The sequence below is a fragment of the Nocardia sp. NPDC059154 genome (assembly GCF_042755705.1).
Lineage (GTDB): Bacteria > Actinomycetota > Actinomycetes > Mycobacteriales > Mycobacteriaceae > Nocardia.
Genome location: NZ_JBHZCS010000026.1, coordinates 79,172 through 122,232, shown reverse-complemented (window position 1 = coordinate 122,232; position 43,061 = coordinate 79,172). Strand labels below are relative to the sequence as shown.

The 43,061-nt window shown below is 67.8% G+C and carries 41 protein-coding genes; 19 read left to right on the top strand and 22 right to left on the bottom strand.

What is annotated here, in order from left to right; all coding sequences use genetic code 11:
* Positions 1-66 precede the first annotated feature (66 nt).
* A complete protein-coding gene (locus ACFXN1_RS23175; protein ID WP_379444491.1) occupies positions 67-279 on the bottom strand; it encodes a hypothetical protein in 213 nt (70 codons plus the stop codon).
* Positions 280-306: 27 nt separating this feature from the next.
* Positions 307-1,761 (bottom strand): MFS transporter, encoded by a 1,455-nt coding sequence (locus ACFXN1_RS23170; RefSeq protein ID WP_379444492.1) that lies wholly within the window; start codon positions 1,759-1,761, stop codon positions 307-309.
* Between the two features lie 101 nt (positions 1,762-1,862).
* Here ACFXN1_RS23170 and ACFXN1_RS23165 point away from each other — a divergent pair, with 101 nt between their 5' ends.
* Positions 1,863-2,438, top strand: a complete 576-nt coding sequence (locus tag ACFXN1_RS23165; protein WP_379444493.1) for a TetR/AcrR family transcriptional regulator — start codon at positions 1,863-1,865, stop codon at positions 2,436-2,438.
* 62 nt (positions 2,439-2,500) lie between these two features.
* Here ACFXN1_RS23165 and ACFXN1_RS23160 read toward each other — a convergent pair whose 3' ends face one another.
* The 4 genes from ACFXN1_RS23160 to infC form a co-directional block, all read right to left on the bottom strand.
* Complete coding sequence (locus tag ACFXN1_RS23160) at positions 2,501-3,325, bottom strand: TrmH family RNA methyltransferase (RefSeq protein ID WP_379444494.1); 825 nt, start codon at positions 3,323-3,325, stop codon at positions 2,501-2,503.
* Positions 3,326-3,335: 10 nt separating this feature from the next.
* The gene (gene rplT / locus ACFXN1_RS23155) at positions 3,336-3,716 is read right to left on the bottom strand and encodes a 50S ribosomal protein L20 (protein WP_040807291.1); all 381 of its coding nucleotides are present in this window, start codon (positions 3,714-3,716) and stop codon (positions 3,336-3,338) included.
* A 118-nt stretch (positions 3,717-3,834) separates the two neighbouring features.
* Positions 3,835-4,029 carry a 50S ribosomal protein L35 gene (rpmI, locus tag ACFXN1_RS23150; protein WP_040856904.1) on the bottom strand — a complete coding sequence of 65 codons (195 nt, stop codon included), beginning with the start codon at positions 4,027-4,029 and terminating at the stop codon, positions 3,835-3,837.
* A 60-nt stretch (positions 4,030-4,089) separates the two neighbouring features.
* Positions 4,090-4,776 (bottom strand): translation initiation factor IF-3, encoded by a 687-nt coding sequence (infC, locus tag ACFXN1_RS23145; protein WP_354846243.1) that lies wholly within the window; start codon positions 4,774-4,776, stop codon positions 4,090-4,092.
* 330 nt (positions 4,777-5,106) lie between these two features.
* On the opposite strand from infC, the gene ACFXN1_RS23140 reads away from it, so the two are divergent.
* Positions 5,107-5,475 (top strand): DUF1844 domain-containing protein, encoded by a 369-nt coding sequence (locus tag ACFXN1_RS23140; RefSeq protein WP_379402205.1) that lies wholly within the window; start codon positions 5,107-5,109, stop codon positions 5,473-5,475.
* 233 nt (positions 5,476-5,708) lie between these two features.
* Here ACFXN1_RS23140 and ACFXN1_RS23135 read toward each other — a convergent pair whose 3' ends face one another.
* Positions 5,709-6,323, bottom strand: a complete 615-nt coding sequence (locus tag ACFXN1_RS23135) for a TetR/AcrR family transcriptional regulator (RefSeq protein WP_379444495.1) — start codon at positions 6,321-6,323, stop codon at positions 5,709-5,711.
* A gap of 6 nt (positions 6,324-6,329) precedes the next feature.
* Entirely contained in the window at positions 6,330-7,166 is an 837-nt protein-coding gene (locus ACFXN1_RS23130) for a class I SAM-dependent methyltransferase (RefSeq protein ID WP_379444496.1), read from the bottom strand.
* Positions 7,167-7,293: 127 nt separating this feature from the next.
* Between ACFXN1_RS23130 and ACFXN1_RS23125 the strand changes: the two genes are divergently transcribed.
* Positions 7,294-7,995 carry an alpha/beta fold hydrolase gene (locus tag ACFXN1_RS23125; protein ID WP_379444497.1) on the top strand — a complete coding sequence of 234 codons (702 nt, stop codon included), beginning with the start codon at positions 7,294-7,296 and terminating at the stop codon, positions 7,993-7,995.
* A gap of 13 nt (positions 7,996-8,008) precedes the next feature.
* Here ACFXN1_RS23125 and ACFXN1_RS23120 read toward each other — a convergent pair whose 3' ends face one another.
* Complete coding sequence (locus ACFXN1_RS23120) at positions 8,009-8,260, bottom strand: hypothetical protein (protein ID WP_379444498.1); 252 nt, start codon at positions 8,258-8,260, stop codon at positions 8,009-8,011.
* 65 nt (positions 8,261-8,325) lie between these two features.
* Between ACFXN1_RS23120 and ACFXN1_RS23115 the strand changes: the two genes are divergently transcribed.
* From ACFXN1_RS23115 to ACFXN1_RS23100, 4 genes are all read left to right on the top strand, one after another.
* Positions 8,326-9,156, top strand: coding sequence for an LppX_LprAFG lipoprotein (locus ACFXN1_RS23115; protein WP_379389519.1), 831 nt, complete (start codon positions 8,326-8,328; stop codon positions 9,154-9,156).
* Between the two features lie 376 nt (positions 9,157-9,532).
* Positions 9,533-10,942, top strand: a complete 1,410-nt coding sequence (locus tag ACFXN1_RS23110) for a fatty acid desaturase (protein ID WP_379402204.1) — start codon at positions 9,533-9,535, stop codon at positions 10,940-10,942.
* An 80-nt stretch (positions 10,943-11,022) separates the two neighbouring features.
* Complete coding sequence (locus ACFXN1_RS23105) at positions 11,023-12,246, top strand: type III polyketide synthase (protein ID WP_379444499.1); 1,224 nt, start codon at positions 11,023-11,025, stop codon at positions 12,244-12,246.
* Between the two features lie 36 nt (positions 12,247-12,282).
* Complete coding sequence (locus tag ACFXN1_RS23100; protein WP_379444500.1) at positions 12,283-14,205, top strand: ATP-binding cassette domain-containing protein; 1,923 nt, start codon at positions 12,283-12,285, stop codon at positions 14,203-14,205.
* A gap of 133 nt (positions 14,206-14,338) precedes the next feature.
* On the opposite strand, the gene uvrA is transcribed toward ACFXN1_RS23100, so the two are convergent.
* Together uvrA and ACFXN1_RS23090 are read right to left on the bottom strand one after the other, a co-directional pair.
* Positions 14,339-17,338 (bottom strand): excinuclease ABC subunit UvrA, encoded by a 3,000-nt coding sequence (gene uvrA / locus ACFXN1_RS23095; RefSeq protein WP_379444502.1) that lies wholly within the window; start codon positions 17,336-17,338, stop codon positions 14,339-14,341.
* A 202-nt stretch (positions 17,339-17,540) separates the two neighbouring features.
* Positions 17,541-18,368, bottom strand: a complete 828-nt coding sequence (locus tag ACFXN1_RS23090) for a sigma 54 modulation/S30EA ribosomal C-terminal domain-containing protein (RefSeq protein ID WP_379444503.1) — start codon at positions 18,366-18,368, stop codon at positions 17,541-17,543.
* 254 nt (positions 18,369-18,622) lie between these two features.
* Between ACFXN1_RS23090 and ACFXN1_RS23085 the strand changes: the two genes are divergently transcribed.
* A complete protein-coding gene (locus tag ACFXN1_RS23085) occupies positions 18,623-19,270 on the top strand; it encodes a response regulator transcription factor (RefSeq protein ID WP_354846173.1) in 648 nt (215 codons plus the stop codon).
* Between the two features lie 72 nt (positions 19,271-19,342).
* The gene (locus tag ACFXN1_RS23080; RefSeq protein WP_379444505.1) at positions 19,343-21,073 is read left to right on the top strand and encodes a GAF domain-containing sensor histidine kinase; all 1,731 of its coding nucleotides are present in this window, start codon (positions 19,343-19,345) and stop codon (positions 21,071-21,073) included.
* A 70-nt stretch (positions 21,074-21,143) separates the two neighbouring features.
* On the opposite strand, the gene ACFXN1_RS23075 is transcribed toward ACFXN1_RS23080, so the two are convergent.
* Positions 21,144-22,340 carry a beta-ketoacyl synthase N-terminal-like domain-containing protein gene (locus ACFXN1_RS23075; RefSeq protein WP_379444506.1) on the bottom strand — a complete coding sequence of 399 codons (1,197 nt, stop codon included), beginning with the start codon at positions 22,338-22,340 and terminating at the stop codon, positions 21,144-21,146.
* A 176-nt stretch (positions 22,341-22,516) separates the two neighbouring features.
* Here ACFXN1_RS23075 and ACFXN1_RS23070 point away from each other — a divergent pair, with 176 nt between their 5' ends.
* Both ACFXN1_RS23070 and ACFXN1_RS23065 read left to right on the top strand, forming a co-directional pair.
* A complete protein-coding gene (locus ACFXN1_RS23070) occupies positions 22,517-23,848 on the top strand; it encodes a diguanylate cyclase domain-containing protein (RefSeq protein WP_379444508.1) in 1,332 nt (443 codons plus the stop codon).
* Positions 23,849-24,009: 161 nt separating this feature from the next.
* Positions 24,010-26,286, top strand: coding sequence for a HelD family protein (locus ACFXN1_RS23065; protein ID WP_379444507.1), 2,277 nt, complete (start codon positions 24,010-24,012; stop codon positions 26,284-26,286).
* A 71-nt stretch (positions 26,287-26,357) separates the two neighbouring features.
* On the opposite strand, the gene ACFXN1_RS23060 is transcribed toward ACFXN1_RS23065, so the two are convergent.
* Positions 26,358-27,410, bottom strand: a complete 1,053-nt coding sequence (locus tag ACFXN1_RS23060; RefSeq protein ID WP_379404190.1) for an NAD(P)-dependent alcohol dehydrogenase — start codon at positions 27,408-27,410, stop codon at positions 26,358-26,360.
* A gap of 105 nt (positions 27,411-27,515) precedes the next feature.
* Here ACFXN1_RS23060 and ACFXN1_RS23055 point away from each other — a divergent pair, with 105 nt between their 5' ends.
* The gene (locus ACFXN1_RS23055) at positions 27,516-28,253 is read left to right on the top strand and encodes a ZIP family metal transporter (RefSeq protein WP_379446386.1); all 738 of its coding nucleotides are present in this window, start codon (positions 27,516-27,518) and stop codon (positions 28,251-28,253) included.
* Positions 28,254-28,317: 64 nt separating this feature from the next.
* Complete coding sequence (locus ACFXN1_RS23050) at positions 28,318-29,466, top strand: S1C family serine protease (RefSeq protein ID WP_379404192.1); 1,149 nt, start codon at positions 28,318-28,320, stop codon at positions 29,464-29,466.
* Here the strand turns inward: ACFXN1_RS23050 and ACFXN1_RS23045 are convergent.
* From ACFXN1_RS23045 to ACFXN1_RS23025, 5 genes are all read right to left on the bottom strand, one after another.
* Positions 29,463-30,029, bottom strand: a complete 567-nt coding sequence (locus tag ACFXN1_RS23045) for a vitamin K epoxide reductase family protein (RefSeq protein ID WP_379446385.1) — start codon at positions 30,027-30,029, stop codon at positions 29,463-29,465. The genes ACFXN1_RS23050 and ACFXN1_RS23045 overlap by 4 nt on opposite strands.
* Complete coding sequence (locus ACFXN1_RS23040; protein ID WP_379446384.1) at positions 30,029-30,823, bottom strand: DsbA family protein; 795 nt, start codon at positions 30,821-30,823, stop codon at positions 30,029-30,031. Before ACFXN1_RS23040 ends, ACFXN1_RS23045 begins: the two co-directional genes overlap by 1 nt.
* A 163-nt stretch (positions 30,824-30,986) precedes the next feature.
* Positions 30,987-31,838 carry a polyphosphate kinase 2 family protein gene (locus ACFXN1_RS23035; protein ID WP_379446383.1) on the bottom strand — a complete coding sequence of 284 codons (852 nt, stop codon included), beginning with the start codon at positions 31,836-31,838 and terminating at the stop codon, positions 30,987-30,989.
* A gap of 68 nt (positions 31,839-31,906) precedes the next feature.
* Complete coding sequence (locus ACFXN1_RS23030) at positions 31,907-32,614, bottom strand: ESX secretion-associated protein EspG (RefSeq protein WP_379446382.1); 708 nt, start codon at positions 32,612-32,614, stop codon at positions 31,907-31,909.
* Between the two features lie 126 nt (positions 32,615-32,740).
* The gene (locus ACFXN1_RS23025; protein ID WP_379446381.1) at positions 32,741-33,661 is read right to left on the bottom strand and encodes an esterase/lipase family protein; all 921 of its coding nucleotides are present in this window, start codon (positions 33,659-33,661) and stop codon (positions 32,741-32,743) included.
* Positions 33,662-33,794: 133 nt separating this feature from the next.
* On the opposite strand from ACFXN1_RS23025, the gene ACFXN1_RS23020 reads away from it, so the two are divergent.
* Positions 33,795-34,343 (top strand): TetR/AcrR family transcriptional regulator, encoded by a 549-nt coding sequence (locus tag ACFXN1_RS23020; RefSeq protein ID WP_379421240.1) that lies wholly within the window; start codon positions 33,795-33,797, stop codon positions 34,341-34,343.
* A gap of 11 nt (positions 34,344-34,354) precedes the next feature.
* On the opposite strand, the gene ACFXN1_RS23015 is transcribed toward ACFXN1_RS23020, so the two are convergent.
* Complete coding sequence (locus ACFXN1_RS23015; protein WP_379399594.1) at positions 34,355-34,978, bottom strand: TetR/AcrR family transcriptional regulator; 624 nt, start codon at positions 34,976-34,978, stop codon at positions 34,355-34,357.
* An 83-nt stretch (positions 34,979-35,061) separates the two neighbouring features.
* Here ACFXN1_RS23015 and ACFXN1_RS23010 point away from each other — a divergent pair, with 83 nt between their 5' ends.
* A complete protein-coding gene (locus tag ACFXN1_RS23010; RefSeq protein WP_379438136.1) occupies positions 35,062-36,018 on the top strand; it encodes a hypothetical protein in 957 nt (318 codons plus the stop codon).
* Positions 36,019-36,077: 59 nt separating this feature from the next.
* Here ACFXN1_RS23010 and ACFXN1_RS23005 read toward each other — a convergent pair whose 3' ends face one another.
* The 3 genes from ACFXN1_RS23005 to ACFXN1_RS22995 all read right to left on the bottom strand — a co-directional run bounded on the left by ACFXN1_RS23005 (position 36,078) and on the right by ACFXN1_RS22995 (position 39,630).
* The gene (locus tag ACFXN1_RS23005; RefSeq protein ID WP_379438137.1) at positions 36,078-37,319 is read right to left on the bottom strand and encodes a saccharopine dehydrogenase family protein; all 1,242 of its coding nucleotides are present in this window, start codon (positions 37,317-37,319) and stop codon (positions 36,078-36,080) included.
* 26 nt (positions 37,320-37,345) lie between these two features.
* Positions 37,346-38,779 carry an ABC1 kinase family protein gene (locus ACFXN1_RS23000; RefSeq protein ID WP_379438138.1) on the bottom strand — a complete coding sequence of 478 codons (1,434 nt, stop codon included), beginning with the start codon at positions 38,777-38,779 and terminating at the stop codon, positions 37,346-37,348.
* 110 nt (positions 38,780-38,889) lie between these two features.
* Positions 38,890-39,630, bottom strand: a complete 741-nt coding sequence (locus ACFXN1_RS22995; protein ID WP_379389195.1) for a TetR/AcrR family transcriptional regulator — start codon at positions 39,628-39,630, stop codon at positions 38,890-38,892.
* A gap of 186 nt (positions 39,631-39,816) precedes the next feature.
* Between ACFXN1_RS22995 and ACFXN1_RS22990 the strand changes: the two genes are divergently transcribed.
* From ACFXN1_RS22990 to ACFXN1_RS22975, 4 genes are all read left to right on the top strand, one after another.
* Entirely contained in the window at positions 39,817-41,112 is a 1,296-nt protein-coding gene (locus ACFXN1_RS22990; protein WP_379399608.1) for a DUF445 domain-containing protein, read from the top strand.
* 136 nt (positions 41,113-41,248) lie between these two features.
* A complete protein-coding gene (locus ACFXN1_RS22985) occupies positions 41,249-41,785 on the top strand; it encodes a helix-turn-helix domain-containing protein (RefSeq protein WP_379399590.1) in 537 nt (178 codons plus the stop codon).
* Complete coding sequence (locus ACFXN1_RS22980; RefSeq protein WP_379438139.1) at positions 41,782-42,450, top strand: heparin-binding hemagglutinin; 669 nt, start codon at positions 41,782-41,784, stop codon at positions 42,448-42,450. The genes ACFXN1_RS22985 and ACFXN1_RS22980 overlap by 4 nt, the downstream gene beginning before the upstream one ends.
* Positions 42,451-42,642: 192 nt before the next feature.
* Entirely contained in the window at positions 42,643-42,927 is a 285-nt protein-coding gene (locus tag ACFXN1_RS22975) for a DUF2516 family protein (RefSeq protein WP_379399588.1), read from the top strand.
* Positions 42,928-43,061 lie beyond the last annotated feature (134 nt).

Below are 43,061 nucleotides of genomic sequence, written 5' to 3'. Positions count from 1 at the left end.
CTCTCGCGCTTTTTTTTCCTCCTTCGTCCCTTTCCGGGAATTCCCACAACGCGGTTCGTGCCGGCGTTACCCTGGCGCACCGGTTGCCAGAGACGCCGTTCGAGGGACGGATCGGATCGTCGACGCCGATCCGAGGGTGGCGAACAAGGCTACGCCGATGTAGACCAGTTGTTCGGGGATGCGGAACCACAGCGGTGTGGCCGCCTGACCAGCGAAGGGGATATTGTCCACTGCCGCATGAATATTCGCGGGGAGCAGCAGGAGCAGGGTCTCGTACATGAGGCACCTCCGTGGAGACCAGCCCGGTCAGTGAGCGACAGCCGGTGCACCGGTGGATGATTCGGCGATCGCCTGCCGACTGGGCAGCAGCAATGCGACCAGCGCACCGACCGCGACGATGGCCGCGCCCACCTTGACCGCCGGGATGAGGCCGTCCACGTATTCCTGCGGGCTCAGATACGAGCCGTGCGAGGCGAACACCGACGCCAGCACCGCGACACCCATGGCGACACCCACTTCACGGATGGTGTTGTTGGTGCCGGAGGCCATGCCCTGATCGGCCGGGGCCGCGCTGGCCATGACGGCGGTGGCGGTGGGTGCGAAGGTCAGGCCCATACCGATGCCGCCCAGCACGAAGGGCAGGACGAAGGAACCGTAGGAGACGTCGACGGTCGTGATCAGCGCCATCCATAGCAGCGCCGCCGACAGGAACACCTGACCGATGGCGATCAGCGGCCGCACACCCACTCGATCGACGATCAGCCCGGCGAGCGGAGCCACCACCATCGGAGCCATGGTCCACGGCAGCGTCCGGATACCGGACTGCAGCGGCGTGTAGCCCTGCACCACCTGGAAGTACTGGGCCAGCAGGAAGATCGAGCCGAAGACGCCGACGGAGAAGGTGAAGAGCACGGTATTGACCGCGGTGAAGCTGCGCGACCGGAACAGCCGCAGCGGCAGCATGGGATCGGCCGAGCGGTTCTCCCACAGCACGAACGCCGCCAGCAGCGCCGCGCCGCCGATCAGCCCGGTCAGCACCTTGGCCGAGGTCCATCCGTCGTCCGCGCCGTGGATCACGCCCCAGACCACCGCGAGCACGCCACCCGCCGAGAGCAGCAGGCCGATCGGATCCAATTTCCTTGCGCCGCCGAAGGATTCGTTCAGGATGCGGGCGGCCAGCGGAACGGCGACGATGCCGATCGGAACGTTGATCCAGAAGATCCACTGCCAGCTGAGTCCGTCGACGACCGCGCCGCCGACCACGGGTCCGAGCGCCACGCCGAGCCCGGAGATGCCGCCCCAGATGCCGATGGCCGCACTGCGCATCTTCTCCGGCACCGCCGCCGACAGCAGTGTCAGCGACAGCGGCATCACCGCCGCCCCGCCGAAGCCCTGTACCGCCCGCGAGGCGATGAGCATCCACGGCTCGGTGGCCAGCGCGCACGACGCCGAGGCCGCCGTGAACAGCGCGATGCCCATGACGAACATCCGCCGGCGGCCGATCCGGTCGCCGAGCGCGGCGGCGGTGAGCAGCAGCGAGGCGAAGGACAGCGTGTAGGCGTTCACGAACCACTGCAGGTCGGTGAGCGACGCGTGCAGTTCGGTGCGGATGACCGGCAGCGCGTTGGTGACCACGAGATTGTCCAGCGTGACCATGAACATCGGGATGCCCACGGCCGCCAGGATCGCGCCCAGCGGCCGCTGCCGGGCGGCATCGACGACCTTGTCGGTGAGGGTTGAGGTTTCGAGTGTTTCAGCCATGACCAATCCTTGTTGTTATCGACTGATAACTAGAGAGTATGCATTGACTGATAACATGTCAATGGCACACGGGATCGCGACGACGAGGAGGCACGACAGCCATGACCAGGACCCGGATGACGGCGACCGAGCGCAGCGCGGAAGTCCTCGCGGCGGCAACCGCCGCCTTCGCTGAATCCGGTTACGCGGCAACGAAAACCGACGATATCGCGCGCCGATCGGGGGTCTCGCAGCCCTATGTGATCCGACTGTTCGGCACCAAGCAACAGCTGTTCCTGGCAGTGCTGGACCAGGTGTGCGGGCGCATCGAGGAGCTCTTCCGGACCGGGGCCACCCAGGCCGCACCGGACGCCTCCCCCAAAGACCGCCTCGATTCCCTCGGCAGCCACTTCGGCGACCATTTCCTCACCGACCGCGATCTGCCCAGGGTCTTCCTGCAGGGCATCGCGGCGGCGAGCGAGCCGGCCATCGGCGAGAACATCCGCGATCACTTCGGACGCCTCTACAACCTGGCCAAGGAGCTCACCGGCGCGACGACCTACGAGGTCGGCCGCTTCTTCGCCACCGGCATGCTGCTCATCGACCTGACTGCGCTCCAGGTCACCGATAGCGACGACGCTGACACCCCGCCGTGGGCCACCGAGATCCTCGCCAACCTCAGCGAGGACGGCATCTGATCAGATCCGGACCGGCTCGCCGGGTTTCTTCACCGCGTCGGCGTCGGCAGACTCGGCCGGCGTCACTTGGCGTGCTGGACCCGAGAGCTCGCATAGAGGCAAATGGCCGCCGCGGCAGCGAGATTCAGGCTCTCGGCGCGGCCGTGAATGGGGATCCGGACCCGGTGGGTGGCGCGGGCGGCGATGGCCTTGTCCAGGCCGTGCGCCTCGTTGCCGAACAGCCAGGCGACCGGGCCGCGCAGGATCTCGTCGGCATCGTCCAGGTCGACCTCGCCTTTGGCGGTGGTCGCCAGCACGGCGATCCCCGCGTGCTCGAGGGCGTCGAGAGTGGCATCGATATCGCGGGAGCGGGCCACGGGAACGTGGAAAAGGCTTCCGGCACAGGCGCGCACGCATTTGCCGTTGTGCGGATCTACCGAATCACCGGCCAGCACCACGCCATCCGCGCCGACCGCGTCGGCCACCCGGATCAGGGTTCCGGCATTGCCGGGGTCGGCGATCTCGACCGGGACGGCCAGCATGCGCGGGGACGCGTCGATGATCTCCGGCAGCGGCACATCCACCTGGCGGCACACCGCGATCAGGCCGGGCGGCGTCACGGTCTCCCCCAGCATCTCCGCGGCACGGTCACTGACCAGCGTGGTCCGCACCCGTTGCGCCGCGGCGCCGGCCACCAGCTCGTGCTCACGTTCGGCGGCCTTGGAGGAGTAGAACAGCTCCTCGATCCGCCCGGTATCAAGTGCGGCCTCCACCGAATTCGCGCCCTCGGCCAGGAACAGGCCGGTCTTGCGGCGCACCGGCGCGCGATGGAGCTTGACCGCAGAAACGACCCGCGGGTTGTGCTCGGAGAGCACGTCCGCGGGTCGCTTCGAGTGTTGCGTCGTCACGCAGGCCGAATCAGGCGGCCGGGGCGTTGACGTCGGCGGGCAGCGCGGCCTTGGCGGCGGCCACCAGCTGGGCGAACGCCTCGGCGTCGCTCACCGCGAGCTCGGCCAGGATCTTGCGGTCCACCTCGATGCCGGCGGCCTTCAGGCCCTGCATGAAGCGGTTGTAGGTCATGTCGTTCAGACGCGCGGCGGCGTTGATACGAGTGATCCACAGCTGGCGGAAGTCACCCTTGCGCGCCCGGCGATCCCGGTAGGCGTAGGTGAGCGAGTGCAGCTGCTGTTCCTTGGCCTTGCGGTACAGGCGCGACCGCTGGCCACGGTAGCCCTTGGAGGCCTCGAGAACGGAACGGCGCTTCTTCTGAGCGTTGACGGCCCTTTTGACGCGTGCCACTTGTCAGTCCTTGATCGAATAAGGGGCGCCGGGTCTTTCGCGTGAACCCGGTGAGTGCGCCCGAGGTTGGTCGGTGATGCGTTCCGCGAACGGATCGCGAGCGGCTGGCTCAGCCGAATTACTTGGCGAGCAGCTTCTTGACGCGAGCGACGTCCGCCTTCGCGACGACCTCCACGCCGTCCAGACGACGAGTCCGGGTGGACGGCTTGTGCTCGAGCAGGTGGCGACGGTTCGCCTGCTGACGCAGCAGCTTGCCGCTGCCCGACACCTTGAATCGCTTCGAGGCGCCGCTGTGGCTCTTCATCTTCGGCATGGATTCCTCAATCTGTCGTGCCGGAGGCGCGCGTCAGCGCGCCACCGGAGCTTCTCGTTATTACTGCTGCGGGGTGGCCGGTTCGGCAGCCGGGGCTGCGGTCTCGGCCGGGGCCGGAGCCGGGGTCTCGGCCGGGACGGTGCCGCCCTGGGCCGCAGACTGCTGGGCCTTCACCCGCGTCTTCGCACCCTTGTGGGGCGCGAGGACCATGGTCATGTTCCGGCCGTCCTGCTTGGCCGAAGTTTCGACGAAACCGAGGTCGGCGACGTCGGCGGCCAGTCGCTGCAAGAGCCGGAAGCCGAGTTCCGGACGCGACTGCTCGCGACCGCGGAACATGATGGTGACCTTGACCTTCGACCCGGCCTCGAGGAAGCGCATCACATGGCCGCGCTTGGTGGCGTAGTCGTGGTCATCGATCTTCGGCCGGAGCTTCTGCTCCTTGATCACGGTCTGAACCTGGTTCTTCCGGGACTCACGCGCCTTCTGCGCGGTCTCGTACTTGAACTTGCCGTAGTCCATGATCTTGCACACCGGCGGGCGTGCATCCGGCGCGACCTCGACCAGGTCGAGGTCAGCTTCCTGAGCGACGCGTAGTGCATCTTCAACACGCACGATCCCAACCTGCTCGCCACCCGGTCCGATGAGTCGGACCTCGGGAACGCGGATGCGATCGTTGATGCGGGTCTCAGTGCTGATGGGGCCTCCTAGGTCAAGCGGTTCGTCAACGACCGCAAGCAATAACTGCAACCCCAATTCCAACACGAAAGCCCCGTGCTGGTATTTCACCACCACGGGGCCCGAGTCGACCGATCCGCGACGCAAACAGCTGGCATCGCACCACACGCAGGGCAAACCCACGTACAGAACCCATCAGGTAAATGATGGGCGACCGGACCGCCTGATCTGACCGGAAGGGCCGATCGACGGTGGGAGTCGGGCTCCACTTGATGCCCCGAGTCGGTTGCAGGAACCAGTCCGGGACGGTCGTCGCGGAAGAGTCTAACACTCATAGCCGTGAGCTCCGAATCGACGGCCCCCGCGACCAGCGCCGACCCGCACGGTGGGATGCTCTACCGCATGAGCGAGGCAATCACCAGCGACGAATCGGCCCTCATCGACGGCGAGATCGTCCGCGAACTGGCCGACATCCCTGCCGTCGAGGTCATCAGCCGCGCCGCCGTCATGCTGATGAGCTCCGCCGCCGAGAAGCTCGGCCTCGGCGAAGCCGATCCTGCCACCAGCCCCCACCTCGACCTCGACGAGGCCCGCCGCGTCATCACCGCCCTCGCCGGCCTGATCACCGCCTCCGTCGAGTACCTCGGCCCGCACGCCGGCCCCCTCCGCGAAGGCCTCCAATCCCTCCAGCGCGCCTTCCGCGAATCCTCCGCCTACCCCGACGCCCCCGGCGCCGGCCCGGGCGAGAAGTACACCGGCCCGGTGTACTGAGCCAACCGCTCGGCCGATTCCGCGGCCGATCCAATCCCGCCCCGCTCAGTAGCCTGCGACCGGTGGATCGAGAACCTGGGTCGACCGCGCCCCAGCGGTGGAAATCGCAATCGCCGTGGTGGGGCCGCGCGACGCCGGGCCGGGTTCCCCGAATCGACTGTGGCGCAAAGCCTTCAGTTCAATGAGGCCGCATCGGCTGAGCAAGGTCGGGACTGTGGCGGCAGCTGGATGCCTCAGGGGTGGGGTGCAATTCCGGCGAGGAGCGTCACGACTACTGCGTCTACCTCGACTTCGGCGTGCATGGCGCCGGGGAGCATTGCGGTGAGGACTGCGTCGTGGCAGATGCCGACGAGGATGGCGGTCGCGGCGGCGGTGTCGGCGTCGGGGGCGAGACGGGAAAGGTCGCGTTCGGCGCGGAGGTAGCGGGCCAGTAGTTCGCGCCAATCATCGTTGCGGGCTTCGGACTCGGCGTAGCGGGCCAGTACGGATGGGCTGGCCAGCAGGCCGGCGAAGACCGGGAGGACTGCGCGATGCAGGGTGAGGCCGGCGTGTAGGTACAGCGCCAGGTTCTCCTGGACGGTTGCGGTGCCGGGGGTGGGCAGGGGGCCCAGGGCGGCGTGGGCGGCGGCGACGTGGGCGCTGAGGGCTGCGGCCAGGAGGGCGTCCTTGTCGGGGAAGTGGTTGTAGAGGACGCCGTCGGCGACGCCTGCGGCGCGGGCGATGGCGCGGACGGTGAGGCCGGGTGCGCCCTGGTCGGCGAGGAGGCGCTGGGCGGTGGTGACGAGGTGGTCGCGGAGGTTGCGGTCGTCGTCGGTGCCGCGCAGCGCCGCTGCCTTTCTCGGGGACATGGGTGGTTACGGTAGCGGGCGGGTCGCGGTGACCAGGTAGGCCGCATTGCGGAGGCGGACGCCGCCGGGGGTGACGAAGGGGGCCAGGGCGGTCGAGATGGCCGCGCGGACTGCGGTATCGGTGGTGAAACCGGACAGCGAGCGGTGGTACCGCAGCGGGCCCCAGTCGATGATGAAGTCGGTGGCGTCGTCCAGGTCGCGGCCCCAGAGACCTTCGGCCTCACGGTATTCGACGTCGATGTCGCGGAAACCGGCGGCGGTCAACAGGTCTCGGATGGCGTCGGGGTCGGCGAGCGGACCGTGGGTGTGCGTGATCGCGAAGTCGGCGAGATGCTGTGCGGCCGCGCCGAATACGGTGCCGAGGTCGGTGCCGGGCATGGGCGGCATGGTGACGAAGGCGAGGCGGCCGCCAGGGCGCAGGGCGCGAGCGATGTTCGCGAAGGCGGCCAGTGGGTCGGCGAAGAACATGATGCCGAAGCGGCTCAGGGCGGCGTCGAAAGCGTTGCGAGGGAAGGGGAATACCTGAGCGTCGCCCCGTTCGAAGGTGACATTGGGAACGGCCTCGGCGGCAGCGAGGGTGCGAGCCCGGGTGAGCATCGGACCGGAGAGGTCGATGCCGGTCGCGGATCCCGTGCCGGCGCGGCGGGCGGCGGCGCGGGTCAATTGGCCGTTGCCGCAACCGATGTCGAGGACGCCGTCACCGGCGGAGACGCGGGCGGCGGTCAGCAGGGGTTCGTTGAAGCCGTGGTTCACCGCGTCGTAGCGGTCGTGGTTGCCGGCCCAGTGTTCGCCCTCGTAGCCGTTCCAGGCATCGGACTGAGCGGTATTGACGATCTCGGTCATGATCGACTCCTATATGAACGTTGGTTCATGAACGCAGGTTCATAATGCGCCTCACCCATTGCTCGGGTCAAGAGCCCCCAGGAGACATGGGGTTTCGACTGTCGGCGGGCTGTGCAATCCTCAGGACATGGCACGGATACTGCTGGTTCCCGGCTTCTGGCTGGGCGCATGGGCGTGGGAGGAAGTGGCCGGGCAGTTGCGGTCGCTCGGGGACGAGGTCGAGGCGCTGACCCTGCCGGGTCTGGATCCGGCGGATCCGGAGCGATTGTCGGCAACCCTGGAGACACAGGCGCGCGCGATCGTCGCGGCCGGCCGCGAGGGCGATGTGCTGGTGGCCCATTCGGGCGCCGGTGCGGTCGCGTACATGGCGACAGATCTGGCGCCGGAACTGTTTTCGCGCGTCGTGTACGCCGACAGTGCACCCATGCCGCAGGGGTTCGTCCTCAACCCGACCCTGGGGGACGCGGCGGAGTTTCCGCTGCCGGACACCTGGGCCGAGGTGGAGGCCATGGGGAACAGCCTGGCCGGATTGGACGAGGCGATGCTGGCCCGCTTCCGGGAGCGGGCGGTGCCGGTCCCGGCCGGCGTGGCGGGCCGCCCGGTGACGCTCGGCGATTCGGCTGCGCGACTGAAGGTTCCGACCACCGTGATCTGCTGCAGCTTCCCCTCCGAGCTGGTCCAGCAGCTCCGCGACGCCGGGGAGCCGCCGCTGTTCCGGGAGCTGCGCAACATCGATGCGGAGTACGTGGACCTGCCGACCGGGCACTGGCCGATGTGGTCGAAACCGGAGGAACTCGCCGAGCTGATCCACGAGACCGCACAGCACTGATTCCGCCGAAATTTCAACGATCAGCTGAAATTTCAAGAATCAATTGGCTAATATCCAGCGACAGAACTGCGCGCAAATTCGCGGCCGCTCGGCTTGCTGCCGACTCAACGACGCTGTTAACGCTCGCCGCCACGTGGGAAATACTGGGTTGCAGGGTAATCGCCTGCGCGGCTGGATGATCTAAAACTTTGGCGTCACGCAGGTGGTGCTGGTTGGATGCCAGAGTATCGCCTCGTTCGACACGGACGCGGGCGAAGTCCTGCATACTACGACGGGCAGCGGCAAGGCTGTCCTCACAACGAGATCGAACGGAATCTTCGGGGGTTGTACATGAATGAACTGATGTCCCAAGGCAAGCGCACCGCTGGACGCCGCGTCCGGCGCAGCGTCCTTCCGATCATGATCGCCGCCGCCGCGGCCGCCGCGCTGGTGTCGGGCTGCTCCTCGTCCTCCAGCTCGGACAGCAAGGCCACCACCTCGCAGGCGGCCCCGCCGTCGCAGCTGCCCGACGGCGCGCAGATCGTCGCCGAATCCGCCAAGACCACCCAGACCCTGCAGTCGGTGCACGTGGTCATGGATGTCCAGAACCTTCCGACCCTCCCGGTCGAGAGCCTCAAGGCCGACGTCACCAACCAGCCGCAGGGCCAGGGTCAGGCCATCGGTGAGGCCAAGGTCAAGGTCAAGCCGGACGCCGACTTCACCGACACCAAGTTCATGGTCGTCGACAAGACCCTCTACACCGGCGACGGCAGCAAGTACTCCCCCGTCGGCCCCGCCGAGAAGATCTACGATCCGGGCGTCCTCCTGGACAAGGACAAGGGCCTCGCCAATGTCATTGCGCAGGTGAAGAACGCGAAGGCCGAGAGCCGCGAGAAGATCGACGGCGTCGACACCGTGAAGGTGAGCGGCACCATCGACGCCTCGGTGTTCGACCCGGTCGTGCCGCAGATCGGCAAGGACGGCGGCACCTTCCCCATCACCCTGTACATCAAGGACGTCGCTCCGCCGAGCGGCGCCGGCACCACGCTGCCGTCCACGGCCGCCTCGCCGGGCACCGGTCCCAACCTGGTGCGCGCCGTGGTCACCAAGGACACGGGCACCGTCACGGTTACCCTGTCCGACTGGGCGAAGCCGGTCCACGTCACCAAGCCCGGCAGCTGATCGCGCACATCCCTGTCATGTGAGTTCGGAGCCGGTTCGGGGAAAAAGCAACGGCGGCAACGCCTGTCGTCCGCCCTCCCCGGACCGGCTTTCGCATTTCGGCACACGGTCCGAAATACCATTGCTTACAACCAATTCCGGCTCGCTCCGCGAGCTGGTTAGTCCGCAGCTATCTCGGCTGCACGCTTAAGAGATTGTTCAGTGAAATGCAAGGCGCAGCAGCGACGATTTCGTCTGATAGTTCAAACGTCGTGCCTGCGTGTGGAGGGATGCTATGACGATCGAACGACCAGAGGCCGAAGCGACGATCGAACGCCCAGAAACCGAAGCGACGATCGAACGCCAGGAGCCCGAAGGGGAGTTCCGCCGGCCCCCGATGGACGGCCCGCCGCCGGTATCGAATGTCTGGGTCTACAACGGCAAAGCCTACGACCTCAGCGACTGGATTTCCAAGCATCCGGGCGGCGAGTTCTTCATCGGCCGGACCAAGAATCGCGACATCACCTCGATCGTCGGTTCGTACCACAAGAATCCGGAGGCCATCGGCCGCATCCTGAAGAAGTATGCGCTGGATCGCGACGCCCTGCCGGAGGACATCCACCCCAAGGCCAACGCGCCCGCCTTCCTCTTCAACGAGGGCTTCGACAGCTGGCGCGACACCCCGAAGTTCAGCTTCGACAACAAGGACGACCTGCTCCACCAGGTGAAGGCCCGGCTCAAGGAACCCGAGCTGGCCGCCCGCATCCGGCGCATGGACACCTACTTCAATATCGTGGTGGCCACGCTGGCCGTGCTGTACTTCGCGGTGCAGGGCCTGCGGCTGTTCGAGCGCAGCTGGATGCCGCTGCCGGTGTTCGTGATCGCCATGGTGCTGCTGCGCAGCTCGCTGGCCGGCTTCGGGCACTACGCCATCCACCGCGCCCAGAAGGGCATGAACAAGATCTACACGAATGCCTTCGACTTCAATTACGTCGCACTGGCTTTCGTGACCGCGGACGGCCACGCGCTGCTGCACCACCCGCACACCCAGAGTGAAGTCGACATCAAGAAGAACGTCTTCACCATGATGATGCGGGTCCCGCGGCTGTACCGGGTGCCGATCCACACCCTGCACAAGTTCGGTCACACCATCACCGGCATGACCATCCGCCTGCTCGACGTCTGCCGCCTCACCCGCAAGGTGGGCATCAAGGACATGTACGGCACCTGGGGCGGTGCGCTGCCGCACTTCATCGGTTCCTTCGGCGTGCGCTTCCTGCTGCTGGGCGAGCTGATCGTCTTCACCGTGATGGGCGACTTCTGGGCCTGGGCACTGCAATTCGTGATCACGCTGTGGATCTCCACCTTCCTGGTGGTGGCCAGCCACGACTTCGAACTGGAGACCGAGGAGATCGAGTCGAACTCCGAGGACTGGGGCGTCAACCAGATCGAGCAGGCCTACGACCTCAAGGTGGTCGGCAACCGCTACGTCGACTGCTTCCTGTCCGCGGGCCTGAGCTCGCACCGGGTGCATCACGTATTGCCCTACCAGCGCAGTGGATTCGCGAACATCGCGACCGAGGACGTGCTGCGCGAGGAGTCCGCGAAGTTCGGGGTGGAGTGGCTGCCGGCCAAGAGCTTCTTCACCGACCGCTTCCCCAAGCAGATCCGCACCTACATTCTCGCGCCGTCCGACGACGCGGTGGAGCGCAAGTGGGGGTTCGTCAAGGAGCACTTCTCACCACTTGCCCTGAAGACCTGCGCCGTCTACACGGTTCAGGGCTTCACCGGAATCGGAACCGTCTGAACCGATTCCACTACCGCGGCGCGTCCGTACATGCGCCGGCCGCACCGCGGGTCGTCATATCGAAACGAGGGGAGAATTTCGTGTCAATCACCATCGATGAGGGGGGCGCCCGCCCCTCGACGGCGGCGCCCCGGCTCGCGGGGGGCGAGCCCGGCTCGGCCTTCCTACACCGGGAGGGCTTCGCACCCGCACCGCTGCCGCCGACCCCGCCGACCAGCGTCGGCGTCATCGAATCCATCGCGACCGGTTCGCCGAGCCAGATCTTCTCGCAGGCCGACGCCGCCGCCCAGGTGGCCGGACTGTTCAGCGATCCGGTGCAGCAGGCCCGGATTCCGCGGATCTACCAGAAGACCCGCATCACCACCCGCCACCTCGCGGTCGACCCGATCGACCCCGAATTCCTGTCCTACAGCAAGGAAGTCGGCACCATCCGGGACCGCATGAACACCTTCTACGAGCACGCGGTGCCGCTGGCCGTGGATGTGGCCGGACGCGCCACCGCGCACCTGGAGGACCGGGCGTCGGAGATCGGCATGCTGGTCTTCGCCACCAGCACCGGCTTCATCGCACCCGGCGTGGATGTGGCCGTGGTCAAGCAGCTGGGCCTGTCGCCCGCCGTCAACCGCGTCATCGTGAACTTCATGGGCTGCGCCGCGGCCATGAACTCGGTGCGCGCCGCGGTGGACTACGTCCGGGCGCACCCGGACAAGAAGGCGCTGGTCATCTGCATCGAACTGAGCTCGGTGAACGCCGTGTTCGACGACAATATCAACGATGTCATCATCCACAGCCTCTTCGGAGACGGCTGCGGCGCGGTGGTCATCGGGGCCAGCCAGCCGCACCAGCCGCTGCCGGCCGGCGCGGTGGTCATCCGCGACAGCTTCAGCTACCTGTTCGACGACGCGGAGGACGGAATCGTCCTGGGCGTCAACGACAATGGCATCACCTGCGAGCTGTCGGAGAACCTGCCGCAGTACATTCTGCGCGGCGTGGACCCGGTGGTGACCGGCGTGCTGGCGCGCAATGGCATGACCAAATCCGACATCGACCTGTGGGCGATCCACCCGGGTGGCCCGAAGATCATCGAGGAGTCCGTGCGCTCGCTCGGCCTCGGCTCCGAGCAGGCGGCGACCAGCTGGGACGTGCTCGCCGAGTACGGCAACATGCTCAGCGTCTCGCTGATCTTCGTGCTCGAGCAGATGATCGCGCAGCAGGCCACGCAGCCTATCTCGACCGGGGTGGCGTTCTCGTTCGCGCCCGGCGTCACCCTCGAGGGTGTCGTCTTCGACATCATCCGCCCCTGATCCGGGCATAGTTTCCGTCCAGAGAGCCCAGCAGCCATGCAACTCATCAGATTCCTCATCTCCATCTCGTGGATGCGGATCGCCGGCGTCATCGCCTCCGGTCTGGTCTGCGGTGCGGCCAATACCTACCTGGTGACATTGATTCGGGGAGTGGTGTCACCGGAACCGCATCCGGGCGTCACGGTCCAGGCGTTCGTCGCGACCGCGCTGATCATCCTGATCAGCGGCGTGATCTCGCAGGTGCTGCTGATCCGGCTCGCGCAGGAGGCCATCTACCGCCTGCGCGCGGACCTGAGCGCCCGCATCGTGTCCGCGCCGCTCGAACACCTCGAGCGACTCGGGCAGCACCGCCTCATCGCGACCCTGACCGAGGACGTGCGGTCACTGTCGCAGGCGGTCACGGCCATTCCGAGCATTTGCATCGATCTGGCGACCATCATCGGCTGCTTCGTGTTCCTCGCGATCGTGTCCGGCCCGATCTTCGCCACTACCGTCGCGGGCACCCTGCTCGGAATCGCCTGTGTCGAAACGGTTCTCAAGAAGGTGCGGCACCTGTACCAGGCCGCCCGCGAGAACGAGGACGGCCTGCTGCGGTCCTTCCAGGAGGTGTCGCTGGGCATCAAGGAGCTCAAGCTGCACCGCGGGCGGCGGCGCGACTTCATGGATCGGCAGCTGCTGGGCTCCGCCGAGCAGCTGCGGGTGCAGAACGTCGACGCCGGCTCCAAGTTCACCTTCGCCCAGGGTTTCGGCCAGCTGCTGCAGCTGGGCACCATGGCCCTGATCCTGTTCGGCCTGGCGCGCGCCCTGGACCTGCCGCAGAACGTCATGGTCGGTTACGTCCTGGTCACCACGTTCCTCTCGATGCCCATGCAGAATTTCATGCACCGCATTCCCGACCTGCTGCGCGGTGACGTGGCACTGGCCAAGATTCGCTCGCTGAATCTGTCCATCCAGACGGCGCACGACGAATCCACGCTGCCCTACACCGAGCGTCCCGCCGCCACCGCAGCGCGGCTGGAACTCAACGACGTCAGCTACAACTACCTGAGCGAAGCGCCGCCGGCCTTCCCGCCCGTGCCGGGTGGTCCGCCGCCCGGTACCGGAGCCCACCCGGGTGGCGGTGCGCGGCCGCACCCGGGCGGCGGTGGGCGGCCCGGCGCACCCGGTGCGCCCATGGGCGGACGCCCCGGCCCGCATCCGGGCGGACGGCCCGCCGGCCCGCCGCCCGGCCACGGCCCGCGCGGCACCGATCGGCCGGATGTCAACGGCCACCGGTTCGTCGACCACGGCGGCCACCCCGTCCCGATGGGCGCGCCCATGGCGCCGCCGCAGGCCGACGGGTCCGGCTTCCATCTCGGACCGCTGGACCTGACCTTCTCACCCGGTCAGATCAGCTTCATCGTGGGCGGCAACGGCAGCGGCAAATCGACACTGGCCAAACTGATCACGGGCCTGTACGTCCCGCAGCACGGCCACCTGTCGCTCAATGGCGAGGCGATCGACCACGAGAACATCGAGTGGTTCCGGCAGAACTCGTCGGCGGTCTTCACCGACTTCCACCTGTTCGAGGACTACCTGGGCTTCGACGAAGGCGTCGACGACGAGGTCCGCAAGTACCTGAAGGAACTCCAGATCGACCACAAGGTCACCGTGGAGAACGGCCGGCTGTCGACGATCGCGCTGTCCCAGGGTCAGCGAAAGCGCCTGGCGCTCTTGACCGCTCTGCTCGAGGATCGCCCGATCTACATGTTCGACGAGTGGGCCGCGGACCAGGAACCGAAGTTCCGCGACGTCTTCTACCGGGAAATCCTGGTGAAGCTCAAGGAACGCGGCAAGACCGTCATCGTGATCACCCACGACGACCGCTACTTCGACTGCGCCGACCAGATCGTGAAACTCGACTTCGGCCACATCGCCGAGGTCAAGGAACTCAGCCCGCCCCTGGCGGCTGCCGAGTAGGCACGAAATACGAAGGCCCCGCACCGATTCCGGTGCGGGGCCTGTCGTCTGTGGTCAGTCGTCGATCTCCACTTCGGCCGCGACGGTGACGCAATAGCCGGGGTCAGGCGGTGGGGCCGTCGGGATCTCGGCGTCAGCGGAGGGCGGCGGCTTTGCGGCGGGCGGCGGCTGCCTTCTTGGCGGCGGTGGCCTGGGCGTCGGTCTTGGGGGCCGCCTTCTTGGCCGGAGCCTTCTTCGCTGCCTTCTTTGCCGGCCTGGGTTCGGCGAGGGAGGCGGGCTGGGCGGCGAGGACGTGCTTCAGGAACTGGCCGGTGTAGCTGTCCGGGACTTCGGAAATGTCCTCCGGGGTGCCCTGGGCGATGACCAAGCCGCCGCCGGAGCCACCCTCCGGGCCCATGTCGAGGACCCAGTCGGAGGTCTTGATGACGTCGAGATTGTGCTCGATGACGATGACCGTATTGCCTTTGTCGACCAAACCGTTGATGACTGCCAGGAGCTTGCGGATGTCCTCGAAGTGCAGGCCGGTGGTGGGCTCGTCGAGGATGTAGATGGTGCGGCCGGTGGAGCGCTTCTGGAGTTCGGCGGCCAGCTTCACGCGCTGGGCCTCACCGCCGGAGAGCGTGGGGGCGGACTGGCCGAGGCGGACGTAGCCGAGGCCGACGTCCACCAGGGTCTTCAGGTAGCGGTGGATGGAGGTCACCGGCTCGAAGAACTCCGCAGCCTCCTCGATCGGCATATCGAGGACCTCGGCGATGGTCTTGCCCTTGTAGTGCACCTCGAGGGTCTCGCGGTTGTAGCGCGCACCGTGGCAGACCTCGCAGGGGACGTAAACGTCCGGGAGGAAGTTCATTTCGATCTTCAGGGTGCCGTCGCCCGAGCATGCCTCGCAGCGGCCGCCCTTCACGTTGAAGGAGAACCGGCCCGGCTGGTAGCCACGCACCTTGGCCTCTGTGGTGGCCGCGAACAGGGTGCGGATCTTGTCGAAAACGCCCGTGTACGTAGCCGGATTCGAGCGCGGCGTACGACCGATCGGCGACTGGTCGACCTGCACCAGCTTGTCCAGGTGATCGAGACCGTTGACCCGGGTGTGGCGACCCGGAACCTGCCGAGCGCCGTTCAGCTTGTTCTGGAGCACGGTCGCCAGGATGTCGTTGACCAGCGTCGACTTACCCGAACCCGACACACCGGTGATCGAAGTCAGCACGCCCAGCGGGAAACTCACGTCGATGTTCTGCAGGTTGTGCTCGACCGCGCCGACCACCGTGAGCTGCTTGCGCTTGTCGACGGGTCGCCGCACCAGCGGCACCTCGATCTGCTCGCGGCCGGAAAGGTAAGCGCCCGTGAGCGATCCCTTGTCCTTCAGCAGCCCCTCGTACGGACCCGAGTACACCACCTGACCGCCGTGCTCACCGGCCAGCGGGCCGATGTCGACCACCCAGTCCGAGGCGTGAATGGTGTCCTCATCGTGCTCGACCACGATGAGCGTATTGCCGAGGTTCTTCAGCCGCGTGAGGGTTTCGATGAGCCGGCGATTGTCGCGCTGGTGCAGGCCGATGGACGGTTCGTCCAGCACGTAGAGCACACCCACCAGACCGGACCCGATCTGGGTGGCCAGGCGAATGCGCTGCGCCTCACCGCCGGACAGCGTGGCCGCGGCGCGCGAGAGTGTCAGGTACTGCAGACCGACATCCAGCAGGAACCCCAGGCGCGCCTGGATCTCCTTGATCACCTGCGCCGCGATCGCCGCCTGGCGATCATCGAGGGTCAGGGTGTTCAGGAACTTCGCGGCGTCACCGATGGACAGATCCGACAGGTCCGCAATGGATTTGCGCTCCGGGCCCGCCGACAGCGTGACCGCCAGAATCTCCGGCCGCAGTCGCGCGCCGTTGCAGACGGGGCACGGGATGTCCCGCATGTACCCGTCGTAGTGCTCCTTCATCGCCTCGGATTCGGTGGCGTCCATGCGCCGCTGCAGGAACGGCATCACGCCCTCGAAATCGGCGTAGTACGAACGCTTGCGACCGTAGCGGTTGGTGTAGGAGACGTGCACCTGCTCGGAGCTGCCCTCCAGCACCGCCTTGCGGGCCTTGAGCGGCAACTGATTCCACGGCGTGTCCATGGAGAAGCCGATCGCCTCGGCCAGGCCCGACAGCAGGCGGGTGAAGTATTCGGCGGTCTGGCCGCGCGACCAGGGCGCGATCGCGCCGTCATTGAGGCTCAGATCCGGGTCCGGCACAACCAGATCCGGATCGACCTCCTTGCGGATACCCAGACCCGTGCAATCCGGGCAGGCGCCGTAGGGCGAGTTGAAGGAGAACGACCGCGGTTCCAGATCCTCGATATCGAGCGGGTGCCCGTTCGGGCAGGCCAGCCGCTCGGAGAAGCGCCGCTCCCGATCGTGGGCGTGCTCGTCGCGATCCACGAAGTCCAGCACCACGATGCCGTCGGCCAGCCGCAGCGCCGTCTCGATCGAATCGGTCAGGCGCTGTTTGGAACTCGGCTTCACGGCGAGGCGGTCCACGACCACCTCGACATCGTGCTTCTCCTGCTTCTTCAGCTTCGGCGGATCGGTCAGCGGATGCACCACGCCGTCGACCCGGACTCGCGAGTAGCCCTGCGAGTTCAGCGACTCGAACAGGTCCACGAATTCGCCCTTGCGGGTGCGCACCACGGGCGCGAGCACCTGGAACTTGGTGCCCTCCTCCATGGCCAGCACCTGATCCACGATCTGCTGCGGGGTCTGCTTGGCGATCAGATGACCACAGACCGGGCAGTGTGGGGTGCCCGCGCGCGCGAACAGCAGACGCAGATAGTCGTAGACCTCGGTGATGGTGCCGACCGTGGACCGCGGATTGCGGTTGGTCGACTTCTGGTCGATGGACACCGCCGGGGACAGGCCCTCGATGAAATCCACATCCGGCTTGTCCATCTGGCCGAGGAACTGCCGCGCGTACGCCGACAGTGATTCCACGTACCGCCGCTGGCCCTCGGCGAAAATCGTGTCGAAGGCGAGCGAGGACTTTCCGGACCCGGACAGACCAGTGAAAACGATGAGACTGTCGCGAGGTAGGTCCAGGTCGACCCCTTTGAGGTTGTGCTCCCGCGCTCCGCGCACCGTCAGGCGATCCGCCACTGGCCATCCTTCCAACGTTTCAGCATCCAGACATACCCCCGACGCCATGCTAGGGGCACCCACCGACAAGTTTGGTTACGCGTGCTGAAACGCTGGTCACTGCCCGCCTCTCCGCGCCTTTAGCGGACGGCTGAGAGCCGTCGGCGTTGGCAACCCGTGCCGGCGGTTGGGTGCCGAACAGATTCTGGACGTACCCGGCGAGTTACCCTCGACTCACGAAATCAGTCGGCACCTCGGGCAAGGATGCGGGCAGCACGCGCCGCACGCAGCTCGCGATCGCCCGCGGCTGCAGGACCCGATCCCGGTCCCGATCGCGCGAGCGGTCCCCGGTGCCGACCGCGGTGACCAGCGCGAGATCGCCGTCGAAGCGCCGATACAGCAGCCGGCCGCGGCGCGTATCGGCATCGGTGAAGAACAGATAGGGCAGCCCGCCCAGGCACAGCCGGGCCACCGCGTCGTCTTCGAGCAGGACCGGCACGCCGTCGCGCATCCGGCCCAGGGTCCGCACCCCGAGCGGACCAGTCCAGCAGACCACCGCCTCGGATCCGGTCTCGGCATCGATGAACAGGTGCGCGTCGTAATCCATGGCATCCAGCACCCGCGCCGCCGCGGCGGGTGTGGCCACCTGTAGTCGACAATCCTTGCGCCGCACGATCGGTCGTGGCTCGGTCACCGCGGACAGCGACGGCCGCGCGGGATCCGGCCAGGGCCGGGACAATTCGTCCGGCGGGCAGCCCAGCCGCAGATCCAGCCGCTCCAGCGCGAAGGTGGACGCGAACCGCCCCGGCCCGGCGACCTGCACCCGGAATGCCTTCCCCAGCGTCCGGACACCCGCCTGCACCAGCGTCGTCTCGTCCTCGGCGTCGGGCCAGCGCAGGCGTGCCCGCACCGGCCCCGCGACCCCGTGCCGGCGCAGGATCCTGCCCAATCCGCGCACCACCCGGGTCACCTCCCCCGACGGGACGGGCCCGTGCGTGGTCACCACGAAATCCGGATCGATTCCACTCGACCACACATCGAATGCGCCCATAGCCGACCCCGCTCTCCCTGTTCCGACCCGGCAACCCGTCTCCATGGCAACACACCCAGGTCACCCTCGACAGTGCCGAAAGTCCCGAACCAGACCACTTTCGGGGAAAATTCTCCGACAAAAATAACCGGACAAATTTCCGGATGGTTCGGGCACCGGAAATTAGGGACCTTCGGCGGTATCCGGGCGTCTTCCCGCGAGATACGTTTGCCACTACCATTTCGCGCGCCCGCGACCCGAGCTTGGAGGCCGTCGTGATCAAAGTCTTCCTGGTCGACGATCACGAGATCGTCCGCCGCGGTCTGACCGACCTGCTGGAGGAGGATCCCGAACTGACCGTCGTCGGCGAGGCGGGTGACGTCGCCCAGGCGCTGGCCCGGATCCCGGCGCTGCGCCCCGACGTGGCGGTGCTGGACGTCCGTCTGCCCGACGGCAACGGCATCGAACTGTGCCGCGACCTGCTCGCCGACATCGACGACCTGCGCTGCCTGATCCTCACCTCCTACACCGACGAACAGGCCATGATGGACGCCATCCTGGCCGGCGCCAGCGGCTACGTGGTCAAGGACATCAAGGGCATGGAGCTGGCCAAGGCCATCAAGGAGGTGGGCGCGGGCCGTTCGCTGCTGGACAATCGCGCGGCCGCGGCGCTCATGGCGCGGCTGCGGCGCAGCACCGAATTCGACGGCCCGCTGGCCGGTTTGACCGATCAGGAGCGCAAGCTGCTGGACCTGCTCGGCGACGGCCTCACCAACCGGCAGATCGCGGAACGGATGTTCCTGGCGGAGAAGACCGTCAAGAACTACGTGTCCCGGCTGCTGGCCAAACTCGGCATGGAACGCCGCACCCAGGCCGCCGTGCTGGCCTCGAAATTGCGTACGGGACAGTCACGTTCGGCATGACAGCCTCTCGGCAACCTCGGCCCGCATAGAATTCCGCTTGCCGTGTCGTATCCGCCGGACCGCAGGACAACCATGCACGACACACCCCGCACCGGTCCCTACTCGGTGCGTGAAACGCTGTCACAGCTGCGATTACGCGAATTGCTCACCGAGGTCAAAGACCGGGTCGAACAGATCATCGACGCCCGGGACCGCATCGACGGGCTGGTCGAGGCCATGCTCGCGGTCACCTCCGGCCTCGATCTGGACCAGACCCTGAGCACGATCGTGCGCGCCGCCACCATCCTGGTCGACGCCCGCTTCGGGGCGCTGGCGGTGCGCGGGCACGAACAACAGCTCAGCCAGTTCATCTTCCACGGCATCGACGAGCAGACCCGGGTGCGGATCGGCGCACTGCCCGAGGGCCACGGCGTGCTCGGCCTCATGCTCGACAAGCCCGAACCGCTGCGCCTGGACGATCTCGCGCGCCACCCCGCCGCGACCGGATTCCCCGAGCACCATCCGGTCATGCGCACCTTCCTCGGCATGCCGGTGCGGATCCGCGGCGAGATCTTCGGAAACCTGTACCTCACCGAGAAATCCGGCGGGCACCCCTTCACCGAGGACGACGAGGTGCTGCTGCAGGCGCTGGCCGCCGCGGCCGGTATCGCCGTCGACAATGCCCGCCTCTACGAGCAGGCCCGCACCCGGCAGGCCTGGATCGAGGCCACCCGCGATATCGCCACCGAATTCCTGGCCGACACCGAACCCAGCAAGGTGCTGGCCCACGTGGTCGAGCACGCCCGCGAGCTGACCGCCTCGCAGCAGGCGCTGCTGGCCGTGGTCGCCGATCCCGACGACGCGCCCGAGGATGTCGCCGAACTCGTTGTGGCGCAATGGTCCGGCCCCGACGAGCCGCCGGCCGGACACGCGGTGCGCACGGTGGCCACCGCCGTCGGGCAGGCCCTCACCACCCGCACCCCGCTGCGCTTCGACGACGCCCGCCACATCGACCTGGGCACGCCCATCGCCGATATCGGCCCAGCCCTGGTGCTGCCGCTGCACACCCCGGACTCCACCCTGGGCGTGCTGATCACGCTGCGCGCCGCCGAATCCGCGCCCTACACAGACGAATTGGTGGAGCTGATCGCCGCCTTCACCGATCAGGCCGCGCTGGCCATGCAACTGGCGGTGGCGCAGCGCCGCATGCGCGAACTCGACATCCTCACCGACCGCGACCGGATCGCCCGCGACCTGCACGACCACGTCATCCAGCGGCTGTTCGCCATCGGTCTCTACCTGCAGGGCACCGTGCCGCGCGCCCGAGTACCCGAGGTGCAGAAACGGCTGGCCGACGCCATCAACGATCTGCAGGACGTGGTGGAGGAGATCCGCACCTCCATCTTCGATCTGCACGGCGGCGACGGGCACAGCACCCGGCTGCGCCAGCGCATCGAACGCGCGGTCAAACAGCAGACCACCGCCACCGACGTCCGGGCGCTCATGCACATCACCGGACCGCTGTCGGTGGTCGAGCCGGCGCTCGCCGATCACGCGGAAGCCGTGGTGCGCGAGGCGGTCTCGAACGCAGTCCGGCATTCCGGGGCCGACACCATCACCATCGACATCGGCGTGGCCGACGATCTCACCATCGTGATCTCCGACAACGGCCGCGGCATTCCGGACGACATCACCCCCAGCGGCCTGACCAATCTGGCCCGGCGCGCCGAACAGTCCGGCGGCAGCCTGGCGGTGTATCCGCGGCGCGATCCCAGCGGCGACGGCACCGGCACGAAACTGCACTGGTCGGTGCCACTGCATTGACTCGCTGAGATCGAGCTGCATTGACTCGCCGCGATCGAGCGTTATCGACCCGCTGAGATCTCGGGTCTCGTCAGCCGACCGGGCCGAGCACCACCGCGGAGTTGTTGCCGCCCATGCCCAGCGCGGTCTTCACCGTGATGCCGTCGACACCGCGCCGGACGCCGTCGACCAGATTGGGATGCGCGGGCGCCACGATCGGGGCGGATACCAGCAGCCCGCGCTCGTAACCCAGTGCCGCGACGGCCACTTCGACCCCGGCCGAGGCGGCCTGGCAGTGCCCGGCCAGCGGCTTGAGCGCCACCACCGCCGGGCGATCGTCGAAAAGCCCCGCCAGCAGCGCGGTTTCGGCGGCGTCGCACTGGGCGGTGCCGGAACCGTGCGAATTGAGGTACGCGACCTCGTCGGGACGGACATCGGCGCCGACCAGGGCGCGGCGCACGCACTCGAAGATCTGGGAGTAGGACGGCTCGACGGAGATCACGTGGTGACCGTCGTTGGACATGGCCCCGCCGAGCATCGCCGCATAGGGCCGCTCGGCGTCACGTGTCGCCAGGAACGCGACCGAGGCCTCGCCGAAACCGAAGCCGCGACTGCCCTGCTGGAAGGGGCGGCAGGCGTCGAGGGGGTCGGTGTCGTCCACCGCCGCGCCCAGTACCACGAACGGCTGCACCATCTCCGGAATCCCGGACAGGTCGGTCGCGACCACCAGCACGTCGTCGGCGATGCCCTGGGCCAGCCACAGCTGCGCGGTGACCAGGGCCACGTTCGCCGAGGAGCAGGCGGCGGTCACGTTCATGGCCGGGCCGTGAAACCCGAACTCGCTCATCAGCATCGACACCGGGGTCGACGGAAGTAATCGCAGATAGTCGCGCGAACGCCGCTGCCCGCCGTCGATGGTGTAGAAGTCCCGCCACTCGTAGGCGTCTCCGAGCACGATGGCGTGCAGCAGGCCGACCGTCCGGCCGGGCTGCCAGCCGCGTTCGCGCGCATCGGCCACCGCCTCGCGCGCCGAGCCGATGACCGCGCGTAGGTAGCGGCTGGGCGGTAGCTCCGGATCGCCGCCGTCCGGCACGCGGGCGATCCACCCCTGCCGATCGCGTTCGGGCCCGTACCCTGGAAAGAGCCGGGCTGCGGGTTTGCCGGTCAGCAAACCTTTCCAGAGGGTTTCGCGGCCCCAGCCGTACCCGGTGACAGCGCCGATGCCGGCCAGGGTCATATGATCTTGATGCCGACCTGCGGTCATCGGGACGGGGATGGTGCCAGGCATTTGCATCGCTCCTCTCGGACCGTTGCCCGTAATGATCACCACTCGCGGGCCGATGCTGTGCGGAACTGTAAGTCATTCAATACGGTCGGCAAGGGGCACCAGCGAATTTATAGATAACAGAATGGTGCCGTGCGCCAGTGACGTGTCGGAACGACGATCAGGGGGTGCATGACGTGATGGGTAACGATCGGGCAAATGACTCGGCCGATGCCGAACAGCTGGCCCAGCGATACCGGTCCCTGGTGGATTACAGCCCTGACGGGGTCGTGGTCCACGAGCGTGGCACCGTCGTCTACGCCAACCCGGCAATGCTGCGGCTGCTGGCGGCCGCGGATCCGGACGACGTGATCGGGCAACCGGTCACCAATTTCGTCGAACGAAGTTCCGTCTCTCCCATGCTCGACCGCATCCGCCGCCTCACCATCGCGGGCACCGCGTCGGACCCCGCCGAGATGACGCTGATGCGATGCGACGGCGGCAGCGTCGACGTGGAGACCGTGTCGGTGCTCACCGCCTGGCACGAACACCTCGCCTACCAGGTGGTGGTGCACGATCTCACCGCGCAGCGCCGCGCCGAGGCCGCCCAGCAGCGCGCCGAACAGTTCTTCACCACGGTGGTGTCGCAACTGGAGGAGGGGGTGGTGGTGATCGACCGGCACGGGCGCATCGAATCCGCCAATCCGGCCGCACGACGCATCTTCGGCTACGACTCCGACGATCTCGTCGGCACTCACATCTACGACATTCCGCTGTCCCTGCTGGACGCCAATGCCCAGCCCATGCCCACGTCCTGGTATCCGGTGATCCGCACCCTCGCCACCGGAGAGACGGTGACCCGCTTCGTGTTCGGGCTCGACCGGCCCGACGGGCAGCGGCGCTGGCTCTCGGCCAACAGCCGGCTGCTCGATCCGAGCGATCCGGAGTCGGCGGCGGTGTCGTCGTTCAACGACATCACCGAATTCCGCGCCAGCCGAAGCCAATTGGAGTACCAGGCCACCCACGACCCGCTCACCGGGCTGGCCAATCGGGCGCTGGTGCTGTCGCGGCTGGCGGCGGCGCTGGGCACCACCGAGACCCTGCCGGTGTCCAGCGTGCTGTTCATCGACCTGGACGGGTTCAAGGCCATCAACGACACCCTCGGGCACGCCATCGGCGATACCGTGCTGCAGATCGTGGCGCAGCGGCTGCAGCGCGGGCTGCGCTCCGAGGACATCGTGGGCCGGATCGGCGGTGACGAATTCCTGGTGCTGCTGTCCGGCCGCACCCTGGGCGACGATATCGACACGCTCATCGCGCGGCTGCGCCAGACCATGGCCGAGCCGATCATCGCGCGCGGGCACCGCATCCAGGTCGACGCCTCGATCGGGGTGACGGACCTGTGCGCGGGCGACAATCGCACCCCGGAGGCCGTCCTGCACGATGCCGACGTGGCCATGTACCGGGCCAAGCCACCCAACCATCAGAACGGAACCCTCGGACGCCGCAGCGACAGCACCCACGCCTCCTGAACCTTGCAGTTTCGGGGCCTGTTACCTGGCGGTACGGCGCGCGAGGGAATCGCGAACTAGACTCGACAACTCTGTTCTCGATGCTTCGCGCCCCGTACCCAACACGGCGGACGTGGTGAACAAGGAGTTCCGTTTTGCCCGACCTCACCGAGGAGCGTTCCGTGTCCGATTCCGCTAACGCGGCTTCCCCGGACCTGGAGCGCGAGCAGCAGTACCTCACGAAGCTCTACGAACAGCTCGACGGCATGCGCGCCTACGCCCAGCGGCGGCTGCGCACCGTGCTGCTGGAGACCGGCGGCACGCCGCAGGCCCGTAGTGAGCGCGAGTCGTTCACCCAGCTCTACTCCGAGGACCTCGCCAAGTACGACGCGGCCGAACACGGCCTGTGCTTCGGCCGCATCGACATCGCCGAGAACGGTGACAGTGAGCACCGCTACATCGGGCGCATCGGCATCCTCGACGAGAGCGCCGACTACGAGACGCTGCTGCTGGATTGGCGCGCTCCCATGGCCCGGCCCTTCTACCTCGCCACCACCGCCGCGCCCGACGGCGTGACCCGGCGGCGGCACATCCGCTCGCGCAACCGCACGGTCACCGGGGTCAACGACGAGTACCTGGACCTGGATGCCGCGCAGCGCGCCGGGGTGGCCGGCGGCGACGGCGGCGTGGGCAGCGAGAGCGCGCTGCTGGCCGCGCTCAATGCCGCCCGCACCGGGCACATGAACGACATCGTCGAGACCATTCAGAGCGAGCAGGACGCCATCATCCGCTCCGAGCACAAGAGCGTGCTGGTGGTGCAGGGCGGGCCGGGCACCGGCAAGACCGCGGTGGCACTGCACCGCACGGCCTACCTGCTGTACACCTACCGGCAGCAGCTGGACAAGGCCGGCGTGCTCATCATCGGCCCGAACTCGACGTTCCTGGACTACATCGGCCAGGTGCTGCCCTCGCTGGGTGAGACCGGCGTGCTGCTGTCCACCGTCGGCAACCTGTACCCGGGAGTGCAAGCGACACTGGAGGATTCGCTGCGCGCCGGGGAGCTCAAGGGCTCGCTCGACATGCTCGAGGTGCTCAAGAAGGGGGTGCGGGACCGGCAGGGAGTGCCCCGGGAGCCGATCCAGCTCTACTTCGACGGCCACCAGCTGGAGCTGGACCGCAAGATCGCCACCAAGGCCCGCGGCCGCGCCCGCTCCTCGCGCCGCCCGCACAACCTGGCCCGGCCCGTCTTCGCCGCCGCCGTCGTCGACGCTCTCACCGATCAGCTGGCCGCCGCCATCGGCTCGAACCCGCTGGGCGGGCGAAACCTGTTGAGCCAGACCGATCTCACCGAGATCCGCGACGAGATGCGGGCCGATCCCGAGATCCAGCGCGCCATCGCCGGACTCTGGCCCATCCTCACCCCCCAGGAGGTGCTGGGCGGGCTGTGGGCCGACCCCAAGCGCCTGGCCGATGCCGCCGGGCAGCTGAGCCACGCCGACCGGGCCGAGCTGTACCGGTCCGACAGCGGCGAGTTCAGCGACGCGGACGCGCCCCTGCTGGACGAGCTGGCCGAACTGCTCGGCATCGACGACAGCGAGGAGCGCGAGCGCTCCCGCCGCCGCTGGCGCGCCCAATTGGCCGAGGCCCAGGACGCGCTCGACATCCTCACCGGTTCCGCGCCCCAGGATCTCGAGGACGACCTGGATCCCGAGCTGCTCATGGCCTACGACCTCATCGACGCCTCCCAGCTGGCCGAGCGCCAGCAGGTGCGCACCCGGCAGACCACCGCCGAACGCGCCGCCGGCGACCGCACCTGGACCTACGGCCACGTCATCGTGGATGAGGCGCAGGAGCTTTCGGCGATGGCGTGGCGAATGGTCATGCGCCGCATCCCGAATCGCTGGATCACCGCCGTCGGCGACGTGGCCCAGACCGGCGACCCGGCGGGCGCCTCGTCGTGGCAGCAGGTGCTGGAACCCTATGTGGCCAAACGCTGGAAGCTCACCGAGCTGACGGTCAACTACCGCACCCCGTCGGAGATCATGGCGGTGGCGGCGGACGTGCTGACCGCCATCGACCCGGCCGCGCCCGCGCCGCGCTCGGTCCGCGACTCCGGCTTCGAGCCCACCGCGACCCGGGTGGCGGCCTCCGAGTTGGCCGACGAGATCAAGCGGCTGATCGCCGCGGAGGCCGAGCATCCCGGCACCACCGTGGTCATCGCGCCGCACGACCTCGCCCCGGAACTCGCTCACCTGACCGATGATTCGGTGCGCGTGCTCACCGTCCACGACGTGAAGGGCCTGGAGTTCGACGCGGTCATCCTGGCCGAACCGCACCGGATCCTGGACGAATCGCCGCGTGGCCTCAACGACCTGTACGTGGCGCTCACCCGCGCCACCCAGCGCCTGGCGGTCGTGCATTCCGCCGAACTGCCGGAGGTCCTGCACCGGCTGCGCTGACCAGGACGGCGAACAGCGAAGCGGGGGGGGGGGGAAGGGGGGGGGGAAACAACAACCCCACCCCCGCGGCCTCACATGGTGGCGGCGTCGATCACGAAGCGGTAGCGCACGTCGGAGGCGATCACCCGCTCGTAGGCCTCGTCGATGCGGTCGGCGGCGATCACCTCGATCTCCGCGCCGATGCCGTGCTCTGCGCAGAAGTCCAGCATCTCCTGGGTCTGCGGAATGCCGCCGATCATCGAGCCGGACAGCGAACGGCGGAGGCCCGCCAGCGCGGAAGCCCGCACGCTGTAGGGCTGCTCGGGCAGCCCGAGCGCCACCAGGCTGCCGTCCAGCCGCAGCAGTTTGAGGTAGTCCTCGATCGGCAGGTCGGCGGAGACGGTGTTGATGATGAGGTCGAAGGATCCGCGCAGCTTCTTGAAGGTCTCGCGGTCACCGGTGGCGTAGTAGTGGTGCGCCCCGAACCGCAGGCCGTCCTCCTGCTTGGACAGCGAGTGGCTGAGCACGGTGACCTCCGCGCCCATGGCCGCGGCGATCTTCACGCCGATGTGCCCGAGCCCGCCCATGCCGATGATGGCGACCCGCTTGCCCGGCCCGGCGTGCCAGTGCCGCAGCGGCGAGAACAGGGTGATGCCCGCACACAGCAGCGGCGCGGCCACATCCAGCCCGATGCCCTCCGGAATGGCCAGCACGAAGCTCTCGGTCACCACGATCTGCGTGGCGTAGCCGCCGAGGGTGCGCCCGCCCGCCTGCTGTTCGGCGGGCACCGGGCTGTTGTAGGTCCAGACCGCCCCGTTCTCGCAGTACTGCTGTTCGCCGGCCAGACAGGGGTCGCAGTGTCCACAGGAGCCGACCAGGCAGCCCACCCCGACCCGATCGCCGACCCGGTGCCGGGTCACCTCGGAGCCCACCGCGGCCACGATGCCGGCGATCTCGTGCCCGGGCACGCACGGGTAGGCGGTCCCGCGCCACTCGTTGCGGGCGGTGTGGATGTCGGAGTGGCAAATACCCGCGTACTTGACGTCGATCAGCACGTCGTACGGGCCCAGTTCGCGGCGCTCGATGGCGATTTTCTCGAAGGCCCCGTCCGGGGCGGAGACCGCGTAGGCGGTAGCAGTACTCATGAAGTCATGCCTACTCCCGCATGCCCGAAATGATCAACCGATCGTTCGATTTCTCACCCGCGGCGCGGGTGGCAATCCGGCCGCCAACGGCGTCATGCTGGCGGAATGGCCATTCTGCTGTCCCTGCTCTCCATGTGCGCCACCCTGATCGGCGGGCTGTTGGCGGTGCACATCGGTGATCGCAAGCGGCTGGTGCTCGGCCTGGCCGCGGGCGTCATGCTGGGCGTGGTGGCCTTCGACCTGATGCCCGACGCGCTGGAGCAGGACAGCCGCATCGCGCTCGGCGTGCCGGTGCCGCTGCTGGCCGCGGTGGTCGGTTTCTTCACCGTGCACGTGATCGAGCGCTCGATGGCCCTGCACACCGGCTACGAGGACGAATTCGTCGCGCACCGGCACAATCACGACTTCTCCTCGCTCGGCCTGCTCGCGGGCGCGGGCCTGGTGTTCCACTCCACCCTCGACGGCCTCAGCATCGGCTTCGGTTTCCAGGCCGGCGCGGCGGTCGGCGTGGCGGTGGCCATCGCGGTCATCTGCCACGACTTCGCCGACGGATTCAACACTTTCACCCTGACCACGCTGTACGGCAATGCCCGCACACGCGGCCTGATCATGCTCGGACTGGATGCCGTCGCCCCGGTGGTCGGCGCGATCATCGGCACGCTGGTGCGGGTGCCCGCCGAACTCGTCGGCCTGTATCTCGGCTATTTCGCGGGCTTCCTGCTCTATCTCGCCACGGCCGATATCCTGCCCGAGGCACATGCGGGCAAACCCGCCCGGGGACCGCTGCTGTGCACCCTGGCCGGGGTGCTGGCCATGTTGGTTGTTGCGGCACTGAGCCATTGAAATACTGGTACACCAATAGACAGACATGCTCGAGTTGGCGGGCGAACCGCAATCGGGAGGGTCCGTGGACAGCGACACGCGCGGGGTTGATCCGGCGGGCGGCGCTACCGGCCCCTACCCGGCCCGGGGCCGTCGGCCCGGCCGGGGCGGGCGCACCCTGGCACTGGTCGTCGCCGCCGTCCTCGGCATCACCGGGTTTCTCGGCTACCGCGGCGAACTGCCGCGCTGGCCGTTCCGCGACGATGCCACCACCGCCGAGCTGGCCGGCCCGTCGCTGCCGCCGCTGGATGTCGATCTGGTCTCACGGGTGGCCGAACCGGCGCTGGTGAACATCACCGCCGGCATCCGACCCTACGGCCTGGGCGCGGCCGGCTCCGGCATCGTGCTGACCGCCGAGGGCGAGGTGCTCACCAGCCACCACGTCATCAAAGGCGCTGACACCGTGACGGTTTCGGATGTCGGCACCGGCGCGACCTACACCGCCACCGTCGCCGGCTACGACTCCGGCGCCGATATCGCCGTGCTGGATCTGAACGGCGCCGGCGGGCTCCCGGTCGCCCATATCGGCAACTCCGCCCCACTGCACCTGGGCGACGCCGTGCTGGCCATCGGCAATGCGGGCGGCACCGGCTCGCCGACCGCGGTGGGCGGGTCCATCACCAATCTGGATTCGGCCATTGTGGCCCGCAATGCCGCCGACCTGTCGCGGAAATCGCTGCACGGCATGATCGAGGTCGCGGCCGCGGTGGCCGCCGGCCAGTCCGGCGGCGCGCTGGTGGACCGCTACGCCTCGGTCATCGGCGTCATCACCGCCGCCTCGGGCGACATGCAGAAGGCAACGGGCAAGGGCCCCAACGGTTATGCCGTGCCCATCGACACCGCCATGAACGTGGTCCGCCAGATCCGTTCCGGCACACCGACCGACACCGTGCACATCGGCCCCACCGCCACCCTGGGCATCCTCACCTCCGACGCGCAGCCGGCCGGCGCGCGCATCGACGTGTCCATCTACGGACTGCCCGCCTACGCGGCCGGACTCACCGACGGCGAGGTCATCACCGCCCTCGACGACCGCGCCATCACCAGCTCACAAATGCTGAAAGCCGCACTCAACGCCCATCGACCGGACGATGTGGTGCGGCTCGAGGTCAGCGAACCGAACGGCGGGCACCGGACGGTGAACGTGACGCTCACCGTCGGCCCGCCCAACTAGAACTTGCTGTTCCAGTACGACTGGAACTGGAGGTACACGATCAGGATGACCACCGCGTAGAAGACGGCGACCAGCGTCCACCGCCACTCCACCAGGATCTGCAGCAGTCCCCGCGAGCGTCCCCACAGCAGGTTGGTCACGATGGCCAGCAGCGCCGGCGTCACCGCCCACACCACCATGCACCACGGGCACAGCGCGTGAATCTTGAACACCGCGTCCCACACCAGGTAGCAGATGAACGCCACACCGAGCAGCAGGCCGAACCACAGGGCGCCGAAGAACCAGCGCGGCAGGGCAATTCCGCACACCACCAGCACGCCGATGGTGACGACCACCGAGAATCCCACCACGCCGATGATCGGATTGGGGAATCCGAACAACGCCGCGGTCGGCGATTCCATGACCGTCGAGCACGAGAGGGTCTGATCGATGGAGCAGATCGGCTTGTAGCCGGGCTCGGTCAGCAACTTGAACTTCTCGACCAGCAGCGTCACCGACGCCGCCCAGCCGATCAACGCACCCAGCAGCAGCGGCCAGGCCGAGCGGGGACCCGCCGCGATCATCACTTGCTCGCGTTCTCGATCGCCGAGGTCATGCCGCCCGGGCTCATGAGCGTCTTGGCATCCTGCACCTGGCTGCCGTTCACGTACACGGTCGGGGTGGACTGCAGGCCGGTGGCGAAGACCGCCTTGGTCTCGTCCTTCACGAACTGGATGTACTTGCCGTCCCGAATGTCCTGCGCCACCTGCGGATCGGTGTATCCGGCGTCGGCCGCGATCTGGATGAGCTGGTCATCGGTCATGCCGTTGCCGTTCTCCGGCGGCTGCTTGCCGAACATGGTGCCCAGCCAGGCCTGGAACTTCGACGGGTCCGCGGTCGCGACCACATAGGCGGCATTGGCCGCGCGGGTCGAGTACTGGTTGCCGTTGGAGGCCCGGTCCAGGAAGGAGATGATGTTGTAATCGATGGTGGCGGAACCGTTCTGGACCGCCTTGGCCAGCACGTCGGAGTTGTAGCCCTCGAACATCTTGCAGGCCGGGCACTGCAGGTCGGCGACGATCTGGATCTTCGCCTTGGCGTCCGGATTGCCGATGCGGATGGCGCCGCCGGGGGTGACGTTCGGTGGAATCGCGCCCGTGCTCGGATCGTGGGTGACGGCCGGGGCGAACGAGGCCGACGACGCGGCCGGCGCGCCCTTGTTGTCGTCGTGCTTGCGGATCGCCAGACCGATGCCGATGGCCGCCACCAGACCGACCAGAACCGCGGCCACGCCGACCTGGATGAAGATCTTGCGGTTGCGTTCGGCCCGCGCCGCTTTCGCGAGCGGATTTTTACGGTCACCCGGTTTAGTGCTCACCTCTGTGCTCACCACGCCTTCCGTTGTCACGACACGTGCGCGCCCATCTTCACCCGAGAACCTGAGAGATTCCTGCATGTGTGCGTGCCGAGTCGCGCCCGGTCTGCGACGACGAGCGATTTTCCGTGGTCAGCGGCGAGAATTCACCCGGTAGGGGTGTGAATCACCCCTGGATGAGACGTTTTTTCTGTTCGGCGATATCGAACTCCGCGGGCGGCCAGTCCAGCTTCAGGCCCTGCAGGGCGTCGATGAGCAGTTCGGTGACGGCCAGCCGTGCGTACCACTTGGAATCGCAGGGCAGCACGTACCAGGGCGCGTAGTCGGTATTGGTGCGGTCCAGCACCGCTTGGTACGCCTCCTGGTACTGCGGCCAGTACGCCCGCTCGTCGATATCGCCCGGGTTGAACTTCCAGTACTTGTCGGGCCGGTCCAGCCGCTGCATGAGCCGCTTCTTCTGTTCGTCCAGCGAGACGAACATGGCCACCTTCACCACGGTCGTGCCGTCGTCCACCAGCTTGCGCTCGAACTTGTTGATCTCGTCGTAGCGCTTGCCCCACACCTCCGGCGCGACCAGATCGTGCACCCGCACCACCAGCACGTCCTCATAGTGAGAGCGGTCGAACACGCCGAGCTGCCCGCCGCGCGGCAGCTTCTTGCGAATGCGCCACAGGTAGTGGTGCTTCTGTTCCTCCGGCGTCGGCACCCCGAAGGCCGCGTGATCCACGCCCTGCGGGTCCACCGAACCGATCACGTGCCGGACGATGCCGCCCTTGCCCGCGGTGTCCATGCCCTGCAGCACCAGCAGCACGCTGCGGGTGTCACCGGAACGGCCGTTGGCATAGAGCTTTTCCTGCAGATCCGACAACACCGCGCGGCGTTCCTCGAGCAGGGCCTCGCCGGCGCGCTTGTCGCCCTTGAAACCCGGAGTCGCGGATGTATTCAGATCGATCACCCTGACGCCATCGGCGCGTAGCGCCTTGGTGACCGGTTTCGACCAGGATGTCGCCTTCGCCATTCATCATGCCTAGCACGGGGGCGTGGTTTCCCGCAGGCAACCGCGCCGAACCCGACCGGCGCCCGCACTCACACCCGGGCCAGCTGCACCAGGTGCGCGGCCAATTCCTCATCGGTGACCGGGGTCAGGGTGAGGTCGGCGGCCGTGGTCAGCAGATAGCGGCCGTCACCGGAGAAGTCCAGCCAGGTGCGATGCCGGGTCGGCGGCGACAGCGGATTCGCCGGTTCGACCGTGACGGTGATGAATCCGCGCCCGTCCACCGGTTCCCGCAGTTTGTGGCGGAAGCGGTCGGCCTCCGCGCCGGTGCCGGCGGCGTCGGGATACAGCACCGCCTGCTGCGGTTCGCGCAGCGGCTCCAGCCGTCCCGGCGGCGCCGACCCGATGACCTCCACCAGTTCCCGCCCCAATTGCTCAGCGGGACACAGCGATACCGTCACCGCGTCCGGCAGCGAGACCAGAATGCCCACCCGCTGCTGTGCCACCGCCGCGAAGGCGAGAATGCGCCGGGCCTCCGGGCCGGCGGTGCGCTCGCCGTACAGGGTGACGGTGGTGGTGTCGGTGCGGGCGCACAGGGTCAGTGCCGCGGCCAGGTCGGGATCGGTGCGGCGCATGAAGCGCGCCGGCGCGCCGCCCGGGGTGATCGGACCGAATTGCGATGCGTCGTCGGGATTCTCGGGTGTCGCCGGAGTCGTGTCGAGCGGATAGGGACGGCGTTCCAGATCGGTTTCGCGGGTCCAGATCATCGCGAACTCGTCCGGGGTCAGGATCCATTTCACGTGGCCGACCCCCCTTTCTTGGGTACCACCTCCGTCCCGTCCGCGACCCTACCGGAGAGATTCTGCGGGTGCTGCCTGTCACCGGCACGCGCAATCTGTGACCTGCCGCACTCGAATGGTGGATTGCTATCGATCCAGCGGTCCTGCGAAAGGCAGGACGACCGTGCAGGAGACGGGTTCGGCGTGCGCGGGATCGAGGGCATTGAGGACCACGCGCACCGTGACCGGATCCGCGGGCAGCTCGTAGTGCTCGGTGTAGTCGGCCGGGCAGAGGTCCTGCAGCACCACGTCGTCGACATTGGGTCCGTCCAGCAGGCCGGTGGTCCAGGGGGTGGCGATCTCGTCGTAGCGGGAGACCACGGTGGTGAACCGGATGTCCGGTGCGAGGGCCGGGTCCGCGTTCAGATCGATGGCGATCTTCGAGCCGGGCGAGAGCTGGCACGGCCCGCACTGCGCGGCCAGTTCCGCTCCGGGCGCGGTGGATTCGAGCAGCGGCTGCAGGTTCGCGAGGCCGCTGACCGTGGAGCCGTGCAGCGGCGCGGCCAGCGCCACGTAGCGGTCGATCTTCGGGATGGCGCCGAGGTGGTTCAGGGCGTAGAACGGCACCGCGCCGCCCATCGAATGACCGACGAGATCGACCTTGTCCGAACCGGTTTCGGCGCGCACCCGGTCGATGAAGTCGGAGATCTGCCGGGCGCTGGTCTCGACCGGCGTGATCGCGCCCAGGACCGGGCCGAGCGCGCCGGTGCCGTAGGTCGTGGTGAACACGCAGTATCCGGCGTTCGTGAGGACCGCGGACAGGGTGTTCCAGGTGACGGTGTCATTGGACAGCCCGTGCAGCAGCACCACCGGATTCGGGTGCGCGGCAGCGGGTTTGCAGGACCAGTCGTTCGCGCCGGGCGGCGGCTGCCCGGGCGCGGTGAGCTCGGCCGCCAGTCCGCCGAAGTAGCTGTAGGACGGATTCGGCTCGTCGGCCGCGGCCGGGCGTCCGGCGAGCGCGGCGGCGAACAGGACGGCGGCGGTGAGGCAGCGGGTGGCCGATCGCATGGGTACTCCCGGGGATTCGTGCCGGTCGGCCTCACGATGCCCCCTACGCGCCGCGTATGACCGACCGGTCGGTCATAGGCTAGCCGCTGTGTACCCTCGGGGGGAAGAGACAGCGCAGGAAAGGATTCCGGCCATGCCCCGACCAGCGGAACCCGGCCGCAACGCCCTGCTCGACGCCGGGGCGGAGGTCGCCGCGCGCACAGGCCTGGCCGGACTGTCGGTCAATGCCGTGGTCCAGGCCGCCGGCATGGCGAAAGGCACCTTCTACCATCACTTTCCGGATCGGCGCAGCTATGTCGTCGCCCTGCATCGCCGGTATCACGACGAGCTGACCGGTCTCGTCCTCGCCGCCGTCGGCGACCTTGCGCCCGGCCGCGAGCGACTGCGCGCCGGCCTCACCGCCTACCTCGACGCCTGCCTCGCCACCCGGGGCACCAAAGCCTTTCTCGCCCAGTCCCGCACCGAGGCCGATCTGCTCGACGAGGTGACCGCCCGCAATCAGCTGGTCGCCGCGGCGATCGCGCCCGATATCGAGCAGCTGGGCTGGGCGGACCCGCCCGCGGTGGCGCACCTGGTCATCGCCATGGTGGCCGAGATCGCGCTCACCGAACTGTATTCCGATGCGGCCCGCCCCGACCTGCGCGCCGCGCTCACCGCATTGATCGAGCACACGCCGGCCTGACGGCCGTCGCGTCACCGCCCGTAGTCGGCAAGTCCCGCTACTGCCGTGTCGAATCCGCCGGTCGCGGCCCGGATCGCGGTGGCGCGCACCGTCTCCGGGTCCGCTCCCGCCAGCGTGGCCCGGCGGATCTCCGCGTGCAGCGCGCGATCCAGTCCCGCGAGGGCGGACGCGGCGAGTCTCGGCGTGGAGTCGTCCGGGCTCGCGCCGGTGGCCGCCGCGAGCGCCACGGCCAGGGCTGCCTCGGTCTGCTCGCCGATTCGGCGCAATCGGGCCTGCAGGGCAGGGCTTTCGTCGATCATGCGCCAGAAGGTGGTGGCGCCGGGGGAGAGGCCGAGGGTGGGGTCGTCGCGCCGCACCCGGTCGAGGAAGGCGCGTCGCACGGCCGCGGCCGCCGATTCGCCCGGCTCGCGGTCGCGGACGGCGGTCGCGAGCCGGTTCGCGACCTCGTCCTGACGGTCGAAGAACAGGTCCTCCTTGGTCGGAAAGTAGTTGAACGCCGTGTTGACCGAGACGTTCGCGGCGCGCGCCACCTCGGCGACGGTCACCTTGTCGAAGCCCTTCTCCACGAACAACGCCATGGCGGCGTCGGCCAGTGCGGTCCGGGTGGCGCGCTTCTTCTCCTCGCGCAGTGCCAACGACCTCTCCTTCCTGTCGCAGAGCAGTATAGGTGTGACACTAAAATTGGTGTGACACCAAAATTCGAGGTACGGTCGGACCCATGACGCTCAGATTCGGCATCTATGCCGGCGGACTCGCCGGCGATCAGTTCGGCAATGTCACGCCCGGCCCACCGGAACAGGCCGACCGCATCACGGCCGCCCTGGACGAACTGCACCGCGAGCATCCGTTCGTGGTGCGCGGCTACGTCCTCTACAGCGACGCGCGCGGCGGGTTCCAGGAGGCGCCGCCGCAGCCCTGGCAGTACGCCACGGCGCACCGGAAACTCGATCTGGTGGTGTGCTTCCACGAACCGGGCGACGACCTCACCGGCTGGCTCGCGTTCCTGCGCAAGCAGATTCGCGACTACGGACCGGTGCTCTGCTCACTGCAGATCGCGGAGGAGCCCAACCATGCCGGACCCGGCGGCAACGGCGGCTACCCGCAGGTCCGGCAGGCCATCATCGAGGGGGTGCGCGCCGCCCGCGCGGAGGTCGACCGGCTCGGCCTCGCGGTCCGCGTCGGCTGCAACTCGACACCGATCTTCGATCCGGCACAGGAGTTCTGGACCGATCTGGGCCGCCGGGGCGGGCGCGAATTCGCCGCCGCGCTCGACTATGTCGGCCTGGATTTCTTCCCCGACGTCTTCCGCCCGATCGCCGCCGAGAGCCTGGAAGCCGCCATCACCGCGGTGGTGACCGCCTTCCGCCGCGAAAGCCTGGCCGCTGCGGGCATTCCGGCCACCACCCCCATCCACATCACCGAAAACGGCTGGGCCACCGGGCCGGACCGGTCCTATGCGCGGCAGGCCGAGATGCTCGGGACCGTGGTGCGCCTCGTCGACGGCCTGGCCGGCGAGCTCAACATCACCACCTACGAGCACTTCGGCCTGCGCGACTCCTACAGCGATCAGGGCGATATGAACCTCGAATTCGGGCTCCTGCGTTCGGATTACACGCCGAAGCCCGCCTTCGATCGCTACCGCGAGCTCATCGCGGAATACAGCACTCCGGCGTGACCGCCGCGGCGCGCCGGACGTGACCGCCGCGGCGCGCCGGACGTGACCGCCACGGCGCGTCAGACGGGCGCGACCTCGATGGTGATGCCCGCCGCGCGCAACCGCTCGCTCAGCGCGTCACCCATGGCCGAGGCCGGGGTGAGAATGCCCGCCAGCTCCGGCAGGCTGTCGAAGGCCAGGCACAGGCCGGCCTGGCCCAGCATGACCGAGGTGGCCTGATAGCCCGGGTCACCCTTGCCGGCGAAGGTGCACTCGTACTTCGCGCCCGAGGTGGTGTGCGCGAAGGTGCGCATGGTGAACCAGCCGCTGCGCCGGGCCTGCTCGCTCGGCCCGGTGCCCGGCTTGGGCACGATGCGGTCGATCAGCTTGCGGCCCACGGCCACTCGCGAGAGCACCGCGCCCGCCGCCATGGTGGCCACGATCCCGCCCGCGATGCCCGCGGCGACCAGCGGCGCGGTGGCCGAGGAGCCCGCGCTCATGACCTCCCGGTAGCGGAAGTTCTTGCCGTACGGCCAGCCCAGCAGGCCATTGGAGCGGCGCACGATCTTGGTGTTGTGCGCGCCCATGATGAAGGTCGCCACCCAGCCGTCCAGGCTCGGATCGATGGCCGAGGCCCGCGAGAGCGCCTGATCGCTCTGGCGGCCGACGTCGGGCTCCATGGCCTTGTCGGGGCTCAGCGAATACGGGTGCGACATCACCGACGCCTTGCTCGGATCCTCCGCGATGGCCTCCATCATGGCCCGCCCGGAATCGATGGTGCCGCCGCTGGCCCCACCCTTGAGCCAGGCCACCAGGGTGACGTCGGTGAGCTCGCCGGCGTTGTCCACGACACTGCGCTTGTACAGCTGATACACGCTCAGATCCGACGGAATCGAGTCGTAGCCACAGGAATTCACGATCTTCGCGCCGGTCTGGGCGGCCCGCTCGCCGAAGCGGTCGATGCACTCCCGGATGAACAGCGGCTCACCGGTGAGATCGGCGTAGTGCGTGCCGTTCTCGGCACACGCCTGCACCAGCGGCAACCCGTAGCGCAGGTACGGGCCCACGGTGGTGACCACCACCGAGGTGCGCGCCGCCAGCGCGTCCAGGCTGGCCTGATCGGTGGAATCCGCCTGCACCAGCGGCCATTCCGCCGCCGCGGCCCCGAGTTCCGTGCGCACGGCGGCCAGCTTCTCCGGCGACCGCCCCGCCAGCGCGATGCGCGCACCGGCCGGTGCCGCCTCGGCGAGATACTGCGCGGTCAGCTTGCCTACGAAGCCGGTCGCCCCGAATAGGACGATGTCGAATTCCCTGTTGGCCATGGCTCTTCTTTCCCGTCGGTGAGGTTTCACGCCTTGGCGGCGCGCTTACGGGTCTTCTTGGTCGGCCCCCCGGTGGTCGGCGCCGGAGCCGGGCGGCTCGCCAGCCAGTTGTGATGGGCGCGGCCGAGTTCGGTGACCGGCTCGTCCCCGTAGAGCCACTCGCGCGCGATGCGATGCCAATTGCCGGTCGCCTCCAGCTGCCCCAGCATGCCGAAGGTGAGGAAGTCGGCCCGCCGGGAGAACAGATGCTCGGGCGGCAGATTCTGCTGCTTCATCCCGGTGAACTCGCTGGCCCGCGGATCCACCGCCAGAACGAAAGCGCCGGAGGCCAATTCGGGGGTGATGGTGAGATCCTCGTCCACCAGCGCCCACTCGCAGGCCGCCAGCACGTATTCCAGGCACTCCTCGGGCGTGATCTCCTCCGGCGAATCGATGACCCCGCGCTCGACCATGAGATCGCGCAGATCCTCGGCCCGCTCCTCGGCCGCGGCGCGAATACAGATGGCCTCGAACTGCACGTGCTCGGGATCCATCCGGTTGAAGAGCCCGAAGTCCAGGAACGCCACCCGGCCGTCCGGGCCGAGCAGCAGATTGCCCGGATGCGGGTCGCCGCAGAACTCGTTGAAGGTGAACAGCGAGCCCACGTAGAAGCGGTAGATGATCTCGCCGATCCGATTGCGTTCCGCCGCAGGCAGTTCCCGGATCTCGTCGAAGCCGCGGCCCGGGAAGTACTCGCTCACCAGCACCCGGGTGGTGGACAGTTCCGGGTAGGTGGTCGGCACCACGATGAACGGGTGCCCGGTGAACAACTCCGAAATCTGTTTCTGGGTAGTGGCTTCCGCGACGTAGTCGAGTTCGCTCTCCAGATTCAGGCGCAGTTCGTCCAGCACGGCCGGGGTCACCCACGGCATGGCCGATTGCAGGATGCGCCGGAACATGGCCAGGTTCTTCAGATCCGCGCGCACCGCGACGTCGATGCCCGGGTACTGCACCTTGACCGCGACCTCGCGGCCGTCGTGCAGCGTCGCCTTGTAGACCTGCCCGATCGAGGCCGCGGCCACGGGTTGCGGATCGAATTCGGCGAAAACGGCTTCCAGTGGCTGCCCGAAGTCCTCCTCGATGACCGCCCGCATCACCTCGAACGACACCGTGGGCGCGCTGTCGCGCAGCACCGCCAGCCGGCGCTGGAACCGTTCCCGATGCTCCGGCGGCACCAGATCCAGGTCCAGCACGGACAGCATCTGCCCGAGCTTCATGGCCACACCCTTCATGGTGCCCAGCACCATGACCATCTGCTCGGTGGCCCGGATCATGGACTCCTCGGCCATCCGCGCTCGCACGGCCTCGGAGCGCCCGCGCATGGATCGTCGAGTCTTCTGGGCGCGCAAGGCATTACCGGCGACGGCAATTCCCAGCTTCGTCCCCCGCGCAAGCCTGGATGTGGGCAGCTCTTTCGCCATAGTGACCCTCCATGGGAGCCAACACCCCCGTTGGTGCCGACACGGCGGATGCCCCGTGGTGTGGTCCGCCGGGTTCAGCCTAACCACACTGCGAACTCGAGTGCTAGCCGTCAGCTAGCACTGTTTTCGCGGTTTTCCGGGTCCGGCAGCACGTGCGGGCGCGCGTTGAAGTAGTGCCGGTCGCCGCCCGCGCGGACCATGCCCTCGATGGCGCTCCACGCCATCATCGTGAGGTAGTCGAGCATTTCCTCGCTGGACATGGTGCGGTTGGAGATCCACCAGTCGGTGGCCAGCTGCACGCCACCGACCAGCACGTAGGACCACAGCATCGCGCCTTCGGTCTGGATGCCGCGGTCGAAGGACTTGTCGATGATGACCGCCGAGACCACCTGCGCGAAGAGCTTCTCGAAATCGGCGAGGGTGGAGGTGTCGGTGGCCGAGCCGTTGCCCATGATGAACCGGTAGACATCGGTGTCCGAGTCGACGGTGTGTACATAGGCCGCCAAGGTATTGCGGACCAGCTGATACTCGTCGAGGTCGTCGCTGATGGCCTCGTAGATGCGCGGCATCAGCGTGGTCTCGATGAACCGCTCCATGGTGGCGCGGGTCAGGTCCTGCTTGTCCGAGAAATACCGGTAGAGCACGGTTTTCGAGACGCCGATCTCGGCGGCGATCTCATCCATGCCGGCATCGCCGCCGCGCTTGCGGATGGCGGCGAGGGTGCCGTCCACCAGCTCCTCGCGCCGGTCGATCTTGTGCTGTTGCCAGCGGCGTTTGCGGCCGTCGACACGACCACCGCGTGGACCGGTGGCCGCCTCCACGGCGGCACTCACGCTGCCTTTGGTGGTCACGCTGCGTTGGCTCCTTGTTCGCGTCCTGGGCCTGGGCCTATTCAGCTTAAGCCTCCCATGCTGTGGATCGTCGCCGATCGGGAAGGGCCCGGTGGCGGGGAGTTCGTCACACCACGCGCCAGAATGGACGATATGGAGCAACCTGCCGGCGGTGCCGGGGTACTCGACACGACCGAGCCGAAGCCGATGAAGACCACACCCAACGGCGGCGGAGCGTTCGCCGATCTCCTGGACGAAGAGGGCAAGAAGCGCGAACTGTGGCGCATGAAGGCCATTGCCACCGGCTTTCTCGCCGCGGCCACGATCATCTATATCGTCTGCGCCTGGATGACTTCGCGCGGCGCGGGCGGTGAGTGGGTCGGCTATGTCAAGGCCGCCTCCGAAGCCGGCATGGTCGGTGCGCTGGCCGACTGGTTCGCCGTCACCGCGCTGTTCCGGCATCCGCTGGGCCTGCCGATTCCGCACACCGCGATCATCCGCAAGAAGAAGGATCAGGTGGGCGCCGGACTCGGCGAATTCGTGCGCACCAATTTCCTGTCGCCGGAGGCCGTCGCCGTCAAGGTGAATTCCGCGCAGATCCCGCTCCGGCTGGGCCGCTGGATGGCCGAACCGGCGCACGCGGAACGCATCTCCGACGAGAGCGCGACCATATTGCGCGCGGTCATCGGTGTGCTGCGCGACGAGGATGTCGAGCAGATCATCGACAACACCATCGTCAAGCGCATCGCCGAGCCGCTGTGGGGTCCGCCCATCGGCAAGGTGCTCAACGAGCTGATCGCGGACAACCGGCAGGCTCCGCTGCTGGACCTGCTGGCCGAGCGCGCGCACCAGTGGGCACTGGACTCGCAGGAGACGCTGGACCGCATCGTGAACCGGGACGCGCCGTCCTGGGCCCCGAAATTCGTGAATTCGCTGCTGGCCGAGCGCATTTATCGGGAACTGGTGGAATTCACCTGGAAGGTGCGCACCCAGCCCGATCACGAGGTGCGGCTGGCGGCGAATCGCTTCCTCGAGGATTTCGCCCATGATCTGCAATTCGACGACGCCATGATCGAAAAGGCGGAGAAGATCAAGACCGAGCTCATGGGCCGGCGCGAGGTCACCGGGATGGCGCAGGCCACCTGGCGGGCGGCCAAGCGCATGATCCTGGAGTCGGCCGACGATCCGAATTCCACGCTGCGCCGCAAGGTGGCCGACAATGTGCAGCAGCTGGGCGAGCGGCTCTCGACCGACGCCGCCATGCGCGACAAGGTGGACGGCTGGCTCGAGCGCGGCGTCCGGTACCTGGTCACGAACTACGGCGTCGAGTTCGCGTCGCTGGTCAGCGACACCGTTGCCCGCTGGGATGCGGAGGAGGCCAGCCGCAAGATCGAATTGGCGGCGGGCAAGGATCTGCAATTCATTCGCATCAACGGCACGGTGATCGGTTCGCTGGCGGGCCTGGTCATCTATGCCGTCTCCCATTTGCTGTTCAATGGCTGAACATTTGACCAATAAGCGCCGCGGGCGGAGCGCCGGCTGTTTGCCACGTGCCATTCGGTGAACAGCGCTAGCAGAGCGCTTGCAAGAGTTAGCACCCCGTCCTAGAATTGACCGCACAACCGCCGGAAGGTGAGTGATGAAGCACGATTCCGAGGTTCCCGAACCGATCGAGGGCGACAGCGCGGAGACGTCCGCCGCCGGAGATCGGACGGGTCGCGTAGCCAACGCGGCTCACGACATCGGGGGCTTCATCCGGGCGCAACGCGAGGCCGCCCAGGTCTCGCTGCGTCAGCTCGCACAGCTGGCGGGGGTGAGCAATCCGTACTTGAGTCAGATCGAGCGCGGGCTGCGCAACCCGTCCGCCGAGGTACTCGCCCAGATCGCGAAGGGTCTGCGGGTCTCCTCGGAGGTCTTGTACATGCGGGCCGGGTACCTCGAGCAGAGGCCGCACGGCCCTGTCCGGGATGCCCTGCTGGCCGATACCGGCCTGACCGAACGTCAGAAGCAGGTCCTCCTGGACATCTATGAATCGTTCTGCCGGGAAAACCAGGCGAACGAGGACAGAGGGGACGCAACGGAGCTAATGGGGGGCGTTCCCGGGGGAAACAGGGACAACGAGGTTCCGCACCGCACAACCGAAGTTCCGCCACGCCAGGAGAGCGAACCATCATGACCGAATCGAACCTGACCGCGACCGTGACCAAGCCGATCTACGCCACGGTCGGCGCGGGCGACGCCATCTACGCCGCCGTGCTCGACGCCGTCTCGCAGATCCGCGAGCGCGCCACCTCCGCCGACGTCCAGGGCCGCATCGACGAGGCCCGCGAGCGCGTCGCCAACCTCCCGGCCGACCTGCAGGAGCAGGCCGAGACCCTGCGCCAGCGCGTGCAGGCGCTGCCGTCCGAGCTGCCCGAGGACCTGGCCGAGCTGCGCGAGAAGGCCACCGCCGAGGAGCTGCGCAAGCTGGTCGACCAGTACTACCACCAGCTGCTGGACCTGTACGCCGACCTGGCCGCCCGCGGCGAGGAGACCGTCGAGAAGCTGCGCAGCAACCCGGCTTTCGAGGAGCGCTTCGAGCAGGTCGAGACCCGCTACAACGACCTGCTGTCGCAGACCCAGGACATCCTCGGCAAGGTGACCGACCAGGTCGGCCCCTACATCGGGCTCGCCGGTAAGGAAGAGGCCGAGGAGGAGGAGACCGTCGACGCCGAGGTCGTGGACGTGACCACCGAGACCGCTCCGGTCGAGGACGAGGCCCCGGTCAAGAAGGCTGCCGCCAAGAAGGCTCCGGCCAAGAAGGCTGCCCCCGTCAAGAAGGCTGCCCCCGTCAAGAAGTAGATCTCGCACTTCGCGAAAAAGCTTGTCGCCCTCGCACACTCACGTGTGCGAGGGCGGCCGCGTTTCGGGGGAACGCAGCCGCCCTCCGAGGGATGCGGTGCCACCGGCCGGTGTGAGCATCGGAGTTCCGCAACCCGTGTCGTGGTGAGAAGCCCTGGTGGGCAGGGCTTCACCCGTATGATGGGTGAGGTGATGGGAATCCCCAGCTTGATCTTGACGGTGTTGCAGCTGTGTGCGCTCGGCATGACGGTGTTCGCGCTCGTGCACGCGATTCGCCAGCGCCCGGATGCCTTCACGGCCGTGGACAAGCTGACCAAGCCGGTGTGGATCGCGATTCTGCTGGCGTCGCTGGGCGCCCTGCTGCTGGCGCAGACCCCGGTGGGGATTCTGGGTATCGCGGCGATCGTGGCCACCGGCGTCTACCTCGCCGATGTCCGGCCCAAGGTGGATGAGATCCAGCGCGGGCCGCGCTGGTAGCCCGCGTTCGAGACACTCGGCCGCCACTCCGGATCATCCGGGTGGCGGTCTTTTTTTCTCACATCAATGCGCTGGCCAGGGGTGAGGTGGGTTCCGGCTCGGGAACTTTTCGGGTGCTTGCACGGGCAAGCACG

Excerpts from the sequence above, each read along its gene's own strand:
- ACFXN1_RS23135 (WP_379444495.1), bottom strand. The coding sequence starts at position 6,323 with ATGTCCCCGAGAAAGGCAGCGGCGCTGCGCGGCACCGACGACGACCGC.
- ACFXN1_RS23000 (WP_379438138.1), bottom strand. The coding sequence starts at position 38,779 with ATGGCGAAAGAGCTGCCCACATCCAGGCTTGCGCGGGGGACGAAGCTG.
- ACFXN1_RS23175 (WP_379444491.1), bottom strand. The coding sequence starts at position 279 with ATGTACGAGACCCTGCTCCTGCTGCTCCCCGCGAATATTCATGCGGCA.
- ACFXN1_RS23045 (WP_379446385.1), bottom strand. The coding sequence starts at position 30,029 with ATGATCGCGGCGGGTCCCCGCTCGGCCTGGCCGCTGCTGCTGGGTGCG.
- ACFXN1_RS23010 (WP_379438136.1), top strand. The coding sequence starts at position 35,062 with ATGACGCTCAGATTCGGCATCTATGCCGGCGGACTCGCCGGCGATCAG.
- ACFXN1_RS23110 (WP_379402204.1), top strand. The coding sequence starts at position 9,533 with ATGGACGGCCCGCCGCCGGTATCGAATGTCTGGGTCTACAACGGCAAA.
- ACFXN1_RS23100 (WP_379444500.1), top strand. The coding sequence starts at position 12,283 with ATGCAACTCATCAGATTCCTCATCTCCATCTCGTGGATGCGGATCGCC.
- ACFXN1_RS23090 (WP_379444503.1), bottom strand. The coding sequence starts at position 18,368 with ATGGGCGCATTCGATGTGTGGTCGAGTGGAATCGATCCGGATTTCGTG.
- ACFXN1_RS22980 (WP_379438139.1), top strand. The coding sequence starts at position 41,782 with ATGACCGAATCGAACCTGACCGCGACCGTGACCAAGCCGATCTACGCC.
- ACFXN1_RS23170 (WP_379444492.1), bottom strand. The coding sequence starts at position 1,761 with ATGGCTGAAACACTCGAAACCTCAACCCTCACCGACAAGGTCGTCGAT.
- ACFXN1_RS23020 (WP_379421240.1), top strand. The coding sequence starts at position 33,795 with ATGCCCCGACCAGCGGAACCCGGCCGCAACGCCCTGCTCGACGCCGGG.
- ACFXN1_RS23115 (WP_379389519.1), top strand. The coding sequence starts at position 8,326 with ATGAATGAACTGATGTCCCAAGGCAAGCGCACCGCTGGACGCCGCGTC.
- ACFXN1_RS23120 (WP_379444498.1), bottom strand. The coding sequence starts at position 8,260 with ATGCAGGACTTCGCCCGCGTCCGTGTCGAACGAGGCGATACTCTGGCA.
- ACFXN1_RS22990 (WP_379399608.1), top strand. The coding sequence starts at position 39,817 with ATGAAGACCACACCCAACGGCGGCGGAGCGTTCGCCGATCTCCTGGAC.
- ACFXN1_RS23165 (WP_379444493.1), top strand. The coding sequence starts at position 1,863 with ATGACCAGGACCCGGATGACGGCGACCGAGCGCAGCGCGGAAGTCCTC.
- ACFXN1_RS23035 (WP_379446383.1), bottom strand. The coding sequence starts at position 31,838 with ATGGCGAAGGCGACATCCTGGTCGAAACCGGTCACCAAGGCGCTACGC.
- ACFXN1_RS23130 (WP_379444496.1), bottom strand. The coding sequence starts at position 7,166 with ATGACCGAGATCGTCAATACCGCTCAGTCCGATGCCTGGAACGGCTAC.
- ACFXN1_RS23025 (WP_379446381.1), bottom strand. The coding sequence starts at position 33,661 with ATGCGATCGGCCACCCGCTGCCTCACCGCCGCCGTCCTGTTCGCCGCC.
- ACFXN1_RS23125 (WP_379444497.1), top strand. The coding sequence starts at position 7,294 with ATGGCACGGATACTGCTGGTTCCCGGCTTCTGGCTGGGCGCATGGGCG.
- ACFXN1_RS23140 (WP_379402205.1), top strand. The coding sequence starts at position 5,107 with ATGAGCGAGGCAATCACCAGCGACGAATCGGCCCTCATCGACGGCGAG.
- ACFXN1_RS23060 (WP_379404190.1), bottom strand. The coding sequence starts at position 27,410 with ATGAGTACTGCTACCGCCTACGCGGTCTCCGCCCCGGACGGGGCCTTC.
- ACFXN1_RS22975 (WP_379399588.1), top strand. The coding sequence starts at position 42,643 with ATGGGAATCCCCAGCTTGATCTTGACGGTGTTGCAGCTGTGTGCGCTC.
- ACFXN1_RS23070 (WP_379444508.1), top strand. The coding sequence starts at position 22,517 with ATGGGTAACGATCGGGCAAATGACTCGGCCGATGCCGAACAGCTGGCC.
- ACFXN1_RS22985 (WP_379399590.1), top strand. The coding sequence starts at position 41,249 with ATGAAGCACGATTCCGAGGTTCCCGAACCGATCGAGGGCGACAGCGCG.
- ACFXN1_RS23055 (WP_379446386.1), top strand. The coding sequence starts at position 27,516 with ATGGCCATTCTGCTGTCCCTGCTCTCCATGTGCGCCACCCTGATCGGC.
- ACFXN1_RS23080 (WP_379444505.1), top strand. The coding sequence starts at position 19,343 with ATGCACGACACACCCCGCACCGGTCCCTACTCGGTGCGTGAAACGCTG.
- ACFXN1_RS23005 (WP_379438137.1), bottom strand. The coding sequence starts at position 37,319 with ATGGCCAACAGGGAATTCGACATCGTCCTATTCGGGGCGACCGGCTTC.
- rpmI (WP_040856904.1), bottom strand. The coding sequence starts at position 4,029 with ATGCCGAAGATGAAGAGCCACAGCGGCGCCTCGAAGCGATTCAAGGTG.
- ACFXN1_RS23075 (WP_379444506.1), bottom strand. The coding sequence starts at position 22,340 with ATGCCTGGCACCATCCCCGTCCCGATGACCGCAGGTCGGCATCAAGAT.